Origin of the sequence: Peptostreptococcus stomatis DSM 17678 (assembly GCF_000147675.1) — a bacterium.
In the GTDB taxonomy this organism is placed as follows: Bacteria; Bacillota; Clostridia; order Peptostreptococcales; family Peptostreptococcaceae; genus Peptostreptococcus; species Peptostreptococcus stomatis.
In genome coordinates, this window is the sequence record NZ_ADGQ01000057.1 from 1 (window position 1) to 57,671 (window position 57,671).

The 57,671-nt window shown below is 37.5% G+C and carries 49 protein-coding genes (1 of these 49 running past the window's edge); 35 read left to right on the forward strand and 14 right to left on the reverse strand.

Features of this window, described 5'->3' with window-relative positions:
• The first annotated feature begins 282 nt into the window (after positions 1 to 282).
• Positions 283 to 1,482: a dicarboxylate/amino acid:cation symporter gene (locus HMPREF0634_RS05545; RefSeq protein WP_007789793.1), complete on the forward strand. Its 1,200-nt coding sequence runs from the start codon at positions 283 to 285 to the stop codon at positions 1,480 to 1,482.
• A gap of 128 nt (positions 1,483 to 1,610) precedes the next feature.
• On the opposite strand, the gene HMPREF0634_RS05550 is transcribed toward HMPREF0634_RS05545, so the two are convergent.
• Both HMPREF0634_RS05550 and HMPREF0634_RS05555 read right to left on the reverse strand, forming a co-directional pair.
• On the reverse strand, positions 1,611 to 2,288 hold the full coding sequence (locus HMPREF0634_RS05550; protein ID WP_007789805.1) for a threonine/serine exporter family protein: 678 nt from the start codon (positions 2,286 to 2,288) through the stop codon (positions 1,611 to 1,613).
• Position 2,289: 1 nt separating this feature from the next.
• Positions 2,290 to 3,066, reverse strand: coding sequence for a threonine/serine exporter family protein (locus tag HMPREF0634_RS05555; RefSeq protein ID WP_007789880.1), 777 nt, complete (start codon positions 3,064 to 3,066; stop codon positions 2,290 to 2,292).
• Positions 3,067 to 3,388: 322 nt separating this feature from the next.
• On the opposite strand from HMPREF0634_RS05555, the gene HMPREF0634_RS09385 reads away from it, so the two are divergent.
• The 6 genes from HMPREF0634_RS09385 to HMPREF0634_RS05585 all read left to right on the forward strand — a co-directional run bounded on the left by HMPREF0634_RS09385 (position 3,389) and on the right by HMPREF0634_RS05585 (position 9,495).
• Positions 3,389 to 4,855, forward strand: coding sequence for a cell wall-binding repeat-containing protein (locus tag HMPREF0634_RS09385; RefSeq protein ID WP_007789811.1), 1,467 nt, complete (start codon positions 3,389 to 3,391; stop codon positions 4,853 to 4,855).
• Between the two features lie 255 nt (positions 4,856 to 5,110).
• Positions 5,111 to 5,650 (forward strand): helix-turn-helix domain-containing protein, encoded by a 540-nt coding sequence (locus HMPREF0634_RS05565; RefSeq protein WP_007789808.1) that lies wholly within the window; start codon positions 5,111 to 5,113, stop codon positions 5,648 to 5,650.
• 22 nt (positions 5,651 to 5,672) lie between these two features.
• Positions 5,673 to 6,716, forward strand: coding sequence for a spermidine/putrescine ABC transporter ATP-binding protein (gene potA / locus HMPREF0634_RS05570; protein ID WP_007789890.1), 1,044 nt, complete (start codon positions 5,673 to 5,675; stop codon positions 6,714 to 6,716).
• A gap of 2 nt (positions 6,717 to 6,718) precedes the next feature.
• On the forward strand, positions 6,719 to 7,585 hold the full coding sequence (locus HMPREF0634_RS05575; protein ID WP_007789839.1) for an ABC transporter permease: 867 nt from the start codon (positions 6,719 to 6,721) through the stop codon (positions 7,583 to 7,585).
• Entirely contained in the window at positions 7,585 to 8,391 is an 807-nt protein-coding gene (locus HMPREF0634_RS05580) for an ABC transporter permease (protein ID WP_007789792.1), read from the forward strand. The genes HMPREF0634_RS05575 and HMPREF0634_RS05580 overlap by 1 nt, the downstream gene beginning before the upstream one ends.
• 75 nt (positions 8,392 to 8,466) lie before the next feature.
• Entirely contained in the window at positions 8,467 to 9,495 is a 1,029-nt protein-coding gene (locus HMPREF0634_RS05585; protein WP_050786365.1) for an ABC transporter substrate-binding protein, read from the forward strand.
• Positions 9,496 to 9,619: 124 nt separating this feature from the next.
• On the opposite strand, the gene malQ is transcribed toward HMPREF0634_RS05585, so the two are convergent.
• Both malQ and HMPREF0634_RS05595 read right to left on the reverse strand, forming a co-directional pair.
• A complete protein-coding gene (gene malQ, locus HMPREF0634_RS05590) occupies positions 9,620 to 11,098 on the reverse strand; it encodes a 4-alpha-glucanotransferase (protein ID WP_007789821.1) in 1,479 nt (492 codons plus the stop codon).
• Positions 11,099 to 11,188: 90 nt separating this feature from the next.
• Positions 11,189 to 13,132, reverse strand: coding sequence for a glycoside hydrolase family 13 protein (locus HMPREF0634_RS05595; protein ID WP_007789849.1), 1,944 nt, complete (start codon positions 13,130 to 13,132; stop codon positions 11,189 to 11,191).
• 458 nt (positions 13,133 to 13,590) lie between these two features.
• Between HMPREF0634_RS05595 and glgB the strand changes: the two genes are divergently transcribed.
• From glgB to HMPREF0634_RS05650, 11 genes are all read left to right on the forward strand, one after another.
• Complete coding sequence (gene glgB, locus HMPREF0634_RS05600; RefSeq protein ID WP_007789788.1) at positions 13,591 to 15,456, forward strand: 1,4-alpha-glucan branching protein GlgB; 1,866 nt, start codon at positions 13,591 to 13,593, stop codon at positions 15,454 to 15,456.
• Positions 15,457 to 15,480: 24 nt separating this feature from the next.
• Positions 15,481 to 16,653 carry a glucose-1-phosphate adenylyltransferase gene (locus tag HMPREF0634_RS05605; protein ID WP_007789782.1) on the forward strand — a complete coding sequence of 391 codons (1,173 nt, stop codon included), beginning with the start codon at positions 15,481 to 15,483 and terminating at the stop codon, positions 16,651 to 16,653.
• Positions 16,654 to 16,664: 11 nt separating this feature from the next.
• Positions 16,665 to 17,771, forward strand: coding sequence for a glucose-1-phosphate adenylyltransferase subunit GlgD (gene glgD / locus HMPREF0634_RS05610; protein WP_007789876.1), 1,107 nt, complete (start codon positions 16,665 to 16,667; stop codon positions 17,769 to 17,771).
• A 90-nt stretch (positions 17,772 to 17,861) separates the two neighbouring features.
• Positions 17,862 to 19,286: a glycogen synthase GlgA gene (gene glgA, locus HMPREF0634_RS05615; RefSeq protein WP_007789815.1), complete on the forward strand. Its 1,425-nt coding sequence runs from the start codon at positions 17,862 to 17,864 to the stop codon at positions 19,284 to 19,286.
• A 179-nt stretch (positions 19,287 to 19,465) separates the two neighbouring features.
• Positions 19,466 to 21,856, forward strand: coding sequence for a glycogen/starch/alpha-glucan phosphorylase (locus tag HMPREF0634_RS05620; RefSeq protein WP_007789861.1), 2,391 nt, complete (start codon positions 19,466 to 19,468; stop codon positions 21,854 to 21,856).
• A 134-nt stretch (positions 21,857 to 21,990) separates the two neighbouring features.
• Positions 21,991 to 24,429, forward strand: a complete 2,439-nt coding sequence (locus HMPREF0634_RS09390) for a cell wall-binding repeat-containing protein (protein WP_007789824.1) — start codon at positions 21,991 to 21,993, stop codon at positions 24,427 to 24,429.
• 181 nt (positions 24,430 to 24,610) lie between these two features.
• A complete protein-coding gene (locus tag HMPREF0634_RS05630) occupies positions 24,611 to 25,975 on the forward strand; it encodes a GTP pyrophosphokinase (protein ID WP_007789795.1) in 1,365 nt (454 codons plus the stop codon).
• Positions 25,976 to 26,123: 148 nt separating this feature from the next.
• The gene (locus HMPREF0634_RS05635) at positions 26,124 to 26,996 is read left to right on the forward strand and encodes a radical SAM protein (RefSeq protein WP_007789776.1); all 873 of its coding nucleotides are present in this window, start codon (positions 26,124 to 26,126) and stop codon (positions 26,994 to 26,996) included.
• 138 nt (positions 26,997 to 27,134) lie between these two features.
• Positions 27,135 to 28,763: a Na/Pi cotransporter family protein gene (locus HMPREF0634_RS05640; protein WP_007789790.1), complete on the forward strand. Its 1,629-nt coding sequence runs from the start codon at positions 27,135 to 27,137 to the stop codon at positions 28,761 to 28,763.
• Between the two features lie 159 nt (positions 28,764 to 28,922).
• Positions 28,923 to 29,924, forward strand: a complete 1,002-nt coding sequence (add, locus tag HMPREF0634_RS05645; RefSeq protein ID WP_007789786.1) for an adenosine deaminase — start codon at positions 28,923 to 28,925, stop codon at positions 29,922 to 29,924.
• Positions 29,924 to 30,733, forward strand: coding sequence for an Mrp/NBP35 family ATP-binding protein (locus HMPREF0634_RS05650; RefSeq protein ID WP_007789826.1), 810 nt, complete (start codon positions 29,924 to 29,926; stop codon positions 30,731 to 30,733). The genes add and HMPREF0634_RS05650 overlap by 1 nt, the downstream gene beginning before the upstream one ends.
• Positions 30,734 to 30,835: 102 nt before the next feature.
• Here HMPREF0634_RS05650 and HMPREF0634_RS05655 read toward each other — a convergent pair whose 3' ends face one another.
• Positions 30,836 to 31,093, reverse strand: coding sequence for a hypothetical protein (locus HMPREF0634_RS05655; RefSeq protein ID WP_040565808.1), 258 nt, complete (start codon positions 31,091 to 31,093; stop codon positions 30,836 to 30,838).
• A gap of 69 nt (positions 31,094 to 31,162) precedes the next feature.
• On the opposite strand from HMPREF0634_RS05655, the gene HMPREF0634_RS05660 reads away from it, so the two are divergent.
• Together HMPREF0634_RS05660 and HMPREF0634_RS05665 are read left to right on the forward strand one after the other, a co-directional pair.
• Entirely contained in the window at positions 31,163 to 31,807 is a 645-nt protein-coding gene (locus tag HMPREF0634_RS05660; RefSeq protein ID WP_007789886.1) for an NUDIX hydrolase, read from the forward strand.
• A gap of 2 nt (positions 31,808 to 31,809) precedes the next feature.
• Positions 31,810 to 32,106 carry a GIY-YIG nuclease family protein gene (locus tag HMPREF0634_RS05665; RefSeq protein ID WP_007789870.1) on the forward strand — a complete coding sequence of 99 codons (297 nt, stop codon included), beginning with the start codon at positions 31,810 to 31,812 and terminating at the stop codon, positions 32,104 to 32,106.
• A gap of 66 nt (positions 32,107 to 32,172) precedes the next feature.
• Here HMPREF0634_RS05665 and HMPREF0634_RS05670 read toward each other — a convergent pair whose 3' ends face one another.
• The 4 genes from HMPREF0634_RS05670 to HMPREF0634_RS05685 form a co-directional block, all read right to left on the reverse strand.
• Entirely contained in the window at positions 32,173 to 33,447 is a 1,275-nt protein-coding gene (locus HMPREF0634_RS05670; RefSeq protein WP_007789835.1) for a dihydroorotase, read from the reverse strand.
• Positions 33,448 to 33,595: 148 nt separating this feature from the next.
• Positions 33,596 to 34,840 carry an ABC transporter permease gene (locus tag HMPREF0634_RS05675; protein WP_007789842.1) on the reverse strand — a complete coding sequence of 415 codons (1,245 nt, stop codon included), beginning with the start codon at positions 34,838 to 34,840 and terminating at the stop codon, positions 33,596 to 33,598.
• A 1-nt stretch (position 34,841) separates the two neighbouring features.
• Complete coding sequence (locus tag HMPREF0634_RS05680) at positions 34,842 to 35,516, reverse strand: ABC transporter ATP-binding protein (RefSeq protein ID WP_040565809.1); 675 nt, start codon at positions 35,514 to 35,516, stop codon at positions 34,842 to 34,844.
• A gap of 21 nt (positions 35,517 to 35,537) precedes the next feature.
• A complete protein-coding gene (locus HMPREF0634_RS05685; RefSeq protein WP_007789828.1) occupies positions 35,538 to 36,620 on the reverse strand; it encodes an efflux RND transporter periplasmic adaptor subunit in 1,083 nt (360 codons plus the stop codon).
• Positions 36,621 to 37,002: 382 nt separating this feature from the next.
• On the opposite strand from HMPREF0634_RS05685, the gene fsa reads away from it, so the two are divergent.
• Together fsa and HMPREF0634_RS05695 are read left to right on the forward strand one after the other, a co-directional pair.
• Positions 37,003 to 37,653, forward strand: a complete 651-nt coding sequence (gene fsa / locus HMPREF0634_RS05690) for a fructose-6-phosphate aldolase (protein ID WP_007789857.1) — start codon at positions 37,003 to 37,005, stop codon at positions 37,651 to 37,653.
• A gap of 21 nt (positions 37,654 to 37,674) precedes the next feature.
• Positions 37,675 to 39,147, forward strand: a complete 1,473-nt coding sequence (locus HMPREF0634_RS05695; protein ID WP_007789892.1) for a phosphohexomutase domain-containing protein — start codon at positions 37,675 to 37,677, stop codon at positions 39,145 to 39,147.
• 117 nt (positions 39,148 to 39,264) lie between these two features.
• Here HMPREF0634_RS05695 and HMPREF0634_RS05700 read toward each other — a convergent pair whose 3' ends face one another.
• The gene (locus tag HMPREF0634_RS05700) at positions 39,265 to 39,867 is read right to left on the reverse strand and encodes a Maf family protein (protein ID WP_007789881.1); all 603 of its coding nucleotides are present in this window, start codon (positions 39,865 to 39,867) and stop codon (positions 39,265 to 39,267) included.
• A 75-nt stretch (positions 39,868 to 39,942) separates the two neighbouring features.
• A complete protein-coding gene (locus HMPREF0634_RS05705; RefSeq protein ID WP_007789854.1) occupies positions 39,943 to 41,124 on the reverse strand; it encodes a cation diffusion facilitator family transporter in 1,182 nt (393 codons plus the stop codon).
• A gap of 157 nt (positions 41,125 to 41,281) precedes the next feature.
• On the opposite strand from HMPREF0634_RS05705, the gene HMPREF0634_RS05710 reads away from it, so the two are divergent.
• The gene (locus tag HMPREF0634_RS05710; RefSeq protein WP_007789823.1) at positions 41,282 to 42,073 is read left to right on the forward strand and encodes a putative ABC transporter permease; all 792 of its coding nucleotides are present in this window, start codon (positions 41,282 to 41,284) and stop codon (positions 42,071 to 42,073) included.
• Positions 42,074 to 42,160: 87 nt separating this feature from the next.
• Here HMPREF0634_RS05710 and HMPREF0634_RS05715 read toward each other — a convergent pair whose 3' ends face one another.
• On the reverse strand, positions 42,161 to 42,463 hold the full coding sequence (locus HMPREF0634_RS05715) for a hypothetical protein (protein ID WP_165480192.1): 303 nt from the start codon (positions 42,461 to 42,463) through the stop codon (positions 42,161 to 42,163).
• A gap of 364 nt (positions 42,464 to 42,827) precedes the next feature.
• Between HMPREF0634_RS05715 and HMPREF0634_RS05720 the strand changes: the two genes are divergently transcribed.
• Genes HMPREF0634_RS05720 through HMPREF0634_RS05730 form a run of 3 tightly spaced genes read left to right on the forward strand, consistent with a single transcriptional unit; the run spans position 42,828 to position 46,301 of the window.
• A complete protein-coding gene (locus HMPREF0634_RS05720) occupies positions 42,828 to 44,045 on the forward strand; it encodes a carboxylate--amine ligase (RefSeq protein ID WP_007789780.1) in 1,218 nt (405 codons plus the stop codon).
• A 23-nt stretch (positions 44,046 to 44,068) separates the two neighbouring features.
• The gene (gene cuyB / locus HMPREF0634_RS05725; protein ID WP_007789885.1) at positions 44,069 to 44,788 is read left to right on the forward strand and encodes a cysteate racemase; all 720 of its coding nucleotides are present in this window, start codon (positions 44,069 to 44,071) and stop codon (positions 44,786 to 44,788) included.
• Between the two features lie 25 nt (positions 44,789 to 44,813).
• Positions 44,814 to 46,301: a UDP-N-acetylmuramoyl-L-alanyl-D-glutamate--2,6-diaminopimelate ligase gene (locus HMPREF0634_RS05730; RefSeq protein WP_007789830.1), complete on the forward strand. Its 1,488-nt coding sequence runs from the start codon at positions 44,814 to 44,816 to the stop codon at positions 46,299 to 46,301.
• Between the two features lie 139 nt (positions 46,302 to 46,440).
• Here HMPREF0634_RS05730 and HMPREF0634_RS05735 read toward each other — a convergent pair whose 3' ends face one another.
• Both HMPREF0634_RS05735 and HMPREF0634_RS05740 read right to left on the reverse strand, forming a co-directional pair.
• Positions 46,441 to 47,922: a hypothetical protein gene (locus tag HMPREF0634_RS05735; protein ID WP_040565810.1), complete on the reverse strand. Its 1,482-nt coding sequence runs from the start codon at positions 47,920 to 47,922 to the stop codon at positions 46,441 to 46,443.
• A complete protein-coding gene (locus tag HMPREF0634_RS05740) occupies positions 47,909 to 48,421 on the reverse strand; it encodes an RNA polymerase sigma factor (protein ID WP_007789775.1) in 513 nt (170 codons plus the stop codon). Before HMPREF0634_RS05740 ends, HMPREF0634_RS05735 begins: the two co-directional genes overlap by 14 nt.
• A 344-nt stretch (positions 48,422 to 48,765) precedes the next feature.
• On the opposite strand from HMPREF0634_RS05740, the gene ychF reads away from it, so the two are divergent.
• The 9 genes from ychF to murD form a co-directional block, all read left to right on the forward strand.
• Positions 48,766 to 49,863 carry a redox-regulated ATPase YchF gene (ychF, locus tag HMPREF0634_RS05745; RefSeq protein ID WP_007789883.1) on the forward strand — a complete coding sequence of 366 codons (1,098 nt, stop codon included), beginning with the start codon at positions 48,766 to 48,768 and terminating at the stop codon, positions 49,861 to 49,863.
• A 105-nt stretch (positions 49,864 to 49,968) separates the two neighbouring features.
• Positions 49,969 to 50,424 carry a leucine-rich repeat domain-containing protein gene (locus HMPREF0634_RS05750; RefSeq protein WP_007789832.1) on the forward strand — a complete coding sequence of 152 codons (456 nt, stop codon included), beginning with the start codon at positions 49,969 to 49,971 and terminating at the stop codon, positions 50,422 to 50,424.
• 42 nt (positions 50,425 to 50,466) lie between these two features.
• Positions 50,467 to 51,726, forward strand: coding sequence for an EF-P 5-aminopentanol modification-associated protein YfmF (gene yfmF / locus HMPREF0634_RS05755; RefSeq protein WP_007789859.1), 1,260 nt, complete (start codon positions 50,467 to 50,469; stop codon positions 51,724 to 51,726).
• Positions 51,727 to 51,743: 17 nt separating this feature from the next.
• Complete coding sequence (yfmH, locus tag HMPREF0634_RS05760; protein WP_007789873.1) at positions 51,744 to 53,036, forward strand: EF-P 5-aminopentanol modification-associated protein YfmH; 1,293 nt, start codon at positions 51,744 to 51,746, stop codon at positions 53,034 to 53,036.
• A 12-nt stretch (positions 53,037 to 53,048) separates the two neighbouring features.
• The gene (gene lgt, locus HMPREF0634_RS05765; RefSeq protein ID WP_007789784.1) at positions 53,049 to 53,798 is read left to right on the forward strand and encodes a prolipoprotein diacylglyceryl transferase; all 750 of its coding nucleotides are present in this window, start codon (positions 53,049 to 53,051) and stop codon (positions 53,796 to 53,798) included.
• A 7-nt stretch (positions 53,799 to 53,805) separates the two neighbouring features.
• A complete protein-coding gene (gene rsmH / locus HMPREF0634_RS05770; protein WP_007789856.1) occupies positions 53,806 to 54,741 on the forward strand; it encodes a 16S rRNA (cytosine(1402)-N(4))-methyltransferase RsmH in 936 nt (311 codons plus the stop codon).
• 26 nt (positions 54,742 to 54,767) lie between these two features.
• Positions 54,768 to 56,177, forward strand: coding sequence for a UDP-N-acetylmuramoyl-tripeptide--D-alanyl-D-alanine ligase (locus HMPREF0634_RS05775; RefSeq protein WP_007789852.1), 1,410 nt, complete (start codon positions 54,768 to 54,770; stop codon positions 56,175 to 56,177).
• Positions 56,171 to 57,136 (forward strand): phospho-N-acetylmuramoyl-pentapeptide-transferase, encoded by a 966-nt coding sequence (gene mraY / locus HMPREF0634_RS05780; RefSeq protein WP_007789888.1) that lies wholly within the window; start codon positions 56,171 to 56,173, stop codon positions 57,134 to 57,136. The genes HMPREF0634_RS05775 and mraY overlap by 7 nt, the downstream gene beginning before the upstream one ends.
• Before the next feature lie 108 nt (positions 57,137 to 57,244).
• Positions 57,245 to 57,671, forward strand: partial view of a UDP-N-acetylmuramoyl-L-alanine--D-glutamate ligase gene (gene murD / locus HMPREF0634_RS05785; protein ID WP_007789848.1) — the 5' end (the start) only. 938 nt of this gene lie beyond the right edge of the window; only the first 427 of its 1,365 coding nucleotides appear in the window; its start codon is at positions 57,245 to 57,247; the stop codon falls past the right edge of the window.

Here is a 57,671-nt window from a genome sequence, read left to right on the forward strand (position 1 = left end):
ATGTCAAGACTAGTTCATAATTAATTGATATATTTTTATACAGACAGGTCTTGTATCAGGGCTAGGAAGATAATTTTTAATCAACTATCTTTAAATATATCCTCTAAAAAATGAAATAAAGTATTTTTCAAAAATAATATATAAAATGAAAATAACTAATTTGTTTTACCCTAGAAAAATAAATAATTTTTTACTGTTGATTTTATATTTTTAATATGTTAAAATATTAGCTGAGATTGGGTTTTCTTAGGAAACAAAAACAAATTAAATAGGGGGTAAAAAATGGAAAAGAAAAAATTCAAACTGGGTTTAGTTTCTAAGCTTATCATAGCCATTATAATCGGTATTGGCCTTGGTAGTGCAAGTTTTATACCAACAGGTTTATTGAGAGTTTTAATAACGCTAGCAAGCTTGTTTGGTGAATTTTTAAGCTTTATCATACCACTAATGATCATAGGTTTTGTCGTTAAGGGTATAGCAGAATTATCTGATGGAGCTGGTAAATTATTGGGAATTACAGCAGCAACAGCATATTGTTCAACACTTGTTGCCGGAACAATAGCATTTTTCGTGGCTAGCAACTTCTTCCCAACATTTATTACAGCAGATCTTATTGAAAAGGTTAAGGGTAATGTTCCAGCACTTGAGACTTATTTCAAGATTAACCTTAAGCCAATGCTTGATGTTACAAGTGCAGTTGTATTTGCCTTTATCATGGGTCTAAGCATTTCTTGGTTGAAGTCAAAGGGTAGGGGTAAGGTTCTATATGAAGCTTTTGATGATTTTGAAGCAATTATATCTAGAATTTTAAGTACTATTATCATACCTTTACTACCAATGTTCATCTGTGGTAACTTCGCAAATATGGCGTATACAGGTGCAGTAGTAAGTGTTCTTTCTATATTCTGGAAGGTATTCTTGACTGTAATCGTATTACACCTATTATATGTGAGTGCTATGTTTATAGTTTCAGGTACATATGCTGGTAAGAATCCTTTTAGACTTATCAGAAACCAGGTTAATGGTTATGTTACAGCTATTGGTACTCAGTCATCAGCAGCTACTATACCAGTTAACCTTGAATGCGCAGCAAAGAATGGTGTGTCAGAAGATATTAGAAACTTTGTAGTGCCACTATGTGCTACAATTCATCTAGCAGGTTCTATGATCACTATCACTTCTTGTAGTGTTGCAGTTCTACTAATGAACGGTTTACCATTTAGCTTTACGACTATATTTGGTTTTATAGCTATGTTGGGTATAGCAATGGTTGCAGCCCCAGGAGCTCCGGGTGGTGCCATCATGTCAGCCCTACCATTCTTACCAATGGTTGGTATTACGTCTCAGGTAATGCAGCAGTTGATGATTACCCTATACCTTACTCAGGATAGTTTTGGTACAGCTGCCAACGTATCCGGTGACAATGCCATTGCAGTATTTGTGGATAGGTTATATAGCAAAAAAATTAAAAAGAGTGCCTAGTATCTATTCAGGCTGAAAATTTAAAACAGCATCTGGGAAGAAACTTCTTCTTAGGTGCTGTTTTTTATACGTATATAATTAATAAATAAAAATAGGGGCTAGATTTTTGTAAACTAGGCCCCTTACTATTAACCTAAATCCAGGTTATTATCTTTTGACTTCTTATCCAGGATAACATCCTGAGAACTATTTTTTTCCATCTTATCCAGGTCAGACTTCTTATAAGACTCAGTATCTATATTCAGGCTATTTAAGTGTTCGTTTAATTCATCCCTATCAAGGACGAACTGATTGCCAGTCCTGTTTTTTCCCAGGTTGACCCAGTCAACATACCTGGCAGTATCATTCCTGGAGAAGGCTTTTTTCAACTGGTAAAGGTTGAATACCCTTGACAGTGAAGCTACTACAAGGATTCCCAGGGCTATACCAATGCTTACTATAACAGATTTAGTACCAATAGTTGCGGCCAGACCATACTTCTTAAACATAATCGAGTAGACAGTTTGGTAAAGGCCAACACCTGGTACCAGGGGTAGTATGCCGGGGATCACAAATAAAATAGCCGGCTGTTTAAGTCTTCTTGCAAGAATTTCCGAGCATAGAGATATGACTGCCGCAGCTGTAAAAGAGTATATCATAGGGTTTTCATAATTGAAGACACCTAGTACATAAACTAGCCAGCCAAGGGCTCCTATAGGGGCTGTCCATAACAATAACTTTGGCTGGACGTTGAAAAAAATGGCAAAGCCACAAGTTGCAAGACCTGCGAAAATAAAGTGTTGCCATAGGGGTACTTGAGTTATCATCCTATACACCTCCTATTCCTATTACCAGGGCCACACCAGAGGCTATGGCTGCCAAGATAATAAAGACCTCAAATATCCTTGCCGCACCCGACATAAGACTTCCTGATATAAGGTCTCTCATGCATTTTATAAAGGCCACTCCGGGTAGTAGGGGCATTATAGACCCTACTATAAGTGATGATGCATCAGGTATCATACCTAGTTTGTGGAGTATTACCCCGCAAATTGTGATAACTGAAGATGATAACATAGTAGCAAACATACTGATAGAACTGTATTTTAGGGTACTATCATATACAAAGGTTGCCAGTATAGACGTTAGGACAGTTAATAAAAATGTCGACATCTGGTTACCACCTAAAACAGCGGCACATCCAGCAGACCCAATACCTGTACCAAGTAGGTAGACCCACCTTGGATAGGTTTTAAGTTTGTCTATTTCATGTAATTTTTCTATTTCTTCTTCAATATCAGGATCAACCATATTTACAAATTCCCTAGAAAAATTATTCAAGAGGGAGACCTTATTTAGGTTTATTCCCCTACTATCTATGGTTTTCATAAAGCATAGACCATCGAACTTGTCATCAGATATTATAATTACCGTTGGAGTACTAAAACAGTTGATATGATTATAGCCCCTTGATTTACAAATCCTAAGGACGCTATCCTCAACCCTATAGGTTTCTGCCCCGTTTTTTACCAGGAGTTCACCCAGGAAGAGGGCAAGCTTGATGGTTTGCTTCTTATATTCCTTGTCTTCAAGCCTATTTTTCAAGTTATTACCTCCAATCTATATTCTATTTAACATAGTTAGTATAACACAAAAGTAAAAATCTGTATTGTATTTTGGAATTATTGAAAATAAAAGATGAAATATAAGCCTATCTTAGAAAAATGAGCCTATTGGGATATATACTGGAGCTTTATGGACTAAATTTGCATTAATTAAGGATTATATGTTAAAATATAAAAAAATATGGTTTTATATTTTTAAGCTAAAGTCAATATTCCTATAGTAATATCGACATGGAACCATATAAATAGCTACAGGTATATAAAAAATACAGAATATGTAGTTAATAAGGAGGTATTTAAAAATGAATAGAAAGATATCGATGGTACTTACCCTGTCTATGCTTGTAAATGTCTTGGCATATGCTGGTAGTTTAGCCTTTGCAGAGTCAAGTGAGGTGGTAGATGGCCAATCAAACTTGGTGGCTGAAGAAATCATATCAAGTGACAACCTTAAAAGAGAGGATGTAACTACTAGCCTGGCAAAAGATAATAAGGATACTGTGGCAAATTCAGCTGTCCAGCTAGAAAATCTGGCTGATGTAAAGTCAAAGATTGAGGCTGATGCCAAGGTTGCGATTGAATTGCCGACTAAAATACAGCTAGGTCAAAGTGTAATCAGTGGTAAGTTAGTCAGGGGTATAGGTGTATCTGTATACACACTTACAGACAAGGAGTTTACAGACAAGAAATTTGTGCCTACTTCAGATGCCCTGATTTCAAATCCTAAATACAATGTTAATACTCAGGATGGGAAGTTTAGTTTAACTATAAACACTGCAAACTTAAAGGCAGGCAACCACCTAGCCTTATGTATATACTATTCCCTAAGGGAGTCAGATGGTAAGATAGTTAACAAGAGTTTCTTTATAAATGCAACTTATGGAGATGCAGCTACGCCTAATCCACAGCCAGATCCATCACAGCCGACTAATGAGAAGAGAATTAGTGGTAATGATAGGTTCGCTACAAATCTTGCGTCGGTAAAGAAAACTTTTAAGTCAAGTCAAACAGTAGTAGTAGCCTCAGGAAATAGCTTTGCAGATCCGCTTGCTGCAGGTCCACTGGCTATGAAGTACAATGCACCGATCATATTTTCTGATAAGGGTGGCCTAAAGGAAGAGGCAGTTAAGCTGATTAAGGACCTAGGAGCTACTAATATAATAATAGTTGGTGGCCTAAACTCAGTTCCAGCCAGTGTAGTGTCACAGCTACCAGGCCTAAATGTTAGAAGGATATCTGGTAGTGACAGGTATGAGACTTCTGCTAAGTTAGTAAAGGAATTTGGCTCATCTAGGCATATCGTATTCACTGATGGTAGAAAGTTTGCAGATGCCCTTTCAGCAACACCACTTGCAAAGAAGTTAAATTCACCAATCCTATTGGTCAACAGCCTAGACAAGTTGCCTAAGAATTTAGCAATATATAGGGATGCCTATATAATAGGTGGGAAAAATTCAGTAGGACTTGATATAGAGAATAGGCTAAAGTCTGTAAAGGGAGACAAGGTATACAGGATATTCGGGCAGGATAGGGAATCTACATCAAACCAGGTTGCCCAAGTATTGAAATATAATGAAAACATACTGGCTAATGGTAGTAGTTTCGCAGATGCCCTAAGTGCAGTCAACCTATTAAACAACGGTGGTAAAAACCTACTACTTGTTAAGAAGAATTCAATATCAAGGGATAATAAAGAACTTACTCTTAATAAGACTAACTATATCATAGGTGGATATAATACGGTGTCAAAAACCATACTTGGTTATTAATGGGTAAAGTTTAATAAAAGTAAACTTACGGACATAATTTATTAAACTTGACCAATAAAAAATAGAATAGAATTATTGAAATCAATGCTTTTTACAGTAGATATAAAAAATATGAAAATTATAAAAAAGCATTGATTTTTTTTGTGCTTTTATATATAATTATCTAGTGTTTACTTTTAATAAACTTAGAGTTTATTAAAAGTAAGGAAATTATGGGGATTTATATAAAAAAGACAATTTAGAATGGAGGATAAGATGGAGATCGGTGAAAAGTTGAGACGATTAAGAACAGAAAAACAACTGACCCAGGAGGAATTGGCAAATCGTTGCGAATTATCCAAGGGCTTTATATCGCAGTTGGAGAATGATTTAACATCACCATCAATTGCTACCCTTATAGATATATTGGAAATACTAGGAACAAACTTGAGAGACTTCTTTGCAGATGAGGTAAATGAAAAAGTTACCTTTGCTGAGGATGATATGTTTGAAACCTATGATGAGGATCTAGGCTACCAGTTTAAGTGGTTGGTACCAAACTCACAAAAGTATGATATGGAGCCAGTCTTGGTAAATATAGAACCGGGTGGTTCTTACAAGGAAGAGAAGCCACATGAAGGTGAGGAATTTGGATTTGTTTTAAAGGGGACTATATACCTACATATGGGCAACAAAAAATACAGGGTCAAGAAGGGCGAGAGTTTTTACTACCAGGCAAGAGAGACCCATTCAATAAGCAATGAAGGTAAGACACCTGCCAGCCTAATCTGGGTAAGTTGTCCGCCTTCCTTTTAAAATATTATAGGGGGTGTATTTATTGGAAAATAAGCTAATAGAACTAAATAATATATCAAAGAAATTTAATGACAATACTATATTGGACAAGTTTAACCTAACTGTAAACGAAAATGAATTTTTGACCCTGCTAGGGCCGAGTGGATGTGGCAAGACTACCCTTCTAAGGATTATAGCAGGTTTTGAATTTGCTGATGAAGGAGATGTATTCTTCGGAGGATATAGGGTAAATAGTGTTCCCGCCTACCAGAGAAATATAAATACGGTCTTTCAAAAGTATGCCTTGTTCCCACACATGGATGTCTTTGAGAATATAGCCTTTGGTCTAAAGATTAAGAAGATGGATCCAATCACTATAGAGGAAAAGGTAAAGAGTATGTTGGCCCTTGTTTCCCTGCAGGGCTTTGAGCATAGGAAGATATCTTCATTATCAGGTGGACAGCAACAGAGGGTAGCCATAGCCAGGGCCCTGGTTAATGAACCCAAGGTACTCCTTCTTGACGAGCCACTTGGAGCCTTAGACCTAAAGCTAAGGCAGGAAATGCAGGTTGAGTTAAAGAAGATTCAAAAGAAGCTGGGAATTACCTTTATATTTGTAACCCATGACCAGGAAGAAGCCTTGAGTATGAGTGACACAATAGTTGTCCTTGACAAGGGGGTAATCCAGCAGATAGGTAGCCCTATTGATATCTATAATGAGCCTGAAAATGCCTTTGTAGCCAACTTCATCGGTGAATCTAATATCATAGATGGTATCATGCACGATGACTTTGATGTTGAATTTTCATCCAGACGTTTTGTCTGTGTAGACAAGGGCTTTGAAAAGGGAGAAAATGTAGACGTAGTTGTCAGGCCTGAGGATATCATCATGACTAGTGCCGAGGATGGTATGCTAAGGGGTATAGTGAGGTCTTCCGTCTTTAAGGGAGTCCACTATGAGCTGGAAGTAGAAGAAAGTGGTAGGTTATGGCTTCTACAAAATACCAAGACAGCCCCTATAGGAAGTGAATTGGGCATGGTTATAAACCCTGAAGACATTCATATCATGCATAAGGGGGACCTATAATTATGAAGAAGATTAGGAATAGAGCAAATACTATAGTTGAACAAAAAGAAACTAGGCTGGCATATCCCTATGCCCTATGGTCACTAATATTTATAGTCGTACCTCTCTTATTAATAGTTTATTATTCTTTTACTAGAAAGACAGATGATGGGGGTATACTATTCACCCTTGAAAATTATAGGCAGGCCTTTGACCCATTATTTTTAAAGGTTTTCACTAGGTCATTTGTACTTGCAGGTATAGCTACGTTTTTGTGTGTAATCATAGGTTATCCTGTGGCCTACATAATATCCAAGGCTAAAATTAGTAGGAGGGACTCTTTAATCCTCCTGTTTATCCTACCTATGTGGATGAATTTCCTGCTTAGGACATATGCCTGGATAGCAATTTTGGGGAAAAATGGCTTATTAAATTCCCTATTAGGATTTTTTGGACTTACGCCAAATTCAATCCTATATACAAGTGCAGCAGTCTTGCTGGGGATGATATACAACTTCCTACCTTATATGGTTTTACCGATATATACCTCACTACAAAAGTTGGATGAAGACCTGGTAAATGCAGCCAGGGACCTAGGGGCCAATACGGTAACAGTCTTTAGGAAGGTTATCTTTCCACTTAGCATACCAGGAGTAATGAGTGGTGTGACGATGGTATTCATGCCATGTGTGACTACATTTGCCATTTCCAGACTACTGGGTGGTGGCAAGACTATGCTGGTAGGAGACTTGATAGAGCAGCAGTTTACTACAGTTGGTGATTGGAACCTGGGTTCATCAATATCCATGGTTATGATGGTTATAATACTGATTTCTATGGCCTTTATGAATAAGGTTGATAAGGATGAAAGACAAGGAGGTAAGGTATAATGCAGAGACGAAATTTAATATCCAAACTATGCTCGAATATCTACCTGTTGCTAATATTTGTATTTTTATATGCACCTATACTAGCCCTTGTTATCTTTTCCTTTAATGATTCAAAGTCTATGGGCGTTCTGAATGGCTTTACTATGAGGTGGTATATAGCCCTATTTAAGAATGAAACTATACTAACAGCACTTTATTACACTGTGAGTATCGCTATTTTGGCATCTGTCATATCAACTATCTTTGGTACTATAACATCCATAGGTATATTTAAGTTGAGGGGCAAGGCCAAGGCCACCATCCTGAATATTAACTATTTACCAGTTTTAAATACAGATATAGTAACGGGTGTAGCAATAATGAGTCTATTTACATTTTTCGAGATGAACTTTGGTTTCAAGACCATGTTGCTATCTCATATAATGTTCTGTACCCCATATGTAATCTTATCTGTCTTGCCAAAGTTAAGGCAGTTACCCGACAATGTAGAAGAGGCAGCCCTGGACTTAGGAGCAACACCATGGTTGGCTATCAGAAAAATTGTCATACCACAAATCAAGCCAGGAATAGTATCAGGATTTTTAATGGCCTTCACAATGTCGATTGATGACTTCATAATATCTTTCTTTAATACGGGAAATGGGGTTAGCAACTTGTCTATTGAGGTCTACGGTATGGCTAGGCGTGGTATCAAGCCTGAAATAAACGCCCTATCAAGCCTGATGTTTATAACAGTACTGGTACTTTTGATATTGGCCAATAGGAAGGATTCTATAATCAAGAATTCAGCCTTAGGTAAGGCATAGGTCAGGGGGTAGATAGAAGTGAAACTAAGAAAGATAAATAGTAAATTTAAAAAGAAAATAGTTAGGGCAACGGCCATGACGGTAATCTTATCATCAGTTGTTGTATTTACAGGTGCTTGTATAGGCGGGGGCCAGGATTCTACAAAGGTCCTTAATGTATATAATGTTGGGGACTATATAGATGAGAGCCTTATCAGTGAGTTTGAAGAAGAGACAGGTATAGATGTTCAATACTCAACTTACGATACCAACGAAATGATGTACCAGAAGGTAAAGAGTGGTAGTACAAAATATGACCTGGTATTCCCATCTGACTACATGGTCCAGAAGATGAGCAGGGAAGGTCTATTAAAAAAGATAAATTACAATAATATACCTAATTTTAAGTATATAGACAAGTCATTTTTAAATCCTAAGTATGACCCGACTAATGAGTATTCAGTACCATATATGTGGGGTACTCTGGGGATCGTATATAACAAGAAGATGGTCAAGGAAAAGGTGGACTCTTGGGATATTCTTTGGGATGAGAAGTATTCCAGAAATATACTCATGTTTGACTCAGTAAGAGATACCATGGGAATAGCTTTAAAGAAGCTGGGCTACAGTATGAATTCGGTTGACAAGGACCAGATAAATGCAGCCAAGAACCTGTTAATAAAGCAAAAACCACTTGTACTGGCCTATGTTAACGACGATGGTAAGGACAGGATGATAGCTGAAGAGGCTGCTTTGGGAGTATTCTATTCAGGTGACTTCCCCCTAATGAAGGAGGAAAATGACAATCTAGAGTATGTAATACCTAAGACTGGGTCTAATAAGTGGACGGATGCAATCTGTATACCACAGACAGCTGACAATGAAGACTGGGCAGAAGCCTTTATAAACTTCCTTTGCGACCCCAAGGTAAACGCAAGAAATACAGAATATATAGGTTATTCAACCCCTATTAGTGAAGGAAGAAAGCTCTTGCCAGATAATTTTAAGAACAATAAGACTATGTATCCTGACAAGGCCTTACTAGATAAGTCAGAAGCCTTTTTAGACATACAAAAGGTAATTAAGGAATACGACAAGGCCTGGATTGAGTTAAAGAGTTATTAGACTGAGGATAAAAAATCGTATAATCAAACTTTATATATTTTAATAGCGATTATAAGTAAAAAGGGAGCAGACATTCATACCAAAGTTGGAATGTCTTGCCCCCTTTATCTGTTTATAGAATATATTATCTATTTTTATATCTTCCGTACAAACCTGTGATATAGCTAATATAGCCTTCCAGGTCTCTGTTGTGCATTTCGTGAGGTAACATCCTAAATACCCAGTTTCCATCATCTATACCTGGTGTATTTAATCTTGACCATCCTTCAAAGTCATACCAGTCCTGTAGTGGTATTATAGCCAAGTCAGAATTTGACATCATTACAGCCCTGATTAGGCTTTCTGTATACCTATCATAGGCTGACATCCTTAGGTAGGCTTCTGCATATGAAAATTCCCCATAAGAACAAGTCTTTAGCCATTCTGCTAGACTATTGTTGTCGTGAGTACCTGTATAGGCTACAGAGTTCTTCGTATAGTTGTGTGGCAGGTTAAGGTTGCTGGCATCTGAACTAAATCCAAACTGGACTATCTTCATACCTGGGAAGCCTGTGTATTCTAAGAGTTCACGAACTTCATCTGTAATAATTCCAAGGTCTTCTGCTATTATCTTAGCATCCTTAATTTCAAGATTTACCTGATCAAATAGTTCTTTACCAGGTGCCTTTACCCACTGACCATTCATAGCATCTTTAGTAAGAGGGTCTATGCAGTAGAAGCTTTCTAGCCCTCTAAAGTGGTCTATCCTTACTATGTCATATAGTTCAAGTGATTTTTTGATTCTCTTTATCCACCAGTCAAATTTGTTGTCTTTTAGGTAGTCCCAATCGTATAGGGGATTGCCCCATACCTGGCCGGTTGCAGAGAACTCATCTGGTGGAACTCCTGATATCTTATTAGGTTCACCCTTTTCGTCAGTCAGAAACATATCCCTGTTATAGTAGAAGTCCGAACTATCACGAGAAACATAAATAGGCATATCACCAAATATTTCTATACCACGGTCATTGGCATAGTTTTTTAATCTGTGCCACTGGTCAAAGAATAGGTATTGTAGGAAGCAGTGGAAGTCTACTGTATTAGGGTTAGCTTCATTTTTTGGATTTGGCCATTCCCAGTATGGCTTTTCTCCATTGGCTTCCTTAAGGGCCATATACATAGCAAAGTCATCCAACCAAAAGGCATTTTCCTTTTTGAAGTCCTTATAGGCCTGGTCCTGGTCTGGATTAAAATTCTTGAAGGCCTCCCTGAAGAAGATCATCTTTAAGGCCCTGGCCTTGCCATAGTCTATATATCTAGGGTCAGCATGGTAAGGGGACTGGTCTACAGAGTTTATGAAGTTCCAGTCTAAAAGTCCTTTTTCAACAAGCTGATCTATGTCTATCAGGTCGTAGTTTCCTGAAAAAGCAGAGGCAGACTTGTATGGTGAGTATCCCTCGTCCTGGGCAGTGGCTGTAAGTGGCAAAATCTGCCAAACAGACTGGCCAGTTCTGGCCAAAAGATCTACAAATTCATATGAAGCCTGACCCAGACTTCCAATTCCAAACCTGCTAGGTAGGGAGAATACAGGCAGGAGGATTCCCGCCTTTCTAGTATTTGTCATATTAATTACCTTTTATCCAAGTTGGTCTTTAGTCTACTTGGATCCTTTCTTAATTTATTATAATTGAGTTTTTATATTTCAAAAAAATGTTTATCTATCAAGCTTCATAGCAGTATAAGACCTGGCTCCTACTACTAGTCCATAGGATGTAACATGGACATCCTTGTTACCGAAGATTTTTTCACCATGTAAAATTTCTTCTACCAGGGCAGGTTTGAATCCAAGGTTGATTATGCAGGCTATATCATTTCTGTAGTAGCAGATCAGATTTTCCCTGGCAAAACCAAATTTGAAGCCGGTTTTAAAGCTATTTCTATAATCAGCTCTAAAGGCAGTCAAAGCCTTATAATGATCGTATATGTCCTGGTTCCTATCTTCTTCCATAAAGCAATACCTATTAAATGGGTCAGAGAAACCTTCCATACCATTTTCATCACCATAGTATAGAGATGGTATACCTGGTAGGGTAAACTGGATAAAGGAAGCGAATTTTTCAAGTTCTATGGCCCTATTATATAAGGCTTGAGGTAACTTATATCCCAACTTGTTTTCGTGTTTAAAGTTGTCTGCATCAAGTACCAGGCTAGTAGTAATCCTAGGCGTATCGTGGGTAGATAGGAGGTTCATAAGTGTATCTAGGGCTGGCTGTGGATAGTTAGATATTATGTCCATTATCCTATTCTTAAATAGGAGGGTATCCTGTCCTTTTAAGAGGTCGATAATTGCCGTCCTCCATGGGTAGTTCATGACTGAATCTAACTGCTCGCCCAGCAGATAACGTCTCTTTACACCATATGAAAATTTGTTGGTTGCATCTTCCCATACCTCACCTATAATTAGGGCATCAGGGTCAGTTGCCTTTATTGACTTCCTTAGATTATCTATAAATACGTCAGGAAGTTCGTCTGCCACATCAAGTCTCCAACCACCAGCGCCAAGGTCTTGCCAATATTTAAGTACACCGTCTTCCTGGTTACATATGTAGTTTGTATAGTCCTCATTTTCCTTTATTAGCTCCGGTAGGTTATCAAAGCCCCACCATGAAGCATACTTGTCTGGATATTCTATAAATTTAAACCAAGGATAGTAAGGTGATTCCATAGACTGGTAGGCTCCTAGACTAGGGTATCTACCATACCTGTTGAAATAGATACTGTCGGATCCTGTATGGCTAAAGACACCATCTAAAACAACCTTAATATTTGATTTCTTTAGGTCAGCACATAAGTCTTTAAAACTATCTATAGTTCCTAAATAAGGGTCTACATTTTTGTAGTCAGCAGTAGAGTACCTATGGTTTTCAGAACTCTCCACAATAGGATTTAGGTAGACCAGGTCTACATTTAAGCCTTCAAGGTAGGAGCAACTCTCTCTGATACCATCGAGGTTACCCATAAAGAAGTCCTTGGCAGAATAATTAGGCGTATCAAGGCCCGATTGAGGACGTCCTCCCCAATCATTTCTAATAGTTCTTTCTTCCTCATTGATAGCCCTAGGAGCAGTATATGAAGGACTTCTTTTAAACCTGTCCGGGAAAATCTGGTAGATAATACCACCCTTAATCCAATCTGGAGTAGAGAAGTCAGCATCATAAACTGTCAACTGCCAGCAGATAAGATTGTCAGTAATCTCTGGCAGGTAGTTGATTTTAGATATATTTTTGCTAGTGCCATCATTGTAGTTTAGCTGAAAATAGTAAAAATACAGTCCTGTCTCCAGGGGACCTAGGTCTACAGAATATTTGATGTATTCATTGCAGTCATGGTGTTCCTTATTATATAGATTAGTAGCTAAAGTTTGATATTCTTGACTACAAATATAACTAGCACCACCTTTATTTTGGTTTGACTTGGTCATGACTATCCTATTTAGCTGGTCTGGATACTTGTCATTTAAATAGACAAAGTCCAATGACTTACAATCTACTGATTCATGAATGTATATTGATACACTAATTTTTTCATTGTTTTTCACACCACCGAGTGGCCTTCTATGTCTTTCTTGTTTATATATTACTTTTCTTATCTGTTCCATTTTATCCTCTTTATTATATCCTCATTATTTTAACCGTATTTTTGAATTGTTTTTTCTTATCTATAAATTTAAACCCTGAATTTATCTATACCCATATATCAACATAAATAAAGTTAAATTAAAAAAATGTTTTAAAATTCTTTTTTAATAATCTGATTTTGGATACATACTAGCACAATATATTATATACCAAAATTAGGTGGTTTTTGTGAAAAAATTTAAATTATTTCATATAATCTTCAATATGTTAGAAAAAACGATTTTCTGAAAAGTAATTCGTCTTGTATAAAAAATTTGATTTAATTTTGTGAAAATTTATATATATTTATGGTATGATATATGTAATTACAATGGTATGATGTATGGATTGTATCTAATTTTAAGTAAGTAAATCTAATCGATAAATGAATACATTAAATAGGTATAAGAAACAATATGTGTGGTGAGGTGATAAGAGCATGAAAAAAGACCAAAACAACGATTTGGCTAAATATCTATTCCATGAAGGTACTAACTACAGGGCTTTCGATTATATGGGCTCTTTCCTTGATGGTGATGAGTGCACCTTTAGGGTATGGGCTCCAGGGGCCAAGAAGGTATATGTTACTGGAGAGTTTTGTAACTGGGAACCCTTTGTTTACGAGGCTGATAAGGTTACAGACTCAGGAATATATGAATGCCGTATAAAAAACATTAAACAATTTGATGCATACAAGTATGTATTCGAAACTCAGGATGGTAGGACCTTGTATAAGTCCGACCCATATGCAAGACACTTTGAGACTAGGCCAAATACCTCATCAAAAGTATATAAATTCAATAACTATGAATGGGGTGACCAGGCTTGGATGAAGTCCAGAAAGGTACCTAAGGAAGGTCCAATGAATATATATGAATTGCACCTTGGCACTTGGAAGACCAGGGAAAATGGGGACTTCTATTCCTATCGTGAATACGCAGACTATCTACTTGCATATTTAAAGGAAATGAAGTATACACATGTAGAACTACTTCCTTTGATGGAGCACCCATATGACAAGTCTTGGGGATACCAGGTTACAGGTTACTTTGCACCTACATCTAGGTATGGTTTACCGGAAGACCTAATGTATCTGGTGGACCTACTTCATCAAAACAATATAGGTATAATCCTAGACTGGGTACCAGGACATTTTCCAAAGGATGAATCTGGCCTCTTTGAATTTGATGGCTCATGTGTCTACGAGTACTCAGACCCCCTAAAAATGGAGCATAAGGAGTGGGGAACTAGGGTCTTTGACTATGGTAAAAATGAAGTGATTTCCTTCTTGATATCAAATGCAGTCTACTGGTTAGACAAGTTCCACATAGATGGCTTGAGGGTAGATGCAGTTTCTTCCATGCTATATCTTGACTACTTTAGACAGGGTGGCGAGTGGAGACCAAACATTTACGGTGGCAAGGAAAACCTGGAGGTGCTAGACTTCTTAAAGAAGTTAAATAAACATGTACATGATGTTTTCCCGGGAGCCATGATGATAGCAGAAGAATCTACAGCCTGGCCAAAGGTTAGTCATCCTATAGAGGATGGTGGACTAGGTTTTGACTTTAAGTGGAATATGGGATGGATGAATGATTCCCTAAAATATCTAGAAGCTGACCCCTTCTTTAGGTCTGGAATCCATAATAATATGACTTTTTCTATCACATATGCCTTTAGCGAAAACTACATACTGGCCCTATCACACGATGAGGTAGTACATGGTAAGAAGTCTATCTTGGAAAAAGCATATGTGGCTTATGAGGACAAGTTTAAGAGTCTAAGGGTATTTTTGGCCTATATGTATGCCCATCCAGGCAAGAAGTTGACCTTTATGGGAACAGACATAGCCCAAGTTATAGAATGGAATGATGAAAGGCAGTTGGATTGGGTCCTATTGGATTATCCAATACATGCCAACCATAAGAAGTTTGTCAAGGACCTGAATACTATATATGCCAAGCATAAACAACTTTGGGAGTTAGATACGAACTGGGATGGCTTTAGGTGGAATACTGTAGATGACTATACTAATAATGTATTTACATTTACCAGGTATGATGCCAAGGGCAATGAAATGCTGGTTATCTGCAACTTCTCATCTCAGAAGCTTAAGAAGTATAAGATTGGAGTTAGCTCCGATAAAAAATATAAGATCTTGTTGAATAGTGATGCCAAGAAATACGGTGGAGACGGTTTGGTTAACAGGAATATTCATTCAGTAAAGTCTGAGTTTAATGGGTTTGACTACTATATAGAGGTTAATATCGGTTCATTTGGTAGCCTATATTTGGTTGAAAAGTAAGAAGTATTTTAGAGAGGTAATGCTATGAGTTTAAAAAAAGAAATAGTTGCTATGCTATTAGCAGGTGGTCAGGGAACTAGGCTTAGAGCCCTAACAAAGAATATGGCCAAACCAGCAGTTCCATTTGGTGGTAAGTATAAGATAATAGACTTTCCTTTGTCAAATTGTGTAAATTCAGGTATATCGACAGTGGGAGTATTGACTCAGTTTATGCCACTAGAACTAAATAGCTATATGGGTAATGGTGCACCATGGGATTTAGACAGGATGGATGGTGGCTTGTCAATCCTACCTCCATATACAGGTGGAGAAACAGGAGACTGGTACAAGGGTACATCAAATGCTATCTACCAGAACATGAAGTATATAGAACAGTATGACCCTGAATATGTCTTGATTCTTTCTGGTGACCATATATACAAGATGAACTACAATGAAATGTTGAAGTTCCATAAGTCCAAGGGTGCAGACCTGACTGTAGCCCACATAGATGTACCTATTGAAGAGGCTAGCAGGTTTGGTATCCTAAATACCATGTCAGACCTATCAGTTAGCGAATTTGTTGAAAAACCTGAAAAGCCTATTTCTACAAAGGCCTCTATGGGTATCTATATATTCAACTGGTCACAGTTAAAGTTATACCTAGAAAAATGTGAACAGGCTGAAGATACTAGCTATGACTTTGGTAAGGACGTGATACCAATGATGTTGGCAGATGGAAAGAAGATATTTGCCTATCCATTTAAGGGTTATTGGAAGGACGTTGGAACTATAGAGAGTCTATGGCAGGCTAATATGGACCTTCTAAGCAATGCTGACAATTTCTGCATATATGACCCTCTATGGAGAATCTACTGTAGACACTATGAGTCTATGGCCCAGTATATCGGACCTAAGGCCAAGCTATCTAATTCCATGATATCTGAAGGTAGTACAGTTAAGGGTTGTGTCAAAGAATCTGTCGTATCATCTGGCGTCTATATTAATGAAGGTGCAGAGATAGTAAATAGTGTAATAATGAAAAATGCGGTTATAGGCAAGAATGCCAAGGTATACAATTCCATAGTAGCTGAGGATGCAGTGATTGGTGAAAAGGCAATAGTTGGTCACGAAAATATAGAAGTTGGTAAGGATATGATTACAGTTGTTGCCAACAAGGATGTAGTCGGTCCTAATGAGATATTTAAGAAGATGTAGGAGGGGATATTATGAATGGATTTTGTTTAATATTTGCGGATAATTACAAGAATTACGATATAGAAGGTCTAATAAAAAACAGGTCCCTTGCTTCTCTACCTGTAGCTTGTAGGTATAGAATTGTTGATTTTACCCTATCTTCCCTGGTTAAGGCAGATGTGGATGACATAGGAATATTGACTACTAATAACTATAACTCGCTTATGGACCATGTGGGCTGGGGTAAGGACTGGAACCTAAACAGGAAAAATGGTGGTCTAAAAATAATACCACCACTTGCAATTTCAGATACTGGTCTGGCTAGGAATAAATTTGAATCCTTGAGCAATGCCAGTCAGTATATGGAGAGCAGGTTACAGGACTACTGTATACTTGTAGATTCAAATATAATCTGTAATATCGACTACAAGGACCTACTGAAGTACCATGAAGAAAACAATGCTGATGTAACAGTGGCAGTAGTAAAGAGAAAGCCTCAAAATGATGAAATAGAAATGATTCTTGATACTAAGAATAGGGCCTACGACTCCCTATACCATAAGAATGGGGCAGATTATGAATGTAATACCCTATTAAAGATTACAATTATGCATAGGGACCTTCTAAAGGAGATTATCCAGAAGGGTATCACACTAGGTTGGGAAGACATAGTGAGAGACTATATATCAAAGAACTTCAATAGGTTAAATGTATATGCCTATGAGGTAAAGGGTTATTGTAAGGTTATAAACAGTCTGGAAAGTTATTATGATTTCCATATGGACCTATTAGATGAAAACATCATCAAGGAGATATTCTTGTCAGGTACGGAGATACTTACAAGGGTAAGGGACAGTGTTCCTACTAGCTATGGTGAAAAATCAAGTGTATCCAACTCTATACTGGCAGATGGTTGCCATATAAATGGTAAGGTGGAAAATTCTGTAATATTCAGAGATGTAACTATAGAAGAAGGCGTTGAGCTTAAAAACTGTATTATAATGTCTAGTACAAATATCAAGGCAGGTGCCAAGTTGGACTATGTAATTACAGACAAGGAAGTAGTTATTACAGAAGGCAAGGAGCTAAAGGGCGATAGGAATTGCCAGTTTATAGTTCCTAAGAAAAAAACGATTTAATTTTTAATCATTGGGTAACTAAATACAGTATGACTTTAAATATAAGAATAGAAAAAAAGAAGAAAGCTTATATGGAAAGAGGTGTTGTGAGTGAAGGTTTTATTCGTTGCTGCAGAAGCATCCCCCTTTGTAAAGGTTGGAGGCCTGGGAGATGTAATAGGTGGTTTACCGGCAGCCTTGAATGAAAATGGTGTTGATGCAAGAGTAGTTCTACCACTATATTCATCAATTGATAGAAACAAGTACAATATTAGATTTGTAAAATATATATATGTATCACTAGGTTGGAAGCATATATATTGCGGTATATTTGAGGCAGAACACAAGGGTATAAAGTTCTACTTTATTGATAATGAGCAGTACTTCAACAGGTACCAGACATATGGTGAGCCGGATGATGGAGAGAGGTTTGCCTTCTTCTCAAAGGCAGCTGTAGATATGATGCCACATATAGATTTTAAGGCGGATGTCATGAATGCCAATGACTGGCATGCAGCCCTGTCAGTAGTCTATCTAGATAGGTATAGGAGGGAAAGAAATGACTTCTACAAGGATATGAAAAGTGTAATTTCAATCCATAATGTAGAGTTCCAGGGAAAGTTCAACCCATACCTATTGGGTAGCCTATTTGGACTAGGGAATGACTACTTGGGAGCCTTGAAGTTTGACCATGATATCAACCTTTTAAAGGGAGCTATCCAACTAGCGGACAGGGTGAATACAGTTAGTGAAAACTATGCAAATGAGCTATTAAATCCATACTTTTCCTTTGGTCTTGACCCGATTCTTTCTAGTGAAAGGGGCAAGTTAAGAGGGATAGTAAACGGTATAGACTACGATAAATTCGACCCATCAAGTGATCCTAATATCAGTCAGAAGTTCTCACTAAAAAGCCTAAACAAGAAGATAAAGAACAAATTGGCCTTCCAGAAGGAAATGGCCCTTGAGGTGAGTGAAGATATACCTATGGTAGGTATGGTAACTAGGTTGACTGGTCAAAAGGGTATAGACCTGGTAGTGGGTGCAGCCGAGCATATTCTAAATATGGGGGCCCAGTTAGTAATTCTAGGGACAGGTGACCCTTACTTTGAGGACCAGTTAAGGAACCTGGAAAATAGGAGACATGACAAGATGAGGTCCATCCTAAAGTTCTCTAATGAAATATCATCAAAGATATATGCCAGTTCAGATATATTCTTGATGCCATCTAAGTCAGAACCATGTGGCCTTTCCCAGTTAATAGCTATGAGGTATGGTAGTATACCCGTAGTAAATAGGGTAGGAGGCTTGAGAGATACGGTGGAACCATTTGATCCAACCAGGATGACTGGATATGGCTTTACATTTGAGAGCTATAATATGTATGACATGCTAGATGCCATAAAGAGGGCTTTAGATGTGTATAACCTGGACCAGAAGACTTGGAAGAAGATTATGAAAAATGCTATGGACCATGATATGTCATGGAACAATTCAGCTAAAAAGTATATAGAAATGTACAATGAAATTGTATAAAAAGTGTATGTAAATGTGTAATAAAATCACATAAAATAGCTTGGTAGGCTATTACATATAATTTATCAATTAAGTAAATAATTTTTTATCTAATTATGACTAGACAATAAGGTGTCTATAGGTTAAAATAGGTACTAATGGTAAAAAAGTTAAACAAAAAGTAATAGAGGAGTAATGTGATGAATCATATGACAAAAGATATTGAACAGTATCTACAGACAAAGTTTGGTAACTCTCTAGAAGACTCTAATGAGAGACAGTTGTACCAGGCTTTAATGGCAGAAACTAGAAATAGGCTATCTAAGAAGAGGTATGACTATACAAAGAAGCTAAAGGAAAGTGGCCAGAAGCAGGCTTATTATATGTCAATGGAATTTTTGGTAGGAAGGACATTGAGAAATAATCTTTTCAATCTTGGTATAGAAGACGAGGTAAGAAGTTTCTTGGCTGAAAAGAACTTCGACCTTGATAGGATCTATGATATGGAGCCAGATCCAGGCCTAGGAAATGGTGGCCTAGGTAGATTGGCATCTTGTTATCTTGATGCCCTAACTAGCAACGATTACCCTGTAACTGGTTTTTCTATCCTGTATGAATTTGGTATATTCAAGCAGGTAATAGCAAATGGTTGGCAGCAGGAATATCCGGACAATTGGCTGGGTATGGGCCAGTATGGTCTAGTTCACAGAAGTGATGAAGAGATAGAAATAAAATTCTATGGTAAAACAGAGGAACATTGGACTAATGAAGGCTTGAAAGTTAACTATGAAGACTATAAATCAATAATTGCAGAACCATATGACCTGATGATATCAGGATACAAGAGTGAAGCAGTTAATGTCTTAAGACTGTGGAAGTCAAAGGCAAATGCAGGCTTTGATATGAAGCTATTTGAAAGAGGGGAGTATGCCAGGTCATCTGAATCTGAGGCCATTGCAGAATCTATTTCAAAGCTTCTATATCCTGCTGATGACAATAATGAGGGTAAGGCCCTAAGAATCAAGCAGCAGTACTTCTTTACTAGTGCATCACTTCAACAGATAGTAAAGAACCACTACAAGACATATGGTAGTCTAGATAATTTAGCAGACAAGGCAGCTATTCATATCAATGATACTCACCCATCAATGTGTATACCTGAGATGATGAGAATCCTGATGGATGACTATAATTACAGTTGGGAAAAGGCATGGGAAATTACTATAAAAGTATTTGCCTACACTAACCATACAATAATGGCAGAGGCTTTAGAAAAGTGGTCTGTGGACCTATTTGCCCCAATCTTGCCTAGAATATACACAATTATAAGGGAGATTAACAACAGGTTCTGTCAGTATTGCAATGAAATAGGTGCAGCTTCTGACCTGGAATCTATGTCAATCATCCACAATAATATGATAAGGATGGCAAATCTTTGTATAGTTGGTAGCTACAATGTAAATGGTGTATCAGGTCTACATACAGACATCCTAAAGGCGGATACTTTTGAAGCATTTAATAGGATTTATCCAGGTAAGTTCAACAATGTTACAAATGGTATAGCCCATAGAAGATGGTTGGGCCAGGCTAACCCTGAGTTAACAAACTACCTGAATGGACTACTAGGTGGCGACTTTATCAAGGACCTATCAAATATAGAAGAATTGTTAAAGTATGCTGATGACAAGACTGTCCTAGCAGACCTTGAAAAGATCAAGTATACAAAGAAGGAACAGTTAGCCAAGTATATCAAGGATGCCAATGGAATCAATGTAGATATTAACTCAATATTCGATGTCCAGGTAAAGAGGTTACATGAATACAAGAGGCAGCTTTTAAATGCCCTACACATAGTTTACCTATATAGACAGATTAAGTTCAATGGCCTAAGACCTAGACCAAGAACATTTATATTTGCAGCCAAGGCATCATCAGGATATGTAATGGCTAAGAATATAATTAAGTTTATCTGTACCCTATCCGATATGATAGAGGCAGATCCGCTAGTTAGAAACTATATTAAGGTAGTATTCCTAGAAGACTACAGGGTAACACTAGCAGAAATAATCATACCGGGAGCCAATGTCAGTGAACAGATATCACAGGCAGGTAAGGAAGCATCTGGTACTGGTAACATGAAGCTAATGTTAAATGGAGCCCTAACTATAGGTACCCTAGATGGGGCCAATGTTGAAATCCACGATGCAGTAGGTGATGATAATATGTTCCTATTTGGTCTAAAGACACCTGAGGTAAATGATTTATATGCCAAGGGATATAGACCAAGAGACTACTATGAAAGGGTTCCAGAAATCAAGGAAACACTTGACTTTATGAGGACTATAAACGTAGACGGAACAAGATTTGATAATCTTGTAGACTACCTGATTAACCAGGACCCATATATGTGCCTAGCCGACTTTGAAAGCTATGTAAACAAGCAGAAGGAAGTAGAAGAGGCCTATGGAGACAAGGATAGGTGGAACAGGATGTCATTAGTCAATATAGCTAAGTCTGGAATATTCTCAGCAGATAGGGCTACACAGGAATATACTGATGGTATCTGGCATATAGCTAGGGCTGGTAGGTAGGCCTAGGAAAAAACTAATTTGATATAATTTTTTATGGTAGGACTAATAAATAAGTCATACTTTGATTGCTTGTGCCATAAGAATTATTATAAATTTTTGGCAAGGTGCCAAGACAAATAAGAAAGGAGATCATAATGATAAAAAAACTCTTTAAAAAGTCTTTAAAAAAGACAATCTGTTTAGTGATGATTTTATCTTTGGTGGCTGTAAGTGGACTTTCATTAAATTCAGCTTTGGCAGCAGGTTATCCCTACAATGTAGTTTTTAAAGGGTCATCTGGAGATGTAAACATCGCTTTTAATGCAGACAATGAACCTATAGGGGGTACAGACAATAGGGGAGAACCGGATAAAACTGGTAGAGGCCCGGGTGCAGCTTATTTTATAGGTTGGAGTGATGTTTCCAATTATCACGCTAATAAGGATGCAAAATTTTACTATAAGTATGAGCCGGTATCAAGACTGGTAGATGACAATGTGTCTACCCTATACCCAGTTTATTTTAGTAGTTCTAGTGCAACTAATTTTAGTAAAAATAAGGCCTATATCAATTTTGGTATGACAGATGCAGAGACTGTACCTGGTTCAAGAATTAATGGTACTGTGGATAACAACGCAAATGACCATAATATAAACCTTTACTATGATGAAACACAAAATACTTATGACATTAAGTTAGAGTCAAGTTTTGAACTAAGCAAAGGCATTGCACATTGGCTATATACTGGTAATGGCTTTTCTATTATGACAAATACTCAGAGAGATAAGGGTAGTTCTGCTAAGGGGGCAAAGTATACACATGTAGACCTTAATGTAACTATTCCTGATGAGGTAGATGTTCCTGATGAATTAAGCATGACTTTTGTGGGGAGCTATTTCCAGCCATATATGGCCTTTGATACTGTTACTAGGGATAAATTTGAAATAAAGGAAGTTACAGGAGCAGACAAGTGGGATATTACTGAACTTGTTTCAAATACTACACCTAATGTAAACTTTACTATTAAAAATCCTAATAAGACTAGAAAAATAACACTAAGGGCAATTGTTAGAACTAATGGATATTATGGTGGTAAGGTAATTCCTGATAGAAGTGGAAAAGATGTTGAAAATGAAAAAATGAAGATGGTTTCTAATACAAACTTGACGATTTCTAAAGCCAAGGCATTAGAATTATTTAAGGCTAAGAGAAGTGCCAATATTACTGGTACAGTTGATGGATATGTAAAGATGCCAGAGTATCCTTGGTATTTAGGTGGCGATTATTCAAGACCAATACCAGAAATTAATGTATCATCTCCGGTATCAATTAATTACACTTTTAGTTCTGTAAAGTTTGATAAGAACTCAGCAGCTTTAGGTGATACTGGAGCCCAGGATTTAGGAAGATCTAATGTTGCCTATAATGGTTCTCTTAAGGGAGATTCTCTAAATGACGGAATAAAGCCAGCTTTAGGCACTGATGGCGATACTATAGCAGACAATCCTGCTGCTTTTGTTTCAAACGGATACACATACACTTTCAAAGAATGGAATACAAGAGCTGATGGCAATGGTACTAAGTTCGACGAAGATACACTAGTTACTGACCCTATAACTGTATATGCTATTTATAACAAGACTAGCAACGGTTCAGGTGGCGGTGGCGGTGGAGGAGGAGAAACTCCAACACCTACTCCAGACCCAAGAATACCAGGAGATGACAGGGTAGAAACTGCTATAAATATTTCTAAGTCAGAATATCCTAGTGCTGATACTGTAATTGTAGTTAGAAAGGACCTGTTCCCAGATTCAATGACTGCAACTGTATTATCAAAGCAGTTAAATGCACCGATCCTTCTTACTGGCTCAAACAAGCTAGATGAAAGAGTTAAGGCTGAAATAAAGAGACTAGGTGCCAAGGATGTTATTATCGTTGGTGGAGTTAATTCTGTATCTGCCGGTGTTCAGAATGAATTAAAGGCCTTTGACAAGGATACAGTTGAAAGAATAGCAGGTCTTGATAGATATGGTACTTCTGTAGCTGTAGCAAATAGGGTAGTAGGCATAAGCGGTCTTACTCACAAGGCTGTAATAGCTTCAGGAGAAGTATTCCCAGATGCCCTAGCAGTTAGTCCATTTGCTGCGAAGAATGCTTATCCAATCTTATTGGTAAAGAAGAACCTAGTACCAACAGAGGTTAACAATGCATTTGCAAAATTATCAATCAAGGAAACTTACCTAGTAGGTGGAGAAGATACTATATCTAAGTCTACAGAAGGAAAGTTACCTAAGGTACTAGAAAGAATGGCAGGAAAGAATAGATATGAAACATCTGTTCAGATAGCTAAGGCTAAGTTCCCTCAGTCTGAAAGAGCTTACATGGCATCAGGAGAGGTATTTGCTGACGCCCTAGTTATAGGACCAGTAGGAGCTAAGTACAATGCGCCAATATTGCTAACACCTAGCAAGAATGCAAGTAAGCCAGTAGCTGACTATATCAAGGCATCTAAGATTAGCAAGCTTATAGCAGTTGGTGGAGAAAGATATGTACCTAAAAAGGTAATGTCTGTCTATAATTCTAATATAAATTAGTTATTAAAAACTGTTAGAATATTTATTGAATAACATATAAGGGTCCCCTCTAGGATATAATAGTCCTATGGGGGACTTTTATATTTAATATACTTAAAGTCTCGTCTGCTTAAATCTTCAAAAAAACGATTTTTTTTTGCTATAATGTATATGAGAGTATTTTTATACAATGGAGGAAATTATGAGTTTACAGGAGTTCGAATTTATCGAATCAGCTATAGATATACTTAGAAAGCAGCAAAAAACACTAGAGGAAATTGAATATGAACTAGTTAAGTTTTTTGCTTCAATACCACTCAAGGAAAATGAATTGATGTCTGTCAGCTCTAGGATAAAGTCTGAGAGCAGTTTGAAGGAGAAGATTATCAGAAATAGGTACCTAATAGATTATGATGACCCTGAAGTTTTGTTTTCAGAGATACCCGATATTATAGGTGTCAGAATAGAGTGCAAGTTTGTCAGGGATGAAAAAGATATTTTTATGCAGATAAAAAATTATTTTAAGCAGACTGATGACAGGAAGTTTTTCTATGCCAAGTCAAACAAGAATATTAGACTTTATTTATTTGAAAAGCAACCACTCAAGCAGAAAAATGGTTTTGAGATTTACAAGATAGATGGAGAATACAGGCTGGCAGACAAGAAGATAAAGTTTGAGCTCCAGATAAAGGCACTGGTAAATGTCTTTTGGAGTGAAATAGAACACAAGATTATCTACAAGAATACGACCTATCTTTTAGAGGACCAGTTTATCAAGGATATGATGATATCAATTAAGAATAACCTGACTATGATAGACGACCAGCTACTCAGCATATACAAGAACTTTAAACCTGATACAAAGCTAAATTCCAAGTTTGGTAGGGATGAGATAAAGACAGTATTTTCCAAGCTACTTTATGATACTATTACCTATAAGATGGATGAGCAGTTGTCCTTTTCTATAGACTTTAAGAAGCCTTGTGAGACCATATTGGACTATTCTCTACAAAAGTATGAGGATAGCATAGATGGCTTGAGTGCCTTTATGACGGAAGAGTACAAGAAGATTAATGAATTTTTAAATAAGGATATAAACTTCAATGATGGCCTGGTATTAGAACATGAGCCAAAGTTTGATGATGTATTTTCTAGGGATATAGCCAATATCTTTATAGACAAGATGAACATAGAAGTTCCTTGGAATCTCTTCTTCAGGATACTATTTGAGCTAGAACCGGACAATAACGTAGATGATTTTTCTAATTTTGTCAGGTATTTCAAGAGGTCCTTAATTACCAAGGATAGCCTATATGATCTTATGGATTCATTTGGTGAGTACAGCATTAAGATTATTGAGGACATGTATGATTGCATTTACAAGGTAATCAGCAAGGTCGGCAGGATAGATATCTTTTTTGATGTCAACCTAACCAAGATGAGAAAGACAGCTTCTGAGGGCTTGGATTATGTCTGCTATGAGTTTGAGACCTACTATGAATATATGGAACAAAAGAGGATTATCTCAAAGATTATGGTTGATAGCTTGATGAAAATCTATAATTAGGGATAAATATTTTATATAATTTGCTTAAATATATTTGGCTTAAATAAAATCTGGGTATTAGCTAGCTATAGGAATTATTTATAAAAATTGATATTACGAAGCTAGCTAGTAGTGGTAGAAATATTAGAGATGTTTAGAGGTGGTTTAATTGAACGATTTAACATATTTGAGGCTTATCTTGACTGAGGAAGACAACTATCCGGTCATGTATTCAAGACCTGAAGAAGAAGTAAATATTATTGGTCAAGATGACCAGGCTATGTCACCTGATGATTTTAAGTCCATTATCAAGTTTTTTGCTGATAGGGGATTGAAGAAGATTAAGTTTGTTGGTGGCGAGCCACTACTATATAGAAATTTAGAAGTCCTAATAGCCTATGCCCGTGATTGTGGTATAGAGGATATAGGCATGACCACTAATGGTATAGGTCTTGGGACAAGGATACTTGACCTTAAGAACCTTGGTCTTAACAGTGTGAATATATCTCTGGATTCTTTGAAAGAGTACAGGTACAATGCCTTGACTGGTGGTGGTAACCTAAAGGAAGTATATCTTTCTATAGATGCATGCCAGGCAGCAAATATAGATGTCAGGATAAACTGTGTGGCCATCAAAGACTTTAATGATGATGAACTAGTGGACTTTATGAGGTTGACTATAAACAGCAAGCTAGATGTTAGGCTTATAGAACTCTTACCTTACAATATATCCAAGAATGTATATGAGAGGGGTTATATGGACCTACAAGACTATATAGAGAACACAGAGGCCATAGATAGGTCTGATGATGAGGACTTGAGTGTAGCCAAGTATTTTAAAATAAACGGTGCCCAGGGTAGGGTAGGTATTATCAGGGCAGGTTCTAGAGACTATGAAGAAGACCTACGTAGGATCAATGTAAGCAATAGGGGATATATGAATGTAGGCCCCCTACAGAAAAATACATACTTTATAAAGCCTATTCTCGGTGATGAAGAGGCCTTGGAGGATATGTTTTATAAGATAAAGACAAGTATATAGAATAGGTATAAATGTTAATAGAATGTTAAATTTAGCTTTCTATTAACATTTTTTTTGTCTTTCATGGTATTATTGTAGGGTAGGTAAAATTAATATGCCAAGTTGGGTAATTTTATTAGAATATGAGGTGTAGATAATATGAATATTGCAATTTCCCTAATCGGTGGATTGGGTATGTTCCTCTATGGAATGAATGTAATGGGTGATGGTCTGCAGAAGGCTGCAGGCGAAAAGCTTAAGAAGATTATTGAGATGTTGACAACCAACAAGATAATGGGTGTCTTAGTCGGTACCCTGGTTACAGCAATTATACAGAGTTCTAGTGCTACTACTGTTATGACAATCGGTTTCGTAAATGCAGGTATCATGTCATTACAGCAGGCAGTTGGAGTTATTATGGGGGCTAATGTAGGTACTACAGTAACAGCCCAGTTGGTGTCATTTAACATTGAAAAATATGCCCCAATGGCGATTGGTATTGGTATGGCATTCTGGTTTTTTACAAAAAAGAAGAATGTCAAGAATATAAGTGAAATACTAATAGGTTTTGGTATCCTATTCGTAGGTATGAACTTTATGAAGGCTGCCGCGGCTCCTGTTTCTGAAATGCCACAGGTCCATGATGCAATGTTGTATTTAAGTAAAAATCCAGTACTAGGTATTTTGGCAGGTTTCGTGATTACTGGTACTATCCAGAGTTCAAGTGCCTCTATAGGTATACTGATAGTTCTTGCTTCACAAGGACTCCTACCTATCACAGCAGCCCTACCAGTCTTATACGGTGATAATATAGGTACTTGTGTTACTTCTCTATTATCTACAGTAGGTGCTAGTAGGAATGCCAGAAGGGCGGCCATTATGCACTTATGCTTTAATGTTATCGGTACACTCTTATTTATAATAGTATTGAGTAAACCAATAGTTGCCTTGGTTACTAGCATAGACCCAACAAATGTCCCTAGACAGATAGCCAATGCTCATACCCTATTCAATGTGGTAAATGTAATAGTCCTATTGCCATTTAGCTCATATTTGGTTAAGTTGGCTACTAAGTTAGTGCCATACACAGAAGATGAAGATTTGGAAAACATCCATACTACAAAGTTCTTGGACGAAAGAATCCTGGAAACTCCATCAATCGCCCTATCAAATACGGTTGATGAAGTAATAAGAATGGCTAGTCGCTCTACTCGTGCCTTGGATTCAGCCTATGATGCAGTCAAGACTTTTAGCCACGAAAAAAGAGAGAAGACTTTTGAGTATGAAAAGATGATAAATACCCTACAGTTGGATATAACTAATTTCTTGTTCGCCCTTTCAAATAGAAACTTGAGTGACCTTGAAAGAATTAAGGCCGATGTCCTATTCCATATAGTAAACGACATTGAAAGAGTTGGTGACCATGCAGATAATATAGCAGAAATTTCTCAGTTTATGGAAGACAAGAAGGTTAAGTTTACAGATGATGCGACTAAGGAATTGGATACCTTATTCGAATTGGCATCTAAAAACTTCTACGATTCTATTACAGCCTTAAAGACTAGTGATTTTGAGTTGGCAGCTACTATAACAGATAGAGAAAGAGAAATAAACATATTAGAACAAAATGCAAGAAATTCACATATGGTAAGATTGCGTAGTGGTACTTGTTCAGTAGAAGCAGGTATATACTTCCTGGATATTATAAGTAACCTGGAAAGAATATCTGACCATTCTATTAATATAACTGAAGAATTGGGAAGAATGAGTGGACATGTAAGCCTATAGTTTAGACTTAAACCACATATATAAATTAATGGGACCTGGTTAGCTGGGTCAAAGAAGAGATATAACAAGTAATGTAAGTAAATAATCTATATAGTATACTGGTATGTGTCTCGCATATCAGTATATTTGTATATAGGATAAAAAGGGGGTTATAGTATTATGGATTTTGCCAATGCGCCAAAGATTGAACTACACTGTCACCTGGATGGGTCCCTGAGACCAGATTCAGTCCTAGACCTCTTGAGAAAAAATAAGCTAGAAGAAGGCCTAGATGAAAGCAATATAGACAAGGCCTTAAAGATAAGTGGCGATTGTGACTCACTTGTGACTTACCTTGAAAAATTTGACCTACCCCTAAGAGTCATGCAAGACAAAGAATCTTTAGAAAGGTTGACTTACGAGGTATTTGAAGATGCCTATAAGGAAAATGTGGTCTATTTAGAGCTTAGGTTTGCCCCAGTATTACATACTCGCAAGGGTCTTACTGAAAGAGATGCTATTGAGGCCGTAATAGGGGGTATGGAAAGGGCCAAAAAAGACCTTGATATAGAGGGTAATATCATAATATGTTGTATGAAAAATATGAGTGAGGAGGCGGCTATCAAGACTATTAAGGCTGGTTATCCATACCTGAATAAGGGACTTGTCGGTATAGATTTGGCTGGTAAGGAAGACGAAGGCTTTGCCTATAAATTTGTTGAAGCTATAGGCCTGGCCAGGGACATGGGCTATAGGGTTACAATCCATGCCGGTGAAGCTGGATCTGGTCAAAATGTATTAGATGCTATACGAATACTTGGGGCAGAGAGGATTGGGCATGGGACTAACCTATACCAATCTGAAGAGGCCTATAGGTTAGTTAAGGAAAATAATGTTCATCTGGAAGTGTGCCCAACTAGCAATTTGCAGACGAAAGCAGTAGACCTACTTGAAAAACATCCGGCTATATACTATTATAGAGATGGGCTTAGCATTTCTATTAATACAGATAATAGGACGGTTTCTAATACGAGTCTAGATCATGAGTTGGAGGCGATAGGTCCACTTTTAGCTATAGATAGGCCTGCTTATATGAAGATATACGAGAGGGCTGTAGATGCCTCTTTTGCAGACCAAGATACAAAGGATAAATTAATTGATAAGGTCAGGAGGATAATATAATGACTAATAATAATTCAAATCCAGAGATTAAGAATGCTGGAAATAAGAACAAGATAAGACACATAGTTGGAGTAATGAGTGGTAAGGGTGGTGTTGGTAAGTCAACTATGACCAGCCTTATAGCCAATAAATTAAATGACCAAGGCTATAAGGTGGGTATCTTAGATGCTGATATCACAGGCCCAAGTATACCTAGGTTAATGCATATAGACAAGCAGATGGCATATTCAGATGGCGACAATATAGTACCTGTTACAGCACCCAATGGTATCAAGGTAATTTCCCTAAACCTAATCATGGATGAGGAAAGCAAGCCTGTAATATGGAGGGGACCTATGATAGGGTCAGTAGTTCAACAGTTCTATACAGATGTATTGTGGGGCGACTTGGACTACCTATTGATAGATATGCCTCCTGGAACTGGGGATGTTGCCTTGACTGTCATGCAATCAATACCAATCAAGGGTATAATAATGGTATCTATGCCTCAGAACCTGGTATCAATGATAGTTTCTAAGGCCGTAAATATGGCCAAGCAGTTGAATGTACCAGTAATTGGTATAATAGAGAACATGAGCTACATAGAATGTCCTAATTGTTCAGAAAAGATCAGGATGCATAATGATGAGGGTTGGGACCAATTTATAAAAGAACATTCCCTTGATATGTTGGCAGAGTTACCAATGTCTCCAGAGATAATAAAGCTGTCTAATGAAGGTATGGATGAAGTCAGTCCTGAATTAGATGAAATCCTAGGTGGGGTAGTGGACAAGGTTTCAACTTTCTGCAAGAGAAGGATAATTTTATAGGTGGCTGATGATTGCTACTGAGGGAAGATATTATAAATAGACTCCAAAAAGAATATAGTAAATGAAAAAATACCGAGATATGTTTTATCTCGGTATTGTATACTACAATATTTTAATAGACTTAATTGAGTTCAACGGAACATACAAAACCTTCTGGTTATTGTAGTCTGGGTGTTTCTCATCCATATTAGTTTGAGAAAGGGTCAATGATAAATCATCGTATTCAGATACTACACCATAAAGTTTAGACTGGCTTAGGTAAGAATCTATTTCGACAAAATCATTGATGTGCTTTTCAACAAAATCAAAGAATTTTTTGTTGACACATGATAATTTATCAGTTTTATTTTTATTTGGCATAAAATCACCCCTTTACTATATTTATATTATACAAAATTTTACTTAAGAAGTAAATAGAAAGGTTGTAAAGTGAATAATAATATTAAACTACCTAAAATAAAAAATATAATTAATGTTTATGCGTCAAAATTTTTAAATGTCTTTGAAGTAGACTTTAAAGATAGGCAAAACAATGACAAAAAATGGATAGTTGCATCCAGGATGCCCCAAGACAAGTATATAGATAAGATAATGAATAAAACTGATAAAGACAGGGTAGATGCCGTTATCATTGTTGGCTATAAGGATACTGGTGATGAATCTAATCAAGAAATTTTTCCCCAAAACCAGGATGCTTTAGTCGTAATAAGAGAATTTAGGATACCTATTAATGACTATATTTATTCCCTACCAGCCGGTTTGGTAGACCCTGGAGACGATATCTATGAGACTGCCATTAGGGAGATGAAGGAAGAAACAGGCCTGGACCTTATTAGTATAGACAAGGATAGGACCTGCCACAAGGCCTATGCTTCTGTAGGTATGTCGGATGAATCCTTGGCCATTGTCTATGGCAGGGTGGGGGGAAGTCTGTCCAATGACTATATGGAGGATACGGAGCTGATAGAGCCCATGTATATGACCAAGGAAGAAGCCAGAAAACTACTTGCCAGGAAGGATGTAAATATAGACATAAAGGCCTGGTTAATTTTAAAGGAATTTGCAGGTTGCTAGTCATGTATTTTACGTATTTATTAAGGTGTGGTGATGGGAGTCTATACTGTGGCTATACGACGGATATTGGTAAGAGGATGGACCAGCACAAGGCAGGCAAGGGAGCCAAGTACGTAAAGGCAAAGGGCTATAAAAGGTTGGAGTTTTATATATCCTCAGCTAGTAAGTCTGATGCAATGAAGTTTGAGGCCCATATAAAGAAGTTATCAAAGAAGGAAAAAGAAGACCTATTAAAGGGGCAGACCAGGGCTTTAGACGAGTTAGGCTTAGACTATGAAATAGGCCTAATTGTAGAATAGAAAAAGGACTCAAATTCATTTTTAAAAAGAATAAGAGTCCTTTAATTTATTGCAAATTTATATTGCCTATCCCTTGTAGACAATCTTTCCAGCTACAAGTGTATACTTGACCTTGCCGTATAAAGAACGACCTAGGAATGGAGAATTTGAAGACTTTGACTTAAAGCCCTTAACCCTGTATTCTTGGTCTGGGTCAAAAATACATATATCTGCAACCTTGCCGATCTCTATATTTCCCTTGTCAAGCTTGTAATACCTGGCTGGGTTAGAGGTAAACTTACTCAACATGTGGATCATAGATAGGCGATTTTTCATTACTAGCTCTGTGACAGCAAGTGGTAGGGCAGTCTCCAGGCCAATAATTCCACTAGGAGCCTTGGTAAAGGCAACATTTTTTTCCTTATCAGTATGAGGGGCATGGTCAGTTGCGATTATTTCAATAGTATCATCTATTAGGCCAGCGATTATTCTCTCCCTATCTTCAGTCGACCTAAGTGGCGGATTCATCTTAGCCAATACACCATGCTCTAAAACATCATCTTCAGTTAGGGTGAAGTGGTGTGGAGTAGCTTCGGCAAAGACTTTTACACCTATAGACTTGGCATACCTGATAAAATCAACTGCATTACCAGAGCTAATATGCTGTATATCAATGCAGGCGCCTGTTTCAAGGGCCAGCATACAGTCTCTAGCCACCATGATATCTTCGGATACCCTAGGAGCCCCCTTTAAACCTAGTTTTTCCGCTATAGGGCCAGCATTTATACCATGATTGTCAATTAGGCTATTGTCCTCCTCATGAAGGGCTATAACAGTATCTAGTTGGGCTGCCTTTAGCATGGCATCTCTTAATGTCTTAGTATTCATGACAGGGACACCATCATTGGTAAAGCCAGCAGCTCCCGCCTTGTGTAGGAGGTCCATATCGACCAATTTATCTTTGAAGTCAATAGTTAGGGCAGCTTCCTGTAGGATATTTATAGGGCAGTCCTTGGCCTTTTCTAAAACGTAATTAAGACTTTCGACCGAGTCAATTTTAGGGTTGGTATTTGCCATAAGTATGACAGTCGTATAGCCACCTGCTGCAGCAGATTCAGCCCCACTTAATAGGTCTTCCTTGTGGGTAAAGCCCGGGTCCCTAAAGTGGGAGTGGATGTCGATTAAACCAGGAGATACAACCATACCCTTAGCATCTATTATATCGTCATACTCAAAGTAGTCAGAGGATATGCTTGGAGATATTTCCTTTATAAGGCCATCCTCTATAGATATATCTACAATTTCCTCGAAATTTGTGGCTGGGTTTATTAACTTTCCGGATTTTATTAAAACTTTGTTCATAAGAGCCTCCTTTGAATATTATAGTCCTACTTAAACATAGGAATATTTTTAAATTAATAAAAGCAAAATTTAGTAAAATATTTTTTAACTATTAGTAAGATTTTATATAAGAAAAGAGATTAATCACTCGATCAATCTCTTTGCATATTTACTTATAAATGATTTTTATTGGGTCAACCTTAGAGGCCTTGTGGGCAGGTACTAGTCCAAATATTATTCCTGTTATTACTATAGCCAAGAAAGAGTATAGGAAACTATTAAAACTTGGTATAGGCCTAAAAGGCATTATATTCTTGGAATATATAGTAACTGCATAACCAATGACTATACCCAATACACCACCACAAGATGTAATAAAGACTGACTCAACCAGGAACTGGTACATAATTGTTGAAGGTTTGGCTCCCAAGGCCCTTCTTATACCTATTTCCTTGCTTCTTTCCATTACAGACACGTACATGATATTCATAATACCAACACCACCAACAAACATGGCAACTATTGTTATGACAAGGACAAACTTGTCAATACCCCTAGTCATGGCTTCTGTTGACTTCTGGATAGTGTTCTGGTCTCTCACCTTATATTCACCCTCTAGCTTAGGGTGGAGTTCTGCCATTTTATTTGCAACTTCCTTAGCTACAGTTGGTATGTCAAATCCATCCTTTACAGTAACACTGATATGGTTGATACCACCAGTTTTAATATTCTTGCCAGTCAGGAAGTTATACATATCATTTGGTATGACTGAATATGGTGGAACATTGTCAAAGGCCCCTTTTTTTCTAAAAGTCTTGTCCACAGGATCATATACTGAATCAGCATCACATATACCAACAACTTCAAAGGTTAACTTGCCAACTGTGATACCCTTGCCTATAGGGTCCTTATCTCCGAATAACTCTTCCTTTGTAAAAGTATCTATGACAACAACCCTCTTGCCTGTATCAGAACCATTAAGAGCTCTACCTTTAATAAGCTTATATTTATGGGTTAAGCTAGAAGCAAAGCTAGTACTAGTATTTTTGTCAAAATATGATACATTACCACTATAGAGATTCTCGTCTCCAAAGGTCATCATCTCTGCCAAGGGTTTATTTGAAGTTTTTATCTTCTCAACACCTTCTACGGTCTGTAATTCTTGTAGATCAGATGATTGAAATGGTGTCAACAAATTTTCGCTGGTATTTGTATCGGAAGCATCGAAATATACTATAGCTGTCTTAGAGTCTATTGTTTGGAAAGACTGTTTAAAGACCTGGCTCATGGCATTACCAACAGAACTGACAAAAACAACTGAAGTAATACCTGTGATTATCCAGATAAAGGCTACTATTAAACGTAATTTATGTCCCTTGAGGTTTTCTATTGAATTTTTTAACAGTGTTAACATTCTAAACCTCCTCTACAAAAGCACCATCCTTTAGGGTAATGACCCTAGATGCATATTTTGTCATATCCTGGTCGTGGGTAACCATGATTATAGTAGTTCCCTTCTTGTTTAGGTCAGATAATAATTCCATTATGTCACGACCAGTATCACTATCTAGTGCTCCTGTAGGTTCATCGGCAAATATTATCTTAGGACTATTAACCAGGGCCCTGGCAATAGCAACCCTTTGTTTCTGACCACCAGACAGGTGGTTAGGGGAACTCAAGGCCTTGTCTGTAAGACCAACCTGGTCTAATTTTTCATATATTAATTCTTTTCTCTTATTTTTATCCTTTACACCGGCATAGATCAGGGGAACCTCTATATTTTGATATACATTAATAGTATCTATAAGGTTAAATTGCTGAAATACAAAACCGGCATACCTAGCCCTATATTCGGACCTCTTATTTTCACTTAGGGTACTGACATCAGTATCATTAAATATATATTGACCTTCGTCAATCTTATCTAAGAAACCTAGTACATTTAACAGGGTAGTCTTACCACTACCAGATTTACCCATAATCATTATGAATTCGCCTTCTTCTATCTCTAGACTAAGACTTTTTAATATGTGAAGTTTTTCTTTCCCTACTTTGTAATACTTCTGTATATTGTCTAATTTTATTTGCATTTTATTCAACCTCGGTTCTGGCTACTTGTTAGATAAGTCAGAAGGGATTGGATCTCCATCCTTCATTGTTTTAGTAGGGTTTTTAACAACAATATCATTTTCATTTAAGTCTCCTGAAACCATAGAGTAGTCTTCGCTATCAGACAGGATTTCAACATTGACCTTCTTTAGGTGACCATCTACTTCAGTAAAGACATATATTTCGCTTCCGTTATTGACAATAGCCTTAGTTGGAACCTTGTACTTGTCAGTATTAACCTCTATTGTAGCCTGAGTATGGTAGCCGTTTACTATACCCTCCTGAGTATCGAAAGTCAAAACAACATTGTATAGCGATAGGGCAGCTGCTGAATCTCCATGGTCTGTAGAAGAAGAAAGCTGTGGCCTTTCAGATATATAATTGATACGACCCTTTACAGTATCTCCTGAAGCCAGGATAGTAACATCAGCTGTCATATCCTTTTTTATCTTACTAAGGTCCTGTTCACTAATCTGACCATTCATTACATAGTCCGTAGACTGGACTGTCATAAGGGCAGCAGCATTGGCACCAGTATCAGACCCACTAGAAGGAGCAGAGTTATTTAGGTAGACCTTTCCATCAAAAGGTGCCTTTACCTTTGTATAGGCCTTGGCATTAGCAGTGGATAGGCTAGTATTCAAGGTTGCTATCTGGTTGTTTATTGAAACCAAACCAGGGTCACCAGCCTGTAGAGCTCTCTTTTCATTGATTAGGTTACTAATCTGAGTTTTGATAGAGGCTATTTCTTGTATAGCCGCTTCATCCTTAACTATATATAGCACGTCCCCTGATTTTACATTCTGGCCATTAGTTACCCTTATATCTGGGTTAGAACCATTGGCTGGGCCAGGAATTTCCTTGCTCTGCTTAGGGACGATAATCCCGTTTATAAATATTTTTTCGTTTTCAGGTATAGTATAAGTCTGAACAACTGGAGTTGCACTATGCTTAGTATTGTTGTAGATTATAAGGCCACCAATGGCAATTATAACTACAACAGCAGCTACACCTACATAGATTTGCATTTTTCTATTGGACTTTAACTTTGCAAATCCATCTTTTATTTTATTTTTAAATGTCATTTTAACCTCCAAAGTATTTCTAAAAATCTATCTAATCTTTTTTATTTGTATATTAAAGCAAAATTGCACAATACATACCTATATTTTACATGAAAATTGATATTATTGCAATGTAAAATATGGGTCCACTTTATATTTTTTTCTTAGTTGTCAAGACATATGTTACACTTTATATTTTTAGAAAAAAATACAGTGAATTTTTTATGAAAAAAAGTTATAGTAGTTTAAAGTTTTTAAAATATTTTTTTAATAGATTTTAAAGGTTATTTCTTGATAGAAGCTTAAATTAAGGTAGATGTTATAAAAGGGCTAGAAAAAGTATATGGCATAATATATAATACAAGGTGAATACAAAATTTTAAAAATTTTAAGGAGGCAAAAGATGAGATTTTTTATTGACACAGCTAACATTGATGAAATAAAGGAAGCTAACGACCTAGGAGTAGTTTGTGGTGTAACAACTAACCCTTCTCTTATAGCTAAAGAGGGCAGGGACTTTACAGAAGTTGTAAATGAAATAACTACTATAGTAGACGGACCAATCAGTGCAGAAGTATTGAGCATGGACCACAAGCAGATGATAGAAGAGGCTGAAAAGCTTGCTGCTATTCATGATAATATAGTTATAAAGATACCTATGTGTGCTGAAGGCTTAAAGGCAGTTAAGGACCTTAGTGAAAAAGGCATACGCACTAATGTAACTTTAATTTTTTCAGCATCACAGGCACTACTTGCTGCCAGGGCAGGAGCTAGCTATGTAAGTCCTTTTGTAGGTAGGTTGGATGACATTTCTTTTGATGGTTTAAGGCTAATAGAAGAAATAACAGAAATATTTGAGGCTAGTTACATACCAACAGAAATAATCGTGGCTAGCGTTAGAAACCCACTACATGTTATTGAAGCTGCAAAGATGGGGGCTGATATTGCTACAGTTCCATACAAGGTAATCATGCAGATGATTAACCATCCTCTAACTGACAGGGGTATTGAAGCCTTTATAAAGGATGCTGAAAAAGCTTCATTGAATATTTAATAGTCACTGGAGGTGGAGAGATTGGATAAGTTGTATTCATTGCAAAATGGTACAGATATAAGGGGTGTTGCCTACAAGGATGACAAGTCTGACATGGAAATAACCCTTACAAGAGAGGATGTCAAGAACTTAGTTCGTGGCTTTGCTACATGGATTATAGATAAGGACAAGAAGGACCATATAAAAATTTCTATAGGTACTGACTCCAGGTTGACAGGTCCTGACTTTAGGCAGGCCTGCGTAGAAGCCTTGACTGAAATAGGGGTAGATGTAGTAGATTGTGGTATGGCAACTACACCAGCCATGTTTATGTCTACTATAATCGATGGATATAAGTGTGATGGGGCTATAATGTTCACAGCCAGTCACATGCCATATGTCTATAATGGACTTAAGATGTTCACTAGCCAAGGCTGCCTAGAAAAGTCTGATTTAAAAGATGTAATAGATATTTGTGTAGCAGGTAACTTTGTAGATGGAAATTCTAAGGGAAACCTAATAGAGAAAGACCTAATAGAAGACTATGCCCAAATCCTAGTTGACAAGATTAGGGCAGGGGTAGATAGTCCTGAAAACTATGAAAAACCCCTAGCAGGTATGAAGATAATTGTCGATGCTGGTAATGGGGCAGGAGGATTTTTTGCTGACAAGGTATTGGCCAGACTTGGTGCAGATACCCAAGGTAGCCAGTTCTTAAATCCGGATGGTATGTTCCCTAACCATATACCAAATCCTGAAAACAAGGAGGCAATGGCCAGTATATGCCAGGCTACACTCGATAATAAAGGGGATTTGGGTATAATATTTGATACTGACGTCGACAGGGCGGCGATAGTGGGTTCTGATGGTAGACCTATAAATAAAAATGCCCTGATAGCCCTAATATCTTCTATAATACTAGAAGAACATCCTCAAACTACTATAGTTACTGATTCGGTAACTTCAAATGGCTTGGCCAAGTTCATCAAAGCCAGGGGTGGTATTCATCATAGGTTTAAGAGGGGTTACAAGAATGTTATCAATGAAGCTATAAGGCTAAATGAAGAAGGCAGGGAAAGTCACCTTGCCATAGAAACATCTGGCCATGCTGCTATAAAGGAAAACTACTTCTTGGATGATGGAGCATATCTTATATCTAAAATTCTGGTAAAGGCTGCCAAGTTATACAGGGAATCACAGGATATAGGACAGCTTATAAGTGATTTAGATGAAGCCCTAGAAGATAAGGAAATAAGGCTTAAGATAGAAGAAAAAGATTTTAGGTCCTATGCCAACAAGCTGATAAAGTCCCTATCTGAAAAAATAAAGGACATCGATGGTTGGGCTGAGGTAGCCGACAACTATGAGGGAATTAGGGTAGATTGTTATGATGAAAAGGGCTGGTTCTTGATGAGGTCATCCCTACACGAACCACTTTTGGTTATAAATTTTGAATCTGATATCAAGGGTGGATGTGACACGATTAATGAAAAGTTATCTGCCTTGATTAAGTAGATTTTTGATTAAGTAAATTCTATATTGATAAAAAAGTTGCCGTTCTTTAATAACTAGTATAAGCCTAGTAATAGAGGAACGGCAACTTTTTTGATAATACTTTTATAATTAGAATATTTATTTTAAATTTTTCAATTTCCTATATACCTGGCCAAGGGGAAGGCCCATAATTGTATAATAATCACCTTCTATATACTCAACCAAGAGGGCACCCATATCCTGTATACCATAGCCACCAGCCTTGTCCATTGGTGATCCACTGGCTATATAGTCTATGATAATCTGGTCCATAGCTGGGTCAAAGTCATAGAACTTGACCTGGGCTATACTTACAAAGGTATCCTCATATCCTGGACCAATTATGCTTACACCTGTATAGACCCTATGGACCTGACCGGATAATTCCCTGAGCATAATATAGGCATCCTGGGGGTCCTTTGGCTTACCCAGTATTGACTTGTCTGTTACAACAAGTGTATCAGACCCAATAACCAGGTGGTCTGGATTTTCCTTATAGATATAAAGGGCCTTTTCATGGGCCAACTTCTTTGTAAGTATTTCTGCCTGTTCAAAGGTATTTTCTTCTTTAAAAGTGGCTAATGTATCCGACTTTATAAGGTCCTCGTCTATATCTGCAACAAGACTATTAAAGTTTATATTGCACATTTTCAAGAGTTCAATTCGTCTAGGAGACTTGCTTGCAAGTATAATTTTACTCATATTCTGTCCTTTCTGGAAATCTGGCATATAAAGATTCACTTAAAAAAACAATCAAGAATCTTTATATGTCGGTATTTATACAAATTTAGTATCTATATTTATGTTTACATTATATCCTGGATATTTTTTCTTTACAAGCTCTTTGACATGGTCTCTTACTTGGTCCTGGTCAACAGAATAATCCAACAATAGGTCAAAGTATATGGCCTTGCTTTCTTCGTCTATGTATAGGCCATGATATCCAAGGCAGTGAGAATTTTCATAAATATAGTTATTTACTATATCCATGAGAGGCTTGGCCACCTCGTGGTTTTCATTTACTGAATAGAAACCAAAAGTAAGATATACATTAAATTTCTTGTAAATATCCATTTGCAGTTTATGAATGGTTGGATATATGTCTCCCACTTGGGTTTCATGATCCAATTCAACATTTATTGACCCCAAATTGTAGACTGGGCCATAGTTATGTATAATAAGGTCATGAGCACCTAGTATACCATCCTGGGACTTGACCATCTTCCTTATTTCACTTGTTGTAGCAGGGTCTATTTTTATTCCAAGAATTTTATTGATAGACTCCATAAGTATATCTATACCAGTTTTTACAATAAAAATAGCGATTATTATGCTGGCATAGGCTTCTAGTTGAATATTATAGTATATATTTACCAGGGCAGAGATGACTGCAAGACTGGTAATTATCGCATCGTTTTTGGCATCCTTTCCTGAGCCTATAAGGGCCCCGGAATCTACTTTTTTACCAAGATTTTCGGTATAAGTACCCAAGACTATTTTAGTGACTATTGTCAAGACCATTATAATCAAGCTCAAGTTAGTGTAGTTGGTATGGGCAGGGTTAAATATATCATCAATAGATGAAATAAATACCTGTATACCTGTAACTATAACTATGATTCCTATAACCATACTTGTAAGGTATTCAATCCTACCATGACCAAAGGGGTGTTTTTCATCTTCCTTTTTTGATGATATTTTTGTGCCAACAATGGTGATGATTGAGGATGAGGAGTCAGTCAAGTTATTCATTGCATCTGAAGTAATAGCTATAGAGTTTGTAATAGTACCCAGTATAATTTTAGTTATGGCCAGGCCTATATTAACTATAATACCTATTATAGACGTTCTCAATATTTTCTTTTCCCTATTATCTGTTTGTTTTGAACTAGTATTTTCTATCTGTTTAGAACTAGTAAACTCTGTTTTATCTGTCTTATCTATGTCAATTTTTTTCATTTTATAACCTCCCTTTATCATTAGATTATCGATTGATAACAACCTAATATATATAATACCACTTTTTTCATATAAATAACAGGATTTTTAGAAAGATTGGTCTAAAATATATATTTAATGTATAATGTATCTAAGAGTTTGACTTAAGGAGGTAAATATGAATTTATTACTTGACAATAAACAAATTTTCATATGGATTCTTTATTTTTTTATATATGCATTTATAGGCTGGTTACTAGAAGTAGTCTACCATGTTGTAAAGCAGGGGAAGTTTGTCAATAGGGGTATGCTGGCAGGGGTTATATGCCCCATATATGGTTTTGGTTCGGTTGTGCTTGCCTATATACTATTTCCCGTCAAGGATAATATCCTGATTTTATTTTTTGGGTCGGCCTTTATTTGTACCTTCCTGGAATATATAGCAGGCTTTATTTTAGACAAGTGCTTCCACAAGAGGTGGTGGGACTACTCAGACAATAAATTTAATTTGGGAGGTTATGTTTGTCTGGAATTCCTCCTATATTGGGGGGCAGGAGGCCTAATACTTATAAGGGATGTACATTCTAGTATAGTCAATGTAGTATCATTGATTCCCTTTAAATTATTGATTGGTCTAGACATTGTATTTGTAATTATATTTATTGTCGACTTTATATCTACAGTTCAGGCTATACTAAAGTTTAATAAAAAGCTGAAGCTATTGAGTGAGATGCGAGAAGACCTTTATAAGATCAGTGATAAGGTCGGGGCAGAAGTGGCAGACAGGACCCTCAATGTTATGGACAAGGCTGAATTGCTATCTAAGTTTACTGCAAGAGAAAGAAGAATCTTTAGGGCCTTCCCAAGTATGAGAGAGGAGAGGTATATAGAAGCCTTTAGCGAGTTAAGAGAAAGGTTTGAAGAATGGCAGTCAAAACAAAAAAATAGGCATAAACTAGGTGAGAAGTAGGCATAAATAAAAGGGGTTAGACCTTCTACCATATTGATAGGAGTTCAACCCCTCTTTATTTTAAATACTAAGGACTGGATTAAAGACTTATTTTACAATCAACTTTAATGGTGAAGCAATCTTGGCATCTACTGTCTTACCAGCAAAGTAGTCAAATTCTGCTGACTGCGAACTAACTATTTTTAGGTCCTTGTCTGCAAGGTTCCTGAAACCCTTACCTCTTTCATTTGTAGCAGATGCTCCAGGAACACCTTCTAGCTGGGCGACATTAGCATCCTTGTGGGACTTTACATAGGCAGCGTCAACACAAGCATTTGCTCCTGGTACATAGATAATAGAGTTATCAGAATCTGCTATAGTGATTAGGGCGGCTCCAGATGACATATGCATATAGGAGTCAAGTACAATAATTAATTCTAAAGCCAGTAAATCACCTATGAGGCAGGGCTTTAAGCTATTCTAAAAGGGTGTTTTATGAGGATTATTTGTTATCCAAGGCTTGGCGATAGGACTGGAATATTGATTTACCTATACTAGAAGGACTATGATGCGTGTAGTATATCTATAATAAAGTAGGGATATTTGACCATTTTAGGCCTAGAAACCTTGCATATAATACTATTTTAAGTTATTATATTTATTGTAAATATGACCTAGTAATTACCGTGTATATGAATAATAAATCATGTATATGAACTATAGACGGAATTTTAACTGAATTTAAATTAGATTAATAATAAACGAGGTGTAGATAATGGAAAATATAAAAATACAACCAATCTTATGTGGTGGTGACCTGAATTGCTATAGTGTTGCAAGGGCATTTCACGAGGAATATGGGCTAAAGTCAATAGCTTTTGGTAGGTACTACCTAGGAGCAACTAAGGACAGCAAGATAATAGACTTCAGGGTGACACCAGACATCACAGACCCAGACAAGTTTGTCAACATACTATTGGATGAGGCAAAAAAACATCCGGCAGATGTGAAACTTATCCTTATGGGATGTACGGATGAATATGCAGAATTGATAATAGATAGAAAAGACCAATTAAAGGATGCCTTTGTCCTTCCATATATAGATGCAGACCTTAAGAATAGGTTGGTTGAGAAGGAATCCTTTTATGCTGTATGTGAAGAGTATGGTTTGGACTATCCAAAGACTTACATATACAATAAGGGAGACCAGACTAGGGACTTTGGCTTTATGTATCCGGTCATAGTAAAGGCCTCTGATAGTATATCCTTTTTCCAAAATCCATTTGAGGGTATGAACAAGGCCTATGTAGCCCACAGTGAAGAGGAATTTAACCAGATAATATCTGATGTATATTCACATGGTTATGAGAAAAGCATGATTGTCCAGGACTTTATACCTGGAGAAGACGACCACATGAGGGTATTGACTTGTTATTCAGACCAGAATGCCAAGGTAAAGATGATGTGCCTAGGCCACGTCCTATTAGAAGAACATACACCTAAGGGGATAGGCAACCATGCAGCTATTATAACAGAATATGAAGAAGAATTGATGGAAAAGTATAAGACTTTCCTGGAAAAAATAGGTTATGTAGGTTTTTCTAACTTTGATATCAAGTATGATGACAGGGATGGCAAGTTTAAGGTATTTGAAATCAACCTAAGACAGGGTAGGAGTAACTTCTATGTGACATCTAGTGGTAATAATATAGCTAGGTATGTAGTAGAAGACAAGATATACAATAAGGAAATGGACCTAAAAATTCAAAAGAACCCATTCTACTGGCATGTAATACCAAATTCAGTAGTATATGCCTTTGTTAAGGACAAGTCATTGGTCAAGAAGTGTAAGGACCTTGTAGCCCAGGGTAAATCAGCCAGCTCATTTGGCTATGACTATGACCTAAAGGGCAACTTCAAGAGGAGACTTTACCTCTTCTTGTATGGCTTAAACCAGAAAAAGAAATTCAACAAGTATTGTAAAAAATACTAGCTAAAATATAAATGGAGAATAATATGACAAAAGATATAACAGTAGGTGTATTGGGGGGTCTAGGCCCAATGGCAACTGTCTACTTCTACGATATGGTAGTTGAAATGACAGATGCCAGGAGAGACCAGGACCACCTGGACATGATAATAATGAATAGGGCAACTACGCCTGACAGGACTGCCTATATTATAGGTTCTTCAGATGCTAGTCCTCTTGAATATATATCCAGTGATGCCAAGAGGTTAGAAGCAGCAGGGGCCGACTTCCTTGTCCTAACCTGTAATACAGCCCATTACTTCTACAAGGATATAGTAGAAGGACTTGGTGTACCCCTGATAAATATGATAGAAGAAACAGTTGTCCATGCTAAAAAGCAGGGCCACAGGAAGATAGGTATACTAGCTACGACTGGAAATATTAGGACAGGCCTTTATCAAGATATGTGTGTAGCCCAGTCTATGGACTACTATGTACCGACTCAACAAGTTCAGGATATGGTAATGGACATAATATACAACCAGGTAAAGGCAGGCAAGAAGGCCGATATGGACCAGTTTAACAAGATTATAGAGGTATTAAAGGCTGAGGGATGTGATTGCGCCATACTTGGCTGTACAGAATTATCTATTATAAAAAAGGATGAAAAACTGCCAAACGACTTTTTTGTAGATTCTTCAGAAGTCCTGGCCATGACAACCATATTGAAGGCAGGTAGAAAACTAAAAGAAGACTATCAAATCTAGGTTGATAGAAATAGGGGTGGACTAAATGAAACTTAGTGAATTACTCACAGGCCTGGAATATATTTCAAACAGGGATATGGACCAGCTAAAAGAATGTGAGATAGACAACATATGCTACGATTCCAGAAAGGCAAGAAAAAATGGGATATTTGTAGCCATCAAGGGAGAAACAGTAGACGGACATAAGTATGTAGACTCAGCCTACCAAAAGGGTTGTAGGGCATTTGTAGTAAATGATAATATGGACCTGGCAGAGGATGCCATTATGATAATAGTAGATGACAGTAGGAACTGCCTATCTCATATATCAGCCAACTTTTTTGGAAATCCTTCTAAAGAATTAAAGGTAATAGGTGTAACTGGTACCAAGGGCAAGACTACAATCACTAATTATCTGAAATCAGTCTTGACTAAGTCAGGCCTAAACACAGGTGTAATAGGAACAAATGGGGTCTTCTACAATGACTATGAAGGTAAGACTATAAATACTACACCTGAATCATATGAGCTCCACAAGACTATTAGGGAGATGGTAGATGCGGGGGTCAAGTGTGTTGCCATGGAGGTATCTTCAGGAGGCCTAATGATGGAAAGGGTCAACCATGTTGACTTTGATATTGGTATATATACCAACCTATCACCGGACCATATAGGACCTAAGGAACATCCTACTTTTGAAGACTATAGGGATTGTAAGTCCAGACTATTTTCCCTATGCAGGCATGGTATTATCAATATTGATGACGACCATGCTTCATATATGATTGACAAGGCTACCTGTGATATAGAAACTTTTTCTATAAAAAAACCTAGTGATTATAGGGCGGAGGATATCAGCCTGACTAGGACTAAAACCAGCCTGGGTGTAGATTTCAAGTATATAAGGGATGGACAGGCTAGCCAGACCCATATAGCATCACCAGGTGAATTTAGTGTATACAATGCCTTGGCGGTGATAGCTACCGCAAATTACCTGGGGATAGATAAGGACAAGATGCTATCAGCCTTGGCTACAGCTCAAGTGGATGGTAGGGTAGAGGTTATACCATCAATACCTGATATAACTGTAGTCCTAGACTATGCCCATAATGGTGTTAGCCTGGAAAATGTTCTAGAAACCCTACTAAAGTACAAGCCAAGAAGGCTTATATGCGTATTTGGTTCAATCGGTGGAAGGTCGGTCCTACGTAGGAAGGAGTTAGGAGACGTTGCAGCCAAGCTGTGTGATATATCAATCCTGACTACAGACAACCCAGATGATGAAGATCCAATGAATATTATCAATGATATTGAGGAGTCCTTTGTAGATTCTAAGTGTCAGGTCCTAAAGATAGTTGACAGGTCCCAGGCTATCCTAAAGGGAATAGAAATTGCCCAGCCGGGTGACATGGTCATAGTGGCAGGCAAGGGTCATGAAAAGTACCAGATAATACATGGTGAAAGGGTCTTTTATGATGAAAAGGCAGAGGTCCTAAAGGCTATCGAGATAGTAAAGGATAGACAGGATTCCTAAGAGACTAGTTGAATGATAGGGGCTATAATAATAGCCAATGGATAATAAATATAAGAGAGGCTACACACCTGTATAGTATGAGTGTGTAGCCCTTCTTTTATCTTTATTTATATATTTTCTATAGCTTTTATATTGCAGCCTACTTGCTAGTAAAGTTAGAAAACTTACAGTTGATAACATTTGCTGAAAATACCCAATCTTCATTTAGGAGCTTCAAAAACTGGTCTTTACTTAGGTAGATAGTAAAGAGGTTGGTCTTTAGGTCATCCTGCTTGCCTATATCCCTCTTGTATATATCAAAGTCATCAGGTATAATTTTCCCATATTCGTACGTGTCCTTTTTACCAGTAAAATTTGAGAGAGAACCGATGGCTATAGAAGTCTGGTCCATTCTTGATCTGGTAGTAACAATCTCCTTGAAAGCTACAAATATATCCCTATTCTTATCTATTAAGTCAAGGTTAGCCATATAAACATTCTTCAGCTTTTTTCTTAGCTGGTCCTTACTTAACTTGTCAATATCCTTATTTAATGTCTTAGAATCTACATCCGTATAGGTTTCACCAGTAACCTTATCCTTAAGAGTTTTCTTCTTAATCTGGTAATGAGCACTAGGGTTTATACCTAACTCAAGGTAGTGGTCGTATGGATCGCCAGGAAGGAAAGTAAGGTCTGTCCCATCCGGTGACTTTTGTATCAAGTCGTAGCTAGCTGGGTCGACTACTCGTAGCCAAAACGGCCGTATATCGAAGTTTTTATCAAAGTCTTTTAAAAGGTTAGCTATAGAAATTAAATTCTTGCTACCCACAGAGGCGAAAATATATGCTGAATCTGGTAGCTTTTTGACCTCTTCTATCAAGTCCTTTTTATCAGGGAAGCTACCATACAAATTTGCATTAATACTAGCTCCATATTTGCTGTAATCAAGAGTTTTTTTGCCTCTTTTATAGATAATTTCTAAATCAATATCTCCACCAGCGACTGATCCATCATAATAGTTACCTGTATCAAGGTAAAACTCGTAGGACCCGAACTGTCTATCAACAACATCCAAATTAATTAGTAGTCTGGTAGGATCACTGGTTGCATAGAATGAGTGGACCATATTGGCCAGGTCATTGTACTGACTGGTATAATTTCTATCGTTACCATAAAGCAGGGGACTAAGATACCTATTTTTCACCTGGGTCCATAGGGGCTTGTTTTTTTCCTCGCTATTAGCCATAGTGTAGAAGTCTGGATAAAAGGACTTTACTATGGGGTTGATTATAAAGAGAAGGGCCACAAGAAGTATAGCCGTCTTTAGGAGGACAGACCTGGTAGTCCTTGCTATCCTTTTTTTGATTTCCTTATCAATAAGTTTTTCCATTTTGGCTTCCAATTCCATTTGGTCAGGGTCTGACCTAAAAAAGTCTTCAAAACTTTCGATAGCATGGTCTATAGACTTTCCCCCAGGATTATAAGAAGTCTTGTCAGTATAATCATTATTAATAGGACTCTTCTCAACTATATCATTATCAAGATTATCTATATCAATACTTGATTTGCCTATATTTTCCATATCAGCATTTGTGGTATTACTAGTATCAGTATCAATAATATTTTTATCAATCTTCTTCATACTTATCACCCCATTTTCTTTCAATTAAAATTTCCTTTAGTCTTTGACGGGCCCTGGACCTAATCTTTCTAATGTTGGCAGGGCTGGTGTTCATAATATCGGCAATTTCCTCATCCTTGAGCTGCATATATATGGTGTACATGAGGACAACCCTATAATTTTTAGGTAAGAGGGTGATGCCGTGGGCAACCTCTCTCATACTCTCCTCTTTTATAAGGATATCCAAAGGGTTATCTGGTCCAGATAAACGCTCAAATATTAGGTCAGGGTCATCTACATAACGTGAACTATGCCGTATGTGGTTTATAAACTCATTTTTAAGAACCTTAGACAGCCAAAACTTTAGGCTACCACCCTCCCTATATGAAAGGTAGGCCTTGGCGAAGGTAACCTGTACTAAAGACTGGGCAAGCTCGTAGTCACCACAAAGGGAAAGGGCATATACGAGCAGGTTCTTATGATATTTTTTGTATATCTGTTCAAAGTCCGTGTTCTTCATATATACCTCCTTGAAGATGGTGCTAGCCCAGTAATTACTTAAACCCATATAATTTTGCTTAAAGCTAGTTTGAGAAATTCACTTAAGTAAATTTTCTTTATATAAATATAACACAGGGAGGAGGGGTTTGTGACACTATTTAATAGGTTTTATTTTAAGGTGAGTCGGGTGTCTATATATATACTTGTTTGAATATGTATTTTATGCCCATTTGATTGATTTTAAGGCTCTTTTAGGTTATAATATAGGATGTTAAATAATGTAATTTAACAAATATATTGCATGAAAAATAGGTTTTTCGGCAATATATTTGATTGCTAAGAATATATTTCGGAGGTTTAATTATGAAATTAGGTATAGTAGGCTTACCAAATGTAGGTAAGAGTACGCTTTTTAATGCAATTACGCAGGCAGGGGCTGAATCTGCCAACTACCCGTTTTGTACTATAGATCCAAATGTGGGTGTGGTATCAGTTCCTGATAATAGATTGAACAAGTTAAAAGACCTGTACAATTCTAAGAAGATAGTTCAGACTGCTATAGAGTTTGTCGATATAGCTGGTCTAGTCAAGGGGGCATCTAAGGGTGAAGGTCTTGGAAACAAGTTCCTTTCCAATATTAGGGAAGTAGATGCCATAGTTCATGTAGTAAGGTGTTTTGAAGATTCAAACGTAGTCCATGTTGATGGTTCTATAAATTCCTTGAGGGATATAGAAACTATCAACCTTGAGTTGATCTTTTCAGATATGGAAATATTGGACAGGAGAATAGCCAAAACTACTAAGGCCCTAAAGGCTGACAAGACCCTACAGGGAGAGTTAGACATACTTAACCAGGTTAAGGCTACCCTTGAAGATGGCAAGAGCATAAGGACAATGGACCTGTCAGATGATGATTGGGCTTTTGTAAGGTCACTGGACCTACTTAGTTCAAAGCCGGTAATATATGTGTCAAATGTATCTGAAGATGATCTGGCTGATGATGGAGCCAACAATGAGATGGTCAAGGCTGTCAGGGAATTTGCTGCAACTGAAAATTCTGAGGTGGTTGTAATCTGTGCCCAGATTGAAGCTGAAATATCAGAATTGGAAACTGAAGAGGAAAAGTTGGAATTCCTAGAAACTCTGGGCTTATCACAATCTGGCTTAGACAAGTTGATCAAGTCTTCTTACCACCTATTAGGTTTAATTTCTTTCCTTACTGCTGGTGAGCAGGAAGTTAGGGCATGGACTATAAAGAATGGTACAAAGGCCCCTCAGGCAGGTGGCAAGATTCACTCTGACATTGAGAGAGGCTTCATAAAGGCGGAGACTATAGCCTATGATGCCCTAATAGAGCATGGAACTATGTCTGCAGCCAAGGAAAAGGGTCTGGTAAGGCTTGAGGGTAAGGACTACATAGTAAAAGATGGGGACGTTATACTATTTAAGTTTAATGTATAAGATTCATTGAAATATATCTAGTTTAGAGCTAGAAAAAATAAGAATCAGGTAAAAATAATAAGGGGATTGAACTACTAGCCCCAATAAACAATGTGAGGTGTAGATATGTTTGTGAAGTTTGAGTGTGAAAATTTTAAAAGAGCAATACTTGATAATTACAGGGAAAAAATCGATCCTGCCTTTGAAGGCCAGGATATCAGTCCTGATATGATGGAAAAGTTTGACCTATTGGACATGAATGACTATGGTATTACTAGTATTGAAGGTATCCAATACGCCAAAAATCTAAGACATTTATATATGGCCAACAATGAGATAAAGGACCTTACTCCTCTTAAGGAGTGTGGTAAACTTGAAATTCTTGACTTCCAGAAAAACCAGGTGGAGGACATATGGCCACTTGAACTTTTGAGAAGGCTTGAATCTCTAAATATAGCCTACAACAATATTACAGATGTAATGGCCTTGAATGATATTGCCAATATAGACAGCATTAATATATCTGGCAATACGATTGAAAATAGGCTACCCCTACGTCATATCAGGTTTGTAAAGAAGTAAATCCTTGATATAGAGTGCCCAGGCACTAAGAAAGGAATAATAATGACAAAGATGAATATAGTAGACCTAGGAGACGGCATATCCCTAGGTCTAGTAAAAAATACAAAGTTTAAATCTAATTTAATTTCAATATATTTTCAAAGGCAACTTGATAGGAAGGAAGTAACAAGGATATCCCTCTTAACCAACCTCCTGCAGGTGGCTACTAATAAATACCCTAGCATGAAGGCCATCTCTCAGAAGTTGGATAGTCTTTACGGTCTATCTATGAATCTAGGGCTTTCTAAGCATGGTGAAAAGTTAATCATTAGCTTAAAGCTCCTAAGTATATCTGACAGGTACCTTGACCAGCCGGTTTTTGAGGATGTGATAGACTTTGCCAGTGAAATCCTATTAAATCCACTAGTGGTAGATGGTCAATTAAATCCTGACAAGTTGGACTTGGAAAAGAAAAACCTTGAGGAAGAAATAGGTTCAAAGATCAATGACAAGAGGACTTATGCAAATCTTAGGTGCATTGAGCATATGTGCAAGGATGAGTTATATTCAATCGATCATATAGGTTATATAGAGGATTTGGACTCTATAAGTGCCAAGGATATATATGAGACCTACAAGGACCTTATATCAACATCCAGAATTTTTATAATGGTTGAGGGTGACTTTGATGAGGACAAGGTAAGGGACTTATGTATAGAAAAGTTCAAGTTTGAGAGGTCTAATGTTCAAAACTTATCCAGGGAGGACTATGGCTACATGTCAAACCCTATTAGGTATTTTGAAGAGGATATGGCTACCAGTCAGGGCAAGTTAGTAATTGGCCTGAGAACTGGTGTTGACTATATGGATTACGATAGGTATTACAGTTTGATGCTTGCCAATAGCATTTTGGGAGGAGGACCCCACTCTAAGTTGTTTAACAATGTAAGAGAGAAGGAGAGTATCTGCTACTATGCATCATCTAACCTGGAAAAGACTAAAGGCCTTATGTTTATTAGTTCTGGTATAGATATTGAAAACTACGACAGGGCAATAGAGCTTATAAGGAGGGAATTGGATGATACCATGCAGGGCAAGATTAGTCAGTTAGAGCTGGACAATGCCAAAAAGAGCCTGATAAACTCCCTGAAGGCCATTGGTGATTCCATAGTTTCAGATGTGGAATTTACTTACAACCAGTACATTTCTGGCAGCAAATTGACTGTGGAAGATGTAATAGGATATGTGGAAAAAGTTGATATAGATATGATCATAGAATCCATGAAGGATGTAAAAGAAGATACAGTCTTCTTTTTGAAGTAGGTTACAAGGGGGATTTTATGAATAAGATATATAATGAAGTGATAAGAGAGACTATATACTATGATAGTCTGGAAAATGGCCTAGAGGTATACTATATGCCTAAGAAGGGCTATACAAATAAGTATGCAGTTTTGGGGGTGGACTTTGGTTCTAATGACCTTGACTTTATACCTATTGGAGAAAGTGAGAGGATTAGGGTCCAGGAGGGGATAGCCCATTTCTTGGAACATAAGATGTTTGAGCAACCAGATGGTGGTAATGCCTTTGATAAGTTTTCTAAGCTTGGGGCGAGCGCTAATGCCTTCACTAGTTTTACCATGACGGCTTACCTTTTCTCTGCTACAGATAACTTTATGGAGTCACTAGGCCACTTGATTGACTATGTCCAGACTCCATACTATACGGATGAAAATGTTAATAAGGAAAAGGGGATAATAGCCCAGGAGATAAAGATGTATGAGGACGATCCTGAATGGAATGTCTACTTTAATTGTCTAAAGGCTATGTACTCTAAACACCACGCCAACATAGATATAGCAGGTAGTGTAGAATCTATCAATGCGATTAGGCCAGAGGACTTGTATAAGTGTTATAGGACCTTCTACAATCCTGCTAATATGAAGCTATTTGTGGTTGGGGACCTGGATGTAGAAGAATTGATGTCTACAATCAAAAAGGCCAACCATAAGGACCTGGCTTTTGAGAAGAATATAAGGTCATTTATGCCTAAGGAACCTATAGAGGTTAATCAGAAGAAGATAGTTGAAGAATTTATGGTGTCCATGCCACTCTTTTATATAGGCTATAAGGATGTTAAGAAGGATATGGAATCCAGGGAGGCCCTTAAAAATGAAATAAGGACCGACATCCTATTTGATATGATATTTTCTGAGAGTGGAGACCTCCACCAGGTCCTATACAATGATGGTCTCTTGGTTGGTAATATTTCGGGTGGCTACCTAAGTCAAAAGGACTATGCCTATGCAATAGCATCCGGTGTATCCAGGGACCCTGAAAAACTAAAGCAGGTGGTTGACTCGTATATAGATGGGCTAAGAAAGTCTGGCCTAGACAGGCAGGATTTTGAAATAAATAAGAAAAAGAAGATAGGTGGCTTTTTGAAGTCCTTTGACTCTATAGCCTATATAGCCAATAATTTCTTGTCATATAGGTTTAGGGGGATAAACTTCTTAGACTATTTAGAGGTTTTAAAGGAGGTTCGCTTTGAAGATGTGGTGGATAGGTTTGATGAATTCTTCTGCCAGGACCAGAGCGTAATATCTATAGTAAAGCCTAAGTTAGAAAATTAGGGAGGTCATATATTGGATAGGGTAGCATTTTCTATTTTTGGGATAGATATAATGTGGTATGGTATCTTAATAGCCAGTGGTATTTTACTGGCAGTACTAGTTTCTTCCAGGGAGGCATCTAGACTGGGTTATAAGGAAGGGCAAGTGACTGATATTTGTCTTTTTGCTGTACCCCTTGGCATAGTGGGAGCCAGGCTATATTATGTAGCCTTTAACTGGTCCCAGTATGCAGGTGATTTTAGGGAAATAATAAATATAAGAGGTGGTGGCCTTGCTATACATGGTGGAATTTTAGCTGGTATACTTACAGTATGGATATATACAAGGATAAAGAAACTGGAATTTTTCAAGACTGCTGATATTCTGGTCTTGGGCCTACCAATGGCCCAGGCTATAGGCAGGTGGGGGAATTTTATAAACGGAGAGGCCCATGGCGGACCTACAAACCTTCCTTGGGCCATACTGGTAGATGGTCAGAGGGTCCACCCAACTTTTTTATATGAATCTGTTTGGGACTGGTTAATTTTTATCTATATCTTTATGATAAGAAAAAATAAAAAATACGAGGGCCAGCTCCTAGTGGATTATATCTTCCTATATTCCCTAGGCAGGTTCTTTATAGAGGGCCTAAGGACAGATTCCTTGATGTTAGGACCTATTAGGATGGCCCAACTTATCAGTCTAGTGGGTATACTTGTAGCACTAGTAGTCAGGTACTTCCTTTTAAAAAGGAAAGCTCTTGAAAAAGAAAGTGGAAAGTAGGGAAAAGATGGAATTTAATCATGTGTCAGTTCTTTTAAATGAATGTATTGAAAATTTGAATATAAAGCCTGATGGAGTCTATGTGGACTGTACAATGGGTGGGGCTGGTCACAGCAGGGAAATAGCAAAGCGCCTATCAGATAAGGGTAGGTTGGTTTGCTTTGACCAGGATATTAACGCCATCAATGTTGCAAAAGATCGTCTGAAAGAGTACAATGATAGGGTGGTTCTGGTCCATAGTAACTTTGAAAACTTGAAGGAAGAACTAGAATCCAGGGGCATATTCAAGATTGATGGTGTCCTAGCTGATTTGGGGGTTTCATCCCACCAGCTGGATGAAGCAGATAGGGGCTTTTCCTATATGCATGATGCCCGTCTTGATATGAGGATGGACGATAGGGCTTCTATGTCTGCCTGGCAGGTTGTAAATGAGTATTCTCAGGAGGACCTTTATACTATAATCAAGGATTATGGTGAAGAAAAGTGGGCCAAGAGGATAGCTGAATTTATAGTCAAAGAAAGGGCTGACCACAGTATAGATACAACATTTGACCTGGTTGATGTCATCAAGAAGGCCATACCTAAGGGGGCCAGGATTGATGGACCTCATCCAGCCAAGAGAACCTTCCAGGCCATAAGGATAGAGGTAAACAACGAGCTAGGTGTAATAAATAAAATGATAAGAGATGCAGTCTCCATGATGAATAAGGGGGGCAGGATCTGTATCATAACCTTCCATTCCCTTGAGGATAGGATAGTAAAAAATGAGTTTAGGGACCTCAACAAGGACTGTATATGTCCTCCTGAACTACCATTTTGCCAGTGTAATAAGAAGAGCGAACTTAAGATTATAACGAGAAAGCCAATCCTACCAAGTGAGGAAGAGGTAGACTTTAATCCAAGGTCAAGGAGCTCTAAGTTGAGGGTAGGAGAAAAGAAGTAAACAATAGCTAGAATAGAGGTGAAAATATGATTAGCTTAAGAGTTGAAGAAGTCGTCCAAGCGACCCAGGGACAGCTTGTATGTCAAGGTATGGACGGTGGAGAAATCACCAATATAGTGATAGATAGCAGGCTGGCAGGGCCGGGGGCTATGTTTGTTGCTATAGTGGGTGAAAGTACGGATGGACACATTTTTTTAGAGTCTGCCCACCAGGAAGGATGTAGATTTTTCTTGGTAAGTAACGAAAGCTATATCACAGATAGGTTTAAAGATAGTACCCTTGTTAAGGTTGATAATACAGAAATTGGACTTGGCCTAATAGCCAAATACTATAGGGACATGTTTGACATACCTTTTGTAGGTATAACAGGCAGTGTAGGTAAGACTACTACCAGGGATATGGTTTATTCTGTTTTAGCGAGCAAGTTTAATACCATAAAAAATGAAAAAAACTACAACAATCAATTTGGAGTACCCCTTACCCTTTTCAGGTTAGAACCTGGTCACCAGTGTGCAGTGATAGAAATGGGTATGTCTGGTTTTGGTGAGATAGAATATTTGGCCAATATAGTTAGGCCTAAGATTGGAATTATAACAAATATAGGTATGTCTCACATAGAACACCTAGGTTCACAAGAGGGTATCTTCAAGGCAAAGATGGAAATTACATCAGGCTTTGACCAGACTTCATCACTTATAATAAACGGGGATGATAGTTATTTAAGGACTGAGCTTGAGAGATATAGAAATAGTCAAAAGGATTCATATAAGGTATACTCTTTTGGTATGGAGCTTCAAAATGACTTGTGTTGTAAGTCGCAGGAAGTGGTAGACCGTGATAAAACCAGGTTTACTTGTTCTTTTGAAGATGAAACATATGAATTTACTATACCTTGTCTAGGCGAACACAATGTCAGAAATGCTATGGCAGCCATCCTGGCTGGCCATATAACGGGGATGACTATGGAGGAAATCTCTAAAGGTTTGTTGGATTTTGTGGCAACTGAAAATAGGCAGGATATAATCAAAACTGACAGGTTTACCCTAATCAATGATGTATATAATGCCAGCCCGGATTCTATGATTGCTGCTCTAAAGGTCCTAAAGTTATACAAGGACAGGAGAAGGGTGGCTATTCTTGGAGACTGTCTAGAAATGGGTCAGTATGCAGAAGAGGGCCACAGGAGGGTAGGCTACCAGTCTATTGATAAGGCCGATATAATTATAACTGCCGGCCATGCAGCCAAATTTATTGGTGTAGAGGCAATGGAAAGAGGATTTGACCTTAGTAGAGTCTTCCACTTTGAGACTAAGGAAGAATTAATAGACTCCCTTCCAAAAATAGTAGAAGATGGAGATGTGATTCTCCTAAAAGCATCTAGGGGAATGAAGTTTGAAGATATAGTAGAAGTCTTGAAAGGAGGCTGTCAATGCTAGGTTTTAGAGAATTAGCCATTACGAGTTTATTTGCCTTTGTATTGGTACTGATAATGGGGCCAGTTGTTTTACCAGCCCTTCATAGGTTCAAGTTTGGACAGACTGTAAGAGATGATGGACCACAGACTCATTTAAAGAAGAATGGTACACCTACTATGGGAGGCCTTATGATTATAGTAGCTATCCTGCTTGTTACATTGATCAGGTCAGGTATAAGTACTGATATATTGATGGCCTTATTGTGTATGTTTGGATTTGGACTAGTAGGATTTTTTGATGATATTGTCAAAATCAAGATGACTAGGTCTTTGGGACTTACTCCTATACAAAAGATAATAATACAGGTTGTACTAGCTTTTGTTCTTGCCTTTTATAGGTATTGGACTATAGGTTCTGGTGACCAGTTTATAATTCCCTTCGTCAAGTTTGGTATAAATATAGGTATATTCTATATACCTCTTATGTTGATTGTAATTTTAGGTACAGTAAATGCTGTAAACCTAACTGATGGTTTAGATGGTCTTGCTTCAGGTATTACTGCCGTAGTATCTGCCTTCTTTGTGGTATTTGCATTTGTGGTCGCAGAAAATTTTGGCATATCACAGATGGCTGCAGCGACACTAGGCGCCTGTATTGGTTTCTTGTGGTTTAATGTAAATCCGGCCAGAGTATTTATGGGAGATACGGGATCTATGGCCCTAGGTGGTGCTGTAACAGCCTTTGCCTTGTTTACTAACTCGGTTTTAATTATACCTATAGTTGGGGGCATATATTTCGCAGAGGCCCTATCTGTTATAATACAGGTTATGTATTTCAAGAAGACTAGAAAGAGGATCTTTAAGATGGCCCCATTACACCACCACTATGAACAGTGTGGATGGCCAGAAACTAAGGTTGTATTTATCTTTTGGCTGGTATCTATAGTCCTTGCCTTGATAGGACTAGTAGCCATGTTTTAATGATATAGCAATTTGAAAGTTGGGGCATGGATTTACTGGCCCTTAAGATATAGTTGGTGGAGTCTAAGAACTTAGCCGACTGACAAAATTGAAATGAAGGTGACTATAATGAGTAAGAAAATATTAGTGGTTGGTATGGCCAGGTCAGGACTTGCAGCAGTCAAGTACCTTGCCAAGAAGGGCTATTCAGTAGTTGTAAATGACTCCAAACCTGAGGAAGAACTTGGACAAGTATTGGACGAATTAAAGGCCTATCAGGGTCTAGAGTATGTACTGGGTAAGAATCCAAGCGAGGAAGTCCTAAGACAGGTAGACTTGGCTCTTGTTTCTCCAGGGGTTCCACTTGAACTTGATTTCTTGGTTAAACTAAGGGAGATGGGCAAGGAGGTAATCAGTGAGGTTGAACTAGCCTACAGGGAAGGCCAAGAAAAGAATATAAAATTCATAGGTATTACAGGTACAAATGGTAAGACTACGACTACTTCAATAGTAGGTGAGATATGCAAGGAGGCAGGGCTAGATACCTATGTGGTCG

What these genes read in the sequence shown, in the direction of transcription:
- HMPREF0634_RS05545 (WP_007789793.1), top strand. Translation starts at nt 283, where the DNA reads ATGGAAAAGAAAAAATTCAAACTGGGTTTAGTTTCTAAGCTTATCATA.
- HMPREF0634_RS05550 (WP_007789805.1), bottom strand. Translation starts at nt 2,288, where the DNA reads ATGATAACTCAAGTACCCCTATGGCAACACTTTATTTTCGCAGGTCTT.
- HMPREF0634_RS09385 (WP_007789811.1), top strand. Translation starts at nt 3,389, where the DNA reads ATGAATAGAAAGATATCGATGGTACTTACCCTGTCTATGCTTGTAAAT.
- HMPREF0634_RS05565 (WP_007789808.1), top strand. Translation starts at nt 5,111, where the DNA reads ATGGAGATCGGTGAAAAGTTGAGACGATTAAGAACAGAAAAACAACTG.
- HMPREF0634_RS05575 (WP_007789839.1), top strand. Translation starts at nt 6,719, where the DNA reads ATGAAGAAGATTAGGAATAGAGCAAATACTATAGTTGAACAAAAAGAA.
- HMPREF0634_RS05580 (WP_007789792.1), top strand. Translation starts at nt 7,585, where the DNA reads ATGCAGAGACGAAATTTAATATCCAAACTATGCTCGAATATCTACCTG.
- HMPREF0634_RS05585 (WP_050786365.1), top strand. Translation starts at nt 8,467, where the DNA reads ATGACGGTAATCTTATCATCAGTTGTTGTATTTACAGGTGCTTGTATA.
- malQ (WP_007789821.1), bottom strand. Translation starts at nt 11,098, where the DNA reads ATGACAAATACTAGAAAGGCGGGAATCCTCCTGCCTGTATTCTCCCTA.
- HMPREF0634_RS05595 (WP_007789849.1), bottom strand. Translation starts at nt 13,132, where the DNA reads ATGGAACAGATAAGAAAAGTAATATATAAACAAGAAAGACATAGAAGG.
- glgB (WP_007789788.1), top strand. Translation starts at nt 13,591, where the DNA reads ATGAAAAAAGACCAAAACAACGATTTGGCTAAATATCTATTCCATGAA.
- HMPREF0634_RS05605 (WP_007789782.1), top strand. Translation starts at nt 15,481, where the DNA reads ATGAGTTTAAAAAAAGAAATAGTTGCTATGCTATTAGCAGGTGGTCAG.
- glgD (WP_007789876.1), top strand. Translation starts at nt 16,665, where the DNA reads ATGAATGGATTTTGTTTAATATTTGCGGATAATTACAAGAATTACGAT.
- HMPREF0634_RS05620 (WP_007789861.1), top strand. Translation starts at nt 19,466, where the DNA reads ATGAATCATATGACAAAAGATATTGAACAGTATCTACAGACAAAGTTT.
- HMPREF0634_RS09390 (WP_007789824.1), top strand. Translation starts at nt 21,991, where the DNA reads ATGATAAAAAAACTCTTTAAAAAGTCTTTAAAAAAGACAATCTGTTTA.
- HMPREF0634_RS05630 (WP_007789795.1), top strand. Translation starts at nt 24,611, where the DNA reads ATGAGTTTACAGGAGTTCGAATTTATCGAATCAGCTATAGATATACTT.
- HMPREF0634_RS05640 (WP_007789790.1), top strand. Translation starts at nt 27,135, where the DNA reads ATGAATATTGCAATTTCCCTAATCGGTGGATTGGGTATGTTCCTCTAT.
- add (WP_007789786.1), top strand. Translation starts at nt 28,923, where the DNA reads ATGGATTTTGCCAATGCGCCAAAGATTGAACTACACTGTCACCTGGAT.
- HMPREF0634_RS05650 (WP_007789826.1), top strand. Translation starts at nt 29,924, where the DNA reads ATGACTAATAATAATTCAAATCCAGAGATTAAGAATGCTGGAAATAAG.
- HMPREF0634_RS05655 (WP_040565808.1), bottom strand. Translation starts at nt 31,093, where the DNA reads ATGCCAAATAAAAATAAAACTGATAAATTATCATGTGTCAACAAAAAA.
- HMPREF0634_RS05665 (WP_007789870.1), top strand. Translation starts at nt 31,810, where the DNA reads ATGTATTTTACGTATTTATTAAGGTGTGGTGATGGGAGTCTATACTGT.
- HMPREF0634_RS05670 (WP_007789835.1), bottom strand. Translation starts at nt 33,447, where the DNA reads ATGAACAAAGTTTTAATAAAATCCGGAAAGTTAATAAACCCAGCCACA.
- HMPREF0634_RS05675 (WP_007789842.1), bottom strand. Translation starts at nt 34,840, where the DNA reads ATGTTAACACTGTTAAAAAATTCAATAGAAAACCTCAAGGGACATAAA.
- HMPREF0634_RS05680 (WP_040565809.1), bottom strand. Translation starts at nt 35,516, where the DNA reads ATGCAAATAAAATTAGACAATATACAGAAGTATTACAAAGTAGGGAAA.
- HMPREF0634_RS05685 (WP_007789828.1), bottom strand. Translation starts at nt 36,620, where the DNA reads ATGACATTTAAAAATAAAATAAAAGATGGATTTGCAAAGTTAAAGTCC.
- fsa (WP_007789857.1), top strand. Translation starts at nt 37,003, where the DNA reads ATGAGATTTTTTATTGACACAGCTAACATTGATGAAATAAAGGAAGCT.
- HMPREF0634_RS05700 (WP_007789881.1), bottom strand. Translation starts at nt 39,867, where the DNA reads ATGAGTAAAATTATACTTGCAAGCAAGTCTCCTAGACGAATTGAACTC.
- HMPREF0634_RS05705 (WP_007789854.1), bottom strand. Translation starts at nt 41,124, where the DNA reads ATGAAAAAAATTGACATAGATAAGACAGATAAAACAGAGTTTACTAGT.
- HMPREF0634_RS05710 (WP_007789823.1), top strand. Translation starts at nt 41,282, where the DNA reads ATGAATTTATTACTTGACAATAAACAAATTTTCATATGGATTCTTTAT.
- HMPREF0634_RS05715 (WP_165480192.1), bottom strand. Translation starts at nt 42,463, where the DNA reads ATGCATATGTCATCTGGAGCCGCCCTAATCACTATAGCAGATTCTGAT.
- HMPREF0634_RS05720 (WP_007789780.1), top strand. Translation starts at nt 42,828, where the DNA reads ATGGAAAATATAAAAATACAACCAATCTTATGTGGTGGTGACCTGAAT.
- cuyB (WP_007789885.1), top strand. Translation starts at nt 44,069, where the DNA reads ATGACAAAAGATATAACAGTAGGTGTATTGGGGGGTCTAGGCCCAATG.
- HMPREF0634_RS05730 (WP_007789830.1), top strand. Translation starts at nt 44,814, where the DNA reads ATGAAACTTAGTGAATTACTCACAGGCCTGGAATATATTTCAAACAGG.
- HMPREF0634_RS05735 (WP_040565810.1), bottom strand. Translation starts at nt 47,922, where the DNA reads ATGAAGAAGATTGATAAAAATATTATTGATACTGATACTAGTAATACC.
- HMPREF0634_RS05740 (WP_007789775.1), bottom strand. Translation starts at nt 48,421, where the DNA reads ATGAAGAACACGGACTTTGAACAGATATACAAAAAATATCATAAGAAC.
- ychF (WP_007789883.1), top strand. Translation starts at nt 48,766, where the DNA reads ATGAAATTAGGTATAGTAGGCTTACCAAATGTAGGTAAGAGTACGCTT.
- HMPREF0634_RS05750 (WP_007789832.1), top strand. Translation starts at nt 49,969, where the DNA reads ATGTTTGTGAAGTTTGAGTGTGAAAATTTTAAAAGAGCAATACTTGAT.
- yfmF (WP_007789859.1), top strand. Translation starts at nt 50,467, where the DNA reads ATGACAAAGATGAATATAGTAGACCTAGGAGACGGCATATCCCTAGGT.
- yfmH (WP_007789873.1), top strand. Translation starts at nt 51,744, where the DNA reads ATGAATAAGATATATAATGAAGTGATAAGAGAGACTATATACTATGAT.
- rsmH (WP_007789856.1), top strand. Translation starts at nt 53,806, where the DNA reads ATGGAATTTAATCATGTGTCAGTTCTTTTAAATGAATGTATTGAAAAT.
- HMPREF0634_RS05775 (WP_007789852.1), top strand. Translation starts at nt 54,768, where the DNA reads ATGATTAGCTTAAGAGTTGAAGAAGTCGTCCAAGCGACCCAGGGACAG.
- mraY (WP_007789888.1), top strand. Translation starts at nt 56,171, where the DNA reads ATGCTAGGTTTTAGAGAATTAGCCATTACGAGTTTATTTGCCTTTGTA.